Annotated in this window: 43 protein-coding genes and 4 tRNA genes; 21 read left to right on the forward strand and 26 right to left on the reverse strand. The window is 68.3% G+C overall.

Going from position 1 to position 50,024, the window contains the following annotated elements:
• Window positions 1–2,718: 2,718 nt before the first annotated feature.
• The 6 genes from rsmG to rpmH form a co-directional block, all read right to left on the reverse strand.
• Window positions 2,719–3,507: a 16S rRNA (guanine(527)-N(7))-methyltransferase RsmG gene (rsmG, locus tag ACRWNM_RS34770; RefSeq protein WP_431972415.1), complete on the reverse strand. Its 789-nt coding sequence runs from the start codon at window positions 3,505–3,507 to the stop codon at window positions 2,719–2,721.
• 172 nt (window positions 3,508–3,679) lie between these two features.
• Window positions 3,680–4,186 (reverse strand): protein jag, encoded by a 507-nt coding sequence (locus ACRWNM_RS34775; RefSeq protein WP_431972454.1) that lies wholly within the window; start codon window positions 4,184–4,186, stop codon window positions 3,680–3,682.
• Window positions 4,187–4,309: 123 nt separating this feature from the next.
• Window positions 4,310–5,398: a membrane protein insertase YidC gene (gene yidC, locus ACRWNM_RS34780; protein WP_431972416.1), complete on the reverse strand. Its 1,089-nt coding sequence runs from the start codon at window positions 5,396–5,398 to the stop codon at window positions 4,310–4,312.
• A gap of 4 nt (window positions 5,399–5,402) precedes the next feature.
• Window positions 5,403–5,756: a membrane protein insertion efficiency factor YidD gene (gene yidD, locus ACRWNM_RS34785; protein ID WP_431972417.1), complete on the reverse strand. Its 354-nt coding sequence runs from the start codon at window positions 5,754–5,756 to the stop codon at window positions 5,403–5,405.
• The gene (gene rnpA, locus ACRWNM_RS34790) at window positions 5,753–6,226 is read right to left on the reverse strand and encodes a ribonuclease P protein component (RefSeq protein WP_431972418.1); all 474 of its coding nucleotides are present in this window, start codon (window positions 6,224–6,226) and stop codon (window positions 5,753–5,755) included. Before rnpA ends, yidD begins: the two co-directional genes overlap by 4 nt.
• A gap of 21 nt (window positions 6,227–6,247) precedes the next feature.
• Window positions 6,248–6,391: a 50S ribosomal protein L34 gene (rpmH, locus tag ACRWNM_RS34795; protein WP_005516618.1), complete on the reverse strand. Its 144-nt coding sequence runs from the start codon at window positions 6,389–6,391 to the stop codon at window positions 6,248–6,250.
• 607 nt (window positions 6,392–6,998) lie between these two features.
• Here rpmH and dnaA point away from each other — a divergent pair.
• The 10 genes from dnaA (at window position 6,999) to ACRWNM_RS34845 (ending at window position 20,908) form a co-directional block, all read left to right on the forward strand.
• Window positions 6,999–9,032, forward strand: coding sequence for a chromosomal replication initiator protein DnaA (gene dnaA, locus ACRWNM_RS34800; protein ID WP_431972419.1), 2,034 nt, complete (start codon window positions 6,999–7,001; stop codon window positions 9,030–9,032).
• A gap of 844 nt (window positions 9,033–9,876) precedes the next feature.
• A complete protein-coding gene (gene dnaN / locus ACRWNM_RS34805; RefSeq protein WP_431972420.1) occupies window positions 9,877–11,052 on the forward strand; it encodes a DNA polymerase III subunit beta in 1,176 nt (391 codons plus the stop codon).
• A gap of 54 nt (window positions 11,053–11,106) precedes the next feature.
• On the forward strand, window positions 11,107–12,288 hold the full coding sequence (gene recF / locus ACRWNM_RS34810) for a DNA replication/repair protein RecF (RefSeq protein WP_431972421.1): 1,182 nt from the start codon (window positions 11,107–11,109) through the stop codon (window positions 12,286–12,288).
• Window positions 12,289–12,662: 374 nt separating this feature from the next.
• Entirely contained in the window at window positions 12,663–13,226 is a 564-nt protein-coding gene (locus ACRWNM_RS34815) for a DUF721 family protein (RefSeq protein ID WP_431972422.1), read from the forward strand.
• Window positions 13,227–13,418: 192 nt separating this feature from the next.
• Window positions 13,419–14,327 (forward strand): alpha/beta fold hydrolase, encoded by a 909-nt coding sequence (locus ACRWNM_RS34820; RefSeq protein ID WP_431972423.1) that lies wholly within the window; start codon window positions 13,419–13,421, stop codon window positions 14,325–14,327.
• Window positions 14,328–14,626: 299 nt separating this feature from the next.
• Window positions 14,627–16,672 carry a DNA topoisomerase (ATP-hydrolyzing) subunit B gene (gene gyrB, locus ACRWNM_RS34825; protein WP_431972424.1) on the forward strand — a complete coding sequence of 682 codons (2,046 nt, stop codon included), beginning with the start codon at window positions 14,627–14,629 and terminating at the stop codon, window positions 16,670–16,672.
• A gap of 55 nt (window positions 16,673–16,727) precedes the next feature.
• On the forward strand, window positions 16,728–19,241 hold the full coding sequence (gene gyrA / locus ACRWNM_RS34830; protein ID WP_431972425.1) for a DNA gyrase subunit A: 2,514 nt from the start codon (window positions 16,728–16,730) through the stop codon (window positions 19,239–19,241).
• Window positions 19,242–19,280: 39 nt separating this feature from the next.
• Window positions 19,281–20,399, forward strand: a complete 1,119-nt coding sequence (locus ACRWNM_RS34835) for a DUF3566 domain-containing protein (RefSeq protein ID WP_431972427.1) — start codon at window positions 19,281–19,283, stop codon at window positions 20,397–20,399.
• Between the two features lie 307 nt (window positions 20,400–20,706).
• Window positions 20,707–20,780, forward strand: a tRNA-Ile gene (locus ACRWNM_RS34840).
• A 55-nt stretch (window positions 20,781–20,835) separates the two neighbouring features.
• Window positions 20,836–20,908 (forward strand) — tRNA-Ala (locus tag ACRWNM_RS34845).
• A 192-nt stretch (window positions 20,909–21,100) separates the two neighbouring features.
• Here the strand turns inward: ACRWNM_RS34845 and ACRWNM_RS34850 are convergent.
• The 4 genes from ACRWNM_RS34850 to ACRWNM_RS34865 are packed head-to-tail and all read right to left on the reverse strand — an operon-like array spanning window position 21,101 to window position 23,512.
• Entirely contained in the window at window positions 21,101–21,673 is a 573-nt protein-coding gene (locus ACRWNM_RS34850; RefSeq protein WP_431972428.1) for a hypothetical protein, read from the reverse strand.
• A 20-nt stretch (window positions 21,674–21,693) separates the two neighbouring features.
• Window positions 21,694–22,548, reverse strand: a complete 855-nt coding sequence (locus ACRWNM_RS34855; protein WP_431972429.1) for a hypothetical protein — start codon at window positions 22,546–22,548, stop codon at window positions 21,694–21,696.
• Entirely contained in the window at window positions 22,545–22,904 is a 360-nt protein-coding gene (locus tag ACRWNM_RS34860) for a WXG100 family type VII secretion target (RefSeq protein ID WP_431972430.1), read from the reverse strand. The genes ACRWNM_RS34855 and ACRWNM_RS34860 overlap by 4 nt, the downstream gene beginning before the upstream one ends.
• Entirely contained in the window at window positions 22,892–23,512 is a 621-nt protein-coding gene (locus tag ACRWNM_RS34865; RefSeq protein WP_431972431.1) for a YbaB/EbfC family nucleoid-associated protein, read from the reverse strand. Before ACRWNM_RS34865 ends, ACRWNM_RS34860 begins: the two co-directional genes overlap by 13 nt.
• A gap of 227 nt (window positions 23,513–23,739) precedes the next feature.
• Between ACRWNM_RS34865 and ACRWNM_RS34870 the strand changes: the two genes are divergently transcribed.
• Window positions 23,740–23,847 (forward strand): DLW-39 family protein, encoded by a 108-nt coding sequence (locus ACRWNM_RS34870; protein WP_357407440.1) that lies wholly within the window; start codon window positions 23,740–23,742, stop codon window positions 23,845–23,847.
• A gap of 46 nt (window positions 23,848–23,893) precedes the next feature.
• Window positions 23,894–23,966 (forward strand) — tRNA-Ala (locus tag ACRWNM_RS34875).
• A gap of 49 nt (window positions 23,967–24,015) precedes the next feature.
• Here the strand turns inward: ACRWNM_RS34875 and ACRWNM_RS34880 are convergent.
• The 3 genes from ACRWNM_RS34880 to ACRWNM_RS34890 all read right to left on the reverse strand — a co-directional run bounded on the left by ACRWNM_RS34880 (window position 24,016) and on the right by ACRWNM_RS34890 (window position 27,285).
• Window positions 24,016–25,182, reverse strand: a complete 1,167-nt coding sequence (locus ACRWNM_RS34880; RefSeq protein WP_431972432.1) for a hypothetical protein — start codon at window positions 25,180–25,182, stop codon at window positions 24,016–24,018.
• A 77-nt stretch (window positions 25,183–25,259) separates the two neighbouring features.
• Window positions 25,260–26,573, reverse strand: coding sequence for a cryptochrome/photolyase family protein (locus ACRWNM_RS34885; RefSeq protein ID WP_431972433.1), 1,314 nt, complete (start codon window positions 26,571–26,573; stop codon window positions 25,260–25,262).
• Window positions 26,574–26,688: 115 nt separating this feature from the next.
• Complete coding sequence (locus tag ACRWNM_RS34890; RefSeq protein WP_431972434.1) at window positions 26,689–27,285, reverse strand: lipocalin family protein; 597 nt, start codon at window positions 27,283–27,285, stop codon at window positions 26,689–26,691.
• Between the two features lie 136 nt (window positions 27,286–27,421).
• On the opposite strand from ACRWNM_RS34890, the gene ACRWNM_RS34895 reads away from it, so the two are divergent.
• Window positions 27,422–28,258, forward strand: a complete 837-nt coding sequence (locus ACRWNM_RS34895) for a MerR family transcriptional regulator (RefSeq protein WP_431972435.1) — start codon at window positions 27,422–27,424, stop codon at window positions 28,256–28,258.
• A 32-nt stretch (window positions 28,259–28,290) separates the two neighbouring features.
• On the opposite strand, the gene ACRWNM_RS34900 is transcribed toward ACRWNM_RS34895, so the two are convergent.
• Both ACRWNM_RS34900 and ACRWNM_RS34905 read right to left on the reverse strand, forming a co-directional pair.
• Window positions 28,291–29,643: a TIGR01777 family oxidoreductase gene (locus ACRWNM_RS34900; protein WP_431972436.1), complete on the reverse strand. Its 1,353-nt coding sequence runs from the start codon at window positions 29,641–29,643 to the stop codon at window positions 28,291–28,293.
• A gap of 37 nt (window positions 29,644–29,680) precedes the next feature.
• On the reverse strand, window positions 29,681–30,415 hold the full coding sequence (locus ACRWNM_RS34905) for a DUF1275 family protein (protein WP_431972437.1): 735 nt from the start codon (window positions 30,413–30,415) through the stop codon (window positions 29,681–29,683).
• Between the two features lie 226 nt (window positions 30,416–30,641).
• Here ACRWNM_RS34905 and ACRWNM_RS34910 point away from each other — a divergent pair, with 226 nt between their 5' ends.
• From ACRWNM_RS34910 to ACRWNM_RS34920, 3 genes are all read left to right on the forward strand, one after another.
• Window positions 30,642–31,568: an acyl-CoA dehydrogenase family protein gene (locus tag ACRWNM_RS34910; protein ID WP_431972438.1), complete on the forward strand. Its 927-nt coding sequence runs from the start codon at window positions 30,642–30,644 to the stop codon at window positions 31,566–31,568.
• Between the two features lie 824 nt (window positions 31,569–32,392).
• Entirely contained in the window at window positions 32,393–33,466 is a 1,074-nt protein-coding gene (locus tag ACRWNM_RS34915) for an ATP-binding cassette domain-containing protein (RefSeq protein WP_431972439.1), read from the forward strand.
• Window positions 33,467–33,501: 35 nt separating this feature from the next.
• Window positions 33,502–34,320, forward strand: coding sequence for an ABC transporter permease (locus tag ACRWNM_RS34920; protein ID WP_431972455.1), 819 nt, complete (start codon window positions 33,502–33,504; stop codon window positions 34,318–34,320).
• Between the two features lie 12 nt (window positions 34,321–34,332).
• Here ACRWNM_RS34920 and ACRWNM_RS34925 read toward each other — a convergent pair whose 3' ends face one another.
• Complete coding sequence (locus ACRWNM_RS34925) at window positions 34,333–34,545, reverse strand: hypothetical protein (protein ID WP_431972440.1); 213 nt, start codon at window positions 34,543–34,545, stop codon at window positions 34,333–34,335.
• Between the two features lie 118 nt (window positions 34,546–34,663).
• Here ACRWNM_RS34925 and ACRWNM_RS34930 point away from each other — a divergent pair, with 118 nt between their 5' ends.
• Window positions 34,664–35,191 (forward strand): peptidylprolyl isomerase, encoded by a 528-nt coding sequence (locus ACRWNM_RS34930; protein WP_431972441.1) that lies wholly within the window; start codon window positions 34,664–34,666, stop codon window positions 35,189–35,191.
• A gap of 4 nt (window positions 35,192–35,195) precedes the next feature.
• A complete protein-coding gene (locus ACRWNM_RS34935; RefSeq protein ID WP_431972442.1) occupies window positions 35,196–36,065 on the forward strand; it encodes a rhomboid family intramembrane serine protease in 870 nt (289 codons plus the stop codon).
• Between the two features lie 56 nt (window positions 36,066–36,121).
• Here ACRWNM_RS34935 and ACRWNM_RS34940 read toward each other — a convergent pair whose 3' ends face one another.
• The gene (locus ACRWNM_RS34940) at window positions 36,122–36,580 is read right to left on the reverse strand and encodes a PH domain-containing protein (protein WP_431972443.1); all 459 of its coding nucleotides are present in this window, start codon (window positions 36,578–36,580) and stop codon (window positions 36,122–36,124) included.
• Between the two features lie 87 nt (window positions 36,581–36,667).
• Window positions 36,668–36,931 carry a cell division protein CrgA gene (crgA, locus tag ACRWNM_RS34945; RefSeq protein ID WP_431972444.1) on the reverse strand — a complete coding sequence of 88 codons (264 nt, stop codon included), beginning with the start codon at window positions 36,929–36,931 and terminating at the stop codon, window positions 36,668–36,670.
• A 215-nt stretch (window positions 36,932–37,146) separates the two neighbouring features.
• On the opposite strand from crgA, the gene ACRWNM_RS34950 reads away from it, so the two are divergent.
• Complete coding sequence (locus tag ACRWNM_RS34950; protein WP_431972445.1) at window positions 37,147–37,791, forward strand: aminodeoxychorismate/anthranilate synthase component II; 645 nt, start codon at window positions 37,147–37,149, stop codon at window positions 37,789–37,791.
• Window positions 37,788–38,906 carry a dihydrofolate reductase family protein gene (locus ACRWNM_RS34955; protein WP_431972446.1) on the forward strand — a complete coding sequence of 373 codons (1,119 nt, stop codon included), beginning with the start codon at window positions 37,788–37,790 and terminating at the stop codon, window positions 38,904–38,906. The genes ACRWNM_RS34950 and ACRWNM_RS34955 overlap by 4 nt, the downstream gene beginning before the upstream one ends.
• Window positions 38,907–39,036: 130 nt before the next feature.
• On the opposite strand, the gene ACRWNM_RS34960 is transcribed toward ACRWNM_RS34955, so the two are convergent.
• The 8 genes from ACRWNM_RS34960 to ACRWNM_RS34995 form a co-directional block, all read right to left on the reverse strand.
• A complete protein-coding gene (locus tag ACRWNM_RS34960; RefSeq protein WP_431972447.1) occupies window positions 39,037–39,456 on the reverse strand; it encodes a CBS domain-containing protein in 420 nt (139 codons plus the stop codon).
• Window positions 39,457–39,589: 133 nt separating this feature from the next.
• Complete coding sequence (pknB, locus tag ACRWNM_RS34965; RefSeq protein ID WP_431972448.1) at window positions 39,590–41,497, reverse strand: Stk1 family PASTA domain-containing Ser/Thr kinase; 1,908 nt, start codon at window positions 41,495–41,497, stop codon at window positions 39,590–39,592.
• Window positions 41,494–43,005 (reverse strand): protein kinase domain-containing protein, encoded by a 1,512-nt coding sequence (locus ACRWNM_RS34970; protein WP_431972449.1) that lies wholly within the window; start codon window positions 43,003–43,005, stop codon window positions 41,494–41,496. The genes pknB and ACRWNM_RS34970 overlap by 4 nt, the downstream gene beginning before the upstream one ends.
• Window positions 43,006–43,042: 37 nt before the next feature.
• Complete coding sequence (locus ACRWNM_RS34975; RefSeq protein WP_431972450.1) at window positions 43,043–44,509, reverse strand: peptidoglycan D,D-transpeptidase FtsI family protein; 1,467 nt, start codon at window positions 44,507–44,509, stop codon at window positions 43,043–43,045.
• Window positions 44,506–45,978: an FtsW/RodA/SpoVE family cell cycle protein gene (locus ACRWNM_RS34980; protein WP_431972451.1), complete on the reverse strand. Its 1,473-nt coding sequence runs from the start codon at window positions 45,976–45,978 to the stop codon at window positions 44,506–44,508. The genes ACRWNM_RS34975 and ACRWNM_RS34980 overlap by 4 nt, the downstream gene beginning before the upstream one ends.
• On the reverse strand, window positions 45,978–47,483 hold the full coding sequence (locus ACRWNM_RS34985; RefSeq protein ID WP_431972452.1) for a PP2C family protein-serine/threonine phosphatase: 1,506 nt from the start codon (window positions 47,481–47,483) through the stop codon (window positions 45,978–45,980). Before ACRWNM_RS34985 ends, ACRWNM_RS34980 begins: the two co-directional genes overlap by 1 nt.
• The gene (locus ACRWNM_RS34990; RefSeq protein ID WP_067786390.1) at window positions 47,480–47,947 is read right to left on the reverse strand and encodes an FHA domain-containing protein FhaB/FipA; all 468 of its coding nucleotides are present in this window, start codon (window positions 47,945–47,947) and stop codon (window positions 47,480–47,482) included. Before ACRWNM_RS34990 ends, ACRWNM_RS34985 begins: the two co-directional genes overlap by 4 nt.
• Before the next feature lie 203 nt (window positions 47,948–48,150).
• Complete coding sequence (locus ACRWNM_RS34995) at window positions 48,151–49,587, reverse strand: DUF3662 and FHA domain-containing protein (RefSeq protein WP_431972453.1); 1,437 nt, start codon at window positions 49,585–49,587, stop codon at window positions 48,151–48,153.
• A 236-nt stretch (window positions 49,588–49,823) separates the two neighbouring features.
• Here ACRWNM_RS34995 and ACRWNM_RS35000 point away from each other — a divergent pair.
• Window positions 49,824–49,906, forward strand: a tRNA-Leu gene (locus ACRWNM_RS35000).
• Window positions 49,907–50,024: the final 118 nt, after the last annotated feature.

The raw sequence follows: 50,024 nt of genomic DNA on the forward strand, positions 1-50,024 counted from the left end.
GCTCAGGCGGCGGCTCAGGCGGCGGCTCGCTCGCATTCGCTCGCGCGCCACCATGCGCTGGGTGATCGAAGCTGATGTTTCACGTGAAGCAGCGGCGGTGGAGGGTCCACCCGCTGCCCGTCCGCTGATGATGCTGCGCCGTCGTGCGATCGCGGCCGCTCGAATCGATCAGTCATGTGCGGCGGCAATGGGGGAGGGGAGTAGGTCACGCGCTCCGAGGTCTGTCTCCGCTATTCACGGCCATGGATCTCACGGAGCCCGCAGGCCGACGATTTGTCACGGGAACCCGCAGCCGCTCCTCGTCTGCCGCCAACGCCGCGTACGCCCCGGACTGAGTCGGGCGTTGCCGCCAACTCCTCGAGGATGGGCATTTGCGTCCGCGGCCCGCCCTCGGCCGAGGATCACAGCAGACCTCCGACCGTGTCCGTCGTCGGCGTCATCCAATCCTTGTCTTGACGGGCACTCACGGCGAGACGCCGTCCAGACTTCACCGGACAGGTCGGCGTGATCCGCTCTGCCGTGGGCGGCTCGGCGGCTGGTTTCATGTGAAACATCGGACATGGCTCGCGCACGAGTCCACGGAATGCGCTTCCCACAACACCACTCGCACCGGGCTGCTCAATGGTTTGTCTCCGCTGCCGTTGTACGCCGCTGCTTTCCGTTGCCGCCTGTGTTCATACGCCGCCGTCCGCTACAGGCCGCCGCCCAGACCTCATTGGACATGCGCGATTCGCTCTGCGGTCTGCGACACGGTGCCCTGTTTCATGTGAAACATCGAACATGGCTCCCGCAGGAGTTCTCGGAACGTACCGCCAGCAGAACCACTAGCGCCGGGCTCCAACCCACGACTACTCGATAGTTCGGCGCGGCTGCCGTCGCTGCCACTGTCGCCGCTTGTCGCTAAGGCCGCCATCGGCAGGAGACTGCCGTCCGCCGCTTGGCCGGCGGGCGCCTGCCGTCCATCGTCTATCGCACACCCGGCCATCGGTCGCCTGCCATCCTTCGCCTGGTCTGCGGGCACCTACCGTCGTCGCTCGCCTGTCGCTCACCCAGCCGTCCACCCCCACCACTGTCGCCCCGCTCGGCAAAGAGGCCGCCGCCCGCCGGAGACTGCTGGCGCGGTCGCTCGGGCCGGTGTGGCCGTCGCGCGGGCCCGCGTACGTCGCGCCGCCCCGTCCTCCGCGACCGCCGCCCCGGCGCAAGCGAGGCGGGGTGCTGCGCAAGGTGATCGGGGCGTTGGTCGCCGCCATCGTCCATCGCCCGCGCCACAGGGGCAACTGCCGTCGCCCATCGCCGTCGGTCGCCCGCTGCCCGTCGCTCGCGCGGCCGTCGACCCCGCCTGCCGCGCAACCGTCGCCCCGTCCGGCGAGAGGCCGCCGCCCACCGGAGACTGCCAGTCGCCAGTCGCCAGTCGTCCATCGCCCGCCCGGCCGTCGGTGGCAGGCCGAGCGTCGGACCGTCTCCTCGAGGTCGCTGGAGCCCGCCCGCGCGGCGGTCGCCAAGGCCGGTGACGTCAATCTGGCCGCGACGGTGCTCATCGCCTCCACGCCCAGCGCGGAATTCCCGTTGCGACTCGCGGACGCGCTCGGCATCGCGCGTGATTCGGTGCGCACCCCCGACCTGTCCGACGGGGACCCACACACCGCCGCGCTGCCACACCGACAACTTGCTTTCGCATGACCGACCGACAGCAGACCGCTCGCGTCGGTACCTCTCTCGACCCACCCGCCTGCCCGGCTCCCACGCGGCCACAGCGCCCACGGCACAGCCACCCGTATCGGCGCACGGCACACCTCGGCGGGACGGACCCCACCGCGCCGCCACGTGACCAGCGCGGCCGCCACGGCGCACCGAACTCGTACGTGTGCATGCCCATCCACATCGAGACGCACCACCGTTCGCTCCACCACACAGCGACCGCCACACGCCACCTGGGCAACCGACTGGACGCCACGCGTCCAACCGTCCAACCGCCCAGACGCCGCGCGCGCAACTGACAGGGCCAGACTCGATCACTCGTCGCACCAAGTCGAAACGATGCGGATTCGGCCAGCGTGCCCACTTCGCTGGGTACCAGATGTCACGCACTCGACCACCAGAGACGCAATGGCGAAAGTTTTAGACGCCGCATGGCAATGTTCCACCCAGCAGACAGCTGGGCGTCCGTACATCCCCATAGCGGGAAGTAGTCCACACATCACCGCGACCGCGACTGCACCAGCTAGCCGACAGCCCCACGAGGAACGCTCAGCGTGCCTACGCGGACTCGATGACCGCCGGGTCGCAGCGGTCGGCTTCGCGACCGGCCTCACGCATACCAGGGTGCCCGCCGATCTGATCGCCGCCGGAACCGTTCGCGCGAAATCGCTTGGCGCTCGGCAACATCTATACCCACGATGGCTGCCCTTCGATTGTGCGCGCGAAAGCCGCACAGCCCCACGCGGTAACCATGTAAACGGGCGTGAGGCACTCGCCACTCGACGAATGCCCACCATCGCGCCGCGCACTTCCCAGATTCCTTACCAGGAGACCAGACCGACCGTGCGTCTCATCGAATCAATCCAGCGACTGCGAGAAGCGAACGAGTCGACGACCGGAAGCGGACGGGCCGTACGGCCCAATCAGTTCGAAGCCAACGACGGTCAGCGATCAAGACGGGCGGTCAGCTCGCCCCGTCGGCCCCGACGGACCTGGCACACACGGACGAGAAGGAACCACCTACTTCGACCGACGCCGCTCCACACCCCGGCGCAGCACCCCGCCCTCGGCTCGACCGCCCGCGCGGCGGGCCCCCTCCTTCTCCGTACGCCGCCGGGGCGCGCGTTCCGCCCGCGGCAGGCGTTCCGCGCTGATCACCAACGTCGGCGTTTCCAGCACGCCGACTCCGCATTCGAGGACCTCGAACTTCCCCGCGCCTGCGCGGGTGAGCGACTCACCGTCGCGCTCCAGTTCTTCGGCCGCGCTGACGCCCTTCAGGGCGAGCATGCGGCCGTGGTCGCGGAGGAGGGGGAGGGACCACTGGGCGAGTTTGGCGAGGGGCGCTACGGCGCGGGAGGTGACGATGTCGGCGCCGCCCGCTTCTTTCATCACGCCGGATTGTTCGGCGCGGCCGCGGACGACGGTGATGTCCAGTCCGGCCGCTTCGATGAACTCGCTCAGGAAAACGGTGCGGCGCAGCAACGGCTCGACCAAGGTGATGCGGAGGTCCGGGCGGACGATGGCCAAGGGGATCCCGGGGAGACCCGCGCCACTACCGATGTCGACGACGGTCGCCCCCTCGGGCATGAGTTCGGCGACGACCGCGCAATTGAGGATGTGCCGATCCCAGAGCCGTGGCACCTCGCGAGGGCCGATGAGACCACGCTCGACACCGGCGGTCGCGAGGGCGGCGCAGTACCGGCGGGCGATGTCGAGCCGATCACCGAAGACCGTGGCGGCCGCCGCGGGCGGCTCCAGCTCGGTCGGCAGCGCGGCGCTTCCACCGATTTGTCGTTCCACGTGAAACATCCTTCCGAGCTCGAGGTCGACCACATTGCACGATAGGGGCGGGGTTGCGCGAGCGACCGAGAGGCCGCGACGCCCCGGCATGGAGAAGGCCCCCGGTCCGAAGACCAGAGGCCAATCCAATCATCAATCGTCAGCGTGACGAAACGCGCCGTCCACCGGATAGGCCCGGCGATCAGCCCGGAACGACCACCACGAAGCGGTTGGGCTCCACGCCCTCGCTCTCGCTGCTGACTCCATCGATCGCCGCGACGGCGTCGTGCACGATCTTGCGCTCGAACGGCGTCATCGGCGTGAGCGATTCCGGCTCACCGGATTCCAGCACCCGCTTGGCGGCGGCGGTGCCGAGCGCGCTGAGCTCGGAGCGGCGCTTGGCGCGCCAGCCCGCGACGTCCAGCATCAGGCGGCTGCGCACGCCGGTGGCCTGCTGCACCGCGAGGCGGGTCAGCTCCTGGAGCGCGTCGAGGACCTCACCGTTGCGGCCGACCAACTTCGACAGGTCGCGTCCGCCATCGATGCTCACGACGGCCCGGTCGCCTTCGACGTCCAGGTCGATGTCACCGTCGAAGTCGAGCACGTCGAGCAGCTGTTCCAAATAGTCGCCCGCGATCTCGCCCTCTTCGATCAGGGCTTCCTCGGCATCGCTCGCCACGTCGCCGGCATCCGCTCCGGCGTTCACCATCGTCGTTGCCACGGTGGCGTCCCCTCCGTCGGTTTCAACAGTCATTTGGATTCCTTCATCTGTCCATCGCGCGCGCCGGGCGCTCGGCGCCGGGCAGTAGCGCGATCAAGGGTTGCTCGGCGGTCAGCGGCGACGCTTCTGGTTCGGCCGGCCCCGGGTGCCGGAGCGCTTCTGCCCACCGGGCCTGCGCTGTCCGGGGGCCTTGCCTGCCGCGGACTTCGGGGTGCCGTTCGACGACGGTTCCGCATCGGACGGCTCTGCGTCGGCGGCGGTCGCGGCCGCCGCCGGCTTCTTCTTCGTGCTCACCGGCTTGGCGCCGGGCTTCGGCGCGTTCTGCGCGCGCTGCTCGAGCTTGGCCTGCTTCTTGGCCTCTTCTTCTTTGGCCATCCGGCCGAAGACGAGGTGCTGCTGGCCGTAGGTCCAGATGTTGTTGGAGACCCAGTAGATCAGGATGGCGATCGGCAGGAACGGACCACCGACGAGAACGCCGAGCGGGAAGACCCAGAGCGCCAGCTTGTTCATCATCGCCGCCTGCGGGTTGGCGGCGGCCTCCGGGGTCTGCCGCGCGACCGAGGCGCGGGCGTTGAAGTGGGTCGCCAGACCGGCGATCACCATCAGCGGGATGGCGACCAGGGCGATGCTCACCCGGCTCGGAACGCCGCCGTAGTCGGCGAAGGCGAGGAGTTCGTTGGCCGGGGTGGTGATGAACGCCGAGATCGGCGCGCCGAAGATGCGGGCGCTCAGGAAGGACTGGACGTCGGCCGCGTTGAAGACGTAGTTCGCGGTGTTCGCGTTCTCCTCGGGCGTCATGCCCAGCTGACCGAACCCGTGCCCGGTGCGGTTGAACGAACGCAGGACGTGGAACAGACCGAGGAAGACCGGCACCTGCGCCAGGATCGGCAGACAGCCCATCAGCGGGTTGAAGCCGTGCTCCTTCTGGAGCTTCTGCATCTCCACCGCCATCTTCTGGCGGTCGTTCTTGTATTTCTTCTGCAGCTCCTTGATCTGGGGCTGCAATTCCTGCATCTGTTTGGTGGTTCGCACCTGCTTCACGAACGGCTTGTAGAGCACGATGCGCAGCGTGAAGACCAGGAACACCACCCCAAGCGCCCAGGCCAGGCCGCTGTCCTTGCCCAGGCCAGGGATCGCCGCGAAAGCACGGTGCCAGAACCACAAGATCCAGGACACCGGGTAGTAGATGAAGTCGAGCACGGCTCTATGCACTCCCGTCGTTCGTGTCGCCGATCGCCGCGCGCGGCGATCCTTTACAAGCGTGTGGCGCCGACGTCGGGGCGTCGGCCGCAGCCTCGTTCCGTGTGCGCTGCTTGCGCTCGGGAACGGGATCCCACCCACCAGGGTGCCAGGGCGCGCATTTGGCCAATCGCACGACCGTCAATACGAGGCCGACGAACAGCCCTCTGGTACGCAACGCGGTGACCGCGTACTCGCTACACGTCGGGGTGAAGCGGCACACCGGCATCCGTGTGGGGGAGACATAAGTCCGGTAGAGCTCGATCAGGAAGATCAGCGTACGAGCGGGCAGCCGGGCCAGGGTGGCGGCGAACTTCACGACGAAACGTCCGCGTCCGCGGGCACGGCGGCGACGGGTCGAGCCCGTCCGTCGGTCCGGCCGGGGGCCTGTGCGACACCGAGTTTGCGCAATCCGCTGCGCAACTGCCGCAGCAGTTCGTCGGATTCCGCGTTCGCGGCGCCGGGCAGTGCCCGGATCACGATGTCGGCGTCCGCAGGCAGTTCGCTGATCACCTTGGCGCACATATGACGCAGGCGGCGGGCCACCCGGTGCCGAACCACCGCGGAGCCCACCGCCTTGCTGACAATCAATCCGAACCTCGGCCCGCCGACACGAACGATCGCTCCGGTTGCTACCGGAGAACCGTGTCGTTCATCAGCGCCCACAACTCCGTCATACCCGTGCACGAGCGCGTGTACGACCAGATCTCGCCTCCCGATTCGCTGGCCGCGGCGCACCGTCCGGGAGAAGTCGGCACGATGATGCAACCGATACGGCTCAGGCAACACCCGAGCGTCCGAGAGCGAGGATCAGGCAGTGAGTTCGGCGCGGCCCTTGCGGCGACGCGCCGAAACGATGGCGCGACCCGCACGGGTGCGCATCCGGAGGCGGAAGCCGTGAACCCGCGCCCGACGACGGTTGTTCGGCTGGAACGTCCGCTTGCCCTTGGCCACGGTCAACACTCCTCGAGTTGGTGGGCGCCCTTCGGCGCCCGAAGCTTGTCGGTGATACGTATGTGCGCGATGAATCGCGATGTCATCATCGGCGCGCGTCGGTCCTGGCGCACACGGTCGTTCAACGACCAAACACGGTCAGCACAGGACCGCCACCGCACCAAGGGGTGACTGTACGAGGGTACTGATCCGCTGGAGACGGGTCAAACTCGGCCCCCGAGGCCGAATCGAGGGCTCCGGTGCGCGACGCGCCCGGGCGTCTTCGTGACTTCGTCCACACCCCTAGGCGTCCCGAAGGGCGCCATGAGCGACGTGTTGCCAGGCGGTTGCTACAGAACCCCAGGTCGGGGCGCGATCTCCGCGAACTCCGAGCCCGTTCGACATTTCCCCAGGGTTTTCCACATCTGTGGATAATTGTGTGGAAAGACCCCTGGAGTGGCATATTCGTAGGCCGACGGCGCCAGCGCCGCTGCCTTGGTACGGGGGAATCCGAGCAGCGTCCACACGGCTACGGACGTACGCGGGATCACAGGATAGCCCATTCTCGAACCTGCTCGCGTACCCCGGCCGTCTGCTCCTATCGACCTACATCCGGGGAGGAAACTGCATGGACGACGAGCAGAACGTGTTGGCCACCGTGTGGCCCGAGGTGATTGCCGAGCTCACCACCGGTTCCGACGACGGCTCCATCGCGGCGGTGACCCGAGCACAGCAGGCCTGGCTCAAACTCGTCAAGCCGATCACCGTGGCCCAGGGCTTCGCCCTGCTCTCGGTGCCCTCGTCGCTGGCCCAGGAGGCCATCGAACGCGACCTGCGCGAACCCATCCTCCGCTCGCTCGCCCGCCGCCTCGGTCCCCAGGTCGAGGGCCTCGGCGTGCGCATCGCGGCGCCCGCCACATCGAGCGCCGATCGTTCCGCCGCCAATCCCCGGCACGCCAGGATGACCAGCCGCCCCGAGCGAAGCAGGGAGACGGCCCACCGAAACCGGGAAGCGCAGCGCCCGAGGGAGACGCAGCGCGGCCCCATCGGTTTCCCGGCCGATCCGCCGAGCCGCACCGACTACCCCGCCCCGAGGTACGCCCAGCAGTCGGACTACGCGCCCGCGCCGGAGTACTCGTCCGACTATCCCCAGGCTCCGGACTACGCGCCCGCCGCCGAGTACGCACCCGAGTACAGCACAGCTTCCGAATACAACCCCGCGGCCGAATACACCCCGGCGCCCGAGTACCCGCCGAGCACGGACTACCCGGCCGACGACTATCCGACCTCGGCCTACCGCTCGCCGATCGCGGGCGACTACCCGGGCCCGGCCGAGCCCGGCGCGCAGGTCCCCGAGGTGTCGACCGGGCCGCGGCAGGGGATGGGTTCGCGGCGGGATTCGACTCCGCCGGGACAGGAGTCCCTGTTCACGCCCGAGCCGGGTCCCGCACCGATGCGCGGGCCCGCCCGGATGCCGTTGCGCGAGGCCGCGCCCGCCGCGCACGAATCGGTCCGCGAACCCGGCGAAGGGCTGCGCACCGAGCAGCCCGACGACGAACCGGTCGTCAACGTGCGCAACAACTGGCCGACGTACTTCGCCAAGAGCCAGGAGAGCCCCGCGCCTGCGAACTCGTCGGCCAGCCTGAACGCGAAGTACACCTTCGAGACCTTCGTCATCGGCGCCTCGAACCGCTTCGCGCACGCCGCGGCGGTGGCCATCGCCGAGGCGCCCGCCCGGGCCTACAACCCGCTGTTCGTCTGGGGCGCTTCCGGCCTCGGCAAGACGCACCTGCTGCATGCGGCGGGTCATTACGCCCAGCGGCTGTTTCCCGGCATGCGGGTGAAGTACGTGTCGACCGAAGAGTTCACCAACGACTTCATCAACAGCCTGCGCGACGACCGCAAGGTGGCGTTCAAGCGCCGCTACCGCGAGACCGACATCCTGCTGGTCGACGACATCCAGTTCATCGAGGGCAAGGAAGGCATCCAGGAGGAGTTCTTCCACACCTTCAACACGCTGCACAACGCCAACAAGCAGATCGTGGTCTCCTCCGACCGTCCGCCCAAGCAGCTGGCCACCCTCGAGGAGCGGCTGCGGACCCGGTTCGAGTGGGGCCTGATCACCGACGTGCAACCGCCGGAACTGGAGACCCGCATCGCCATTCTGCGCAAGAAGGCGCGGATGGATCGGCTCGACGTGCCGCACGACGTGCTGGAACTGATCGCCAGCCGGGTGGAACGCAACATCCGCGAGCTCGAAGGCGCGCTGATCCGGGTCACCGCGTTCGCCTCGCTCAACGGTCAGCCACTGGATCTGCCCCTGGCCGAAGTGGTGCTGCGGGATCTGATGCCCGACACCGCCGCGCTGGAGATCAACGCGGCGACGATCATGGCCGTGACCGCGGAGTACTTCAACACCACGCTGGAGGAGCTGACCGGCCCCGGCAAGGCGAGGCCGCTGGCGCAGGCCAGACAGATCGCCATGTACCTGTGCCGCGAGCTCACCGACCTATCGCTCCCCAAGATCGGCCAGGCGTTCGGCCGCGACCACACCACGGTCATGTACGCGGAGAAGAAAGTTCGCAAGGAGATGACCGAACGGCGCCGCGTCTACGACCAGGTCCAGGAACTCACAGCCCGAATCAAACAGCGCTCGCGCTGAGCGTTCTCCACAACCCTGCACCGCCTCTGACCAGGGGCGGTGCTTTTTTGTGCGTTGTGGATTCCTCGAGGAATCCTTGTGGAGTCCTCGAGGAATCCACCGGTTTGTCCACCGGTTGGTGCACAGGACTGGGGATGGGTCCGTCGGCCTTCACTCACAGCCGGATATCAACATCATCCCCATCGATATCTGCCCACAGGCTCTGACCAGCCTCGTCTCGGTCGAGGGCTTGTGGAATCCTCGAGGAGTCCGTGTGGAGTCCTCGAGGATTCCTCGAGCTGTCCACCGAATGGTGCACACGTGTGAACAACAGGGTGAATCCGGTGGAACAACTCGAGGACGGCTCGAGGATGAACGGGGGACAGTTTTCGAACCTCCACAGACGCCTCGAATTCATCCTCGAGTCACCCGACGGCCATCCCCACGGCACCACACCCCCGGACCAGCGCAAACGGGCTCAGTCCACAGATTCCACAGTGCCTACTACTACTTCAGTTCTTCTTCTTATAGATCTCTCTTCAAAACAGGGTGTGTGGAAAGTCGGTCGAGCAACGTCCGGTCGGGAGCCACTCGTCTGCACAGGCAAGGAGAAGAGGGGACAGGTCCGTCGCACACAGAGACATCCGCTCCGGACACGCGAGCGCGAATCGAGGGTCGGACTAGGTAGCCGCGCCACACGCGGGTACGGTTTTAAGTCGGTCGCCTGTGCCAGACTGCTGGTGCGGCCGATCCAGCACCCCCTGACGAGAACCACACGCTGTCGAGCCAGCACGCTGTCCGAGCCAACAGTGTTCGGACGGACGCAATACACGGATCACGGAACCGGGAGAGGACAGATCGGGCGATGGAGCTTGCGAGCATGAAGTTTCGGGTCGCTCGAGAGGATTTCGCCGAGTCCGTCGCCTGGGTCGCGCGCAGCCTGCCGTCCCGGCCTCCGGTGCCGGTGCTGGGTGGCGTGCTGCTGGTCGCGAGCGAGGACGGACTGACCGTCTCGGGATTCGACTACGAGGTCTCCGCGCAGATGCGCGTCGCGGCCGAGGTCGCCGGTCCCGGCGAGGTCCTGGTTTCCGGCCGCCTGCTCGCCGACATCACCAAGGCGCTGTCCAACAAGCCGGTGGACGTCTCGGTCGACGGCACCCGCGTGCTGATCTCCTGTGGCAGCGCCAAGTTCTCGCTGCCCACCATGCCCGTCGAGGACTATCCCCAGCTCCCCGAAGTGCCGCAGCAGACCGGTGAACTGAGTGTGGACGTCTTCTCCGAGGCCGTCGGCCAGGTCGCCGTCGCGGCGGGCCGTGACGACACCCTGCCGATGCTCACCGGTATCCGCGTCGAGATCGAGGGTCCCCAGGTCGTTCTCGCGGCCACCGACCGCTTCCGGCTCGCCGTGCGCCACATCGAATGGCAGCCCGCCCGCACCGATATCGAGACCTCGGTGCTCATCCCGGCGCGCACGCTGTCCGAGGCCGCCAAGACGCTCGGCCCCTCCGACGCCCCCGTGCAGCTCTCGCTGGGCACCGGCGCGGGCTCGGACGGTCTGCTCGGTATCGTCAACGCGGGCCGCCGCACCACCACCCGGCTGCTCGACGCGGAATTCCCCAAGTTCCGTCAGTTGCTCCCCAAGGAGCACACGTCCATCGCCACCTTGGAAGTGGCGGCGCTGACCGAGGCCATCAAGCGCGTCGCCCTGGTCGCCGAGCGCGGTGCACAGGTGCGTCTGGAGTTCTCCAGCGAGGGCCTGTTGCTCTCGGCAGGCGGCGACGACGCGGGTCGCGCCGAGGAATGGCTGCCCGCCGATTTCCGCGGCGAAGCGCTGACCATCGCCTTCAACCCGGGCTACCTGGTGGACGGCCTGTCCGCGCTGCATTCCGACCGGGTCACCTTCGGGTTCACCACCCCCAGCCGTCCCGCGGTGCTGCTTCCGGCGAGCGAGGAGGAGCCCGCGGTGCTCGACTCCGGGTCCTTCGCCGCGCTGGCCAGCTCCTACATCTACCTGCTGATGCCGGTCCGGCTCCCGGGCTGAGCATCTGTGCGTGATCCGGTGCCGTCGCCCGTGGTGACCGGGGCGGTGTAGCGAATGTTCATCCGAGCGCTGTCGCTGCGCGACTTCCGCTCCTGGGAGCACGCGGAACTCGAATTATCCCCAGGCCGAACGGTTTTCTTGGGATCGAACGGCAACGGCAAGACCAACCTGCTCGAGGCGATCGGCTATCTGGCCACCCTGGGCTCGCACCGGGTGGCCGCCGACGCGCCACTGATCCGGATGGGCGCGCAGCGAGCGCGGATCGGCGCCACGGTGGTCAACACCGGTCGTGAGCTGCGCGTTGACGTGGAGCTCAACCAGGGCGCGGCCAATCGCGCGCAGATCAACCGATCGCCGGTGCGCAGACCGAGGGAGATACTCGGCATTCTGCAGACCGTGCTGTTCGCGCCGGAGGATCTGGCGCTGGTGCGCGGCGACCCGGGGGAGCGCCGCAGATTCCTCGACGAGTTGTGCACAGCCCGGCTTCCCAGGTTGGCCGGCGTTCGCGCGGACTACGACCGCGTGCTGCGCCAGCGCTCCGCCCTGTTGAAAACCGCTGGGCGGCAAGCGAGATCGCGGGCCGACCTGAGCACCCTCGACGTGTGGGACGGGCACCTGGCCGAGCACGCCTCGGTGCTGCTGGCCGAGCGGTTACGGCTGGTGCACGACCTGTATCCCCATCTCGCCCATGCCTATCGGTCGATCGCGCCCGAATCCCGGCCCGCCGCAATCGGTTACCGCAGCGCCTATCTGCCGCCGGAGTTCCTCGATCCCGCACGGGAGCCGCAGGCAGGCGACACGGCGGCGCTGGAGGAGATCGTGCTGCGGGAGCTCGCCGCGGCGCGGTCCAAGGAATTGGAGCGCGGTGTCTGCCTGGTGGGCCCGCACCGCGACGATCTCGAGTTGGTTCTCGGCGACGCCCCTGCCAAGGGCTTCGCCAGCCACGGCGAGTCCTGGTCCTTCGCTCTCGCCCTTCGCCTCGGCGCGTTCGACCTGCTCCGCTCGACCGGAGCCGAACCGGTGCTGCTGCTCGACGACGTCTTCGCGGAACTCGACCGGCGGCGGCGCACCGCGCTCGCCGAGGTCGCGGCGGGCGCCGAACAGGTACTGATCACCGCCGCAGTGCCCGAGGACGTGCCAGAAGAACTGGCCGCGGTTCCGCTCCGGGTGGAAACCACCGGGGAATCGACGCACCGCACCTCACGCATCGTCGAGCCCGCACCGGGATTCGCCTGAAGCTGTCCACAGGGAAGTCCGCGGGTTGTGCACAGAGGGGGAACACCGACGCGGGGCGAGCGGCGACGCGTGCGACGGTTCGTCGGCGGGCTCCCGTACAGTTGCCCTGCACCGGGGTCGGGACGGGACTGTCGATTCATCCCCAGCGCCTGTGGAGAACCTCGCCGAAAGGTGTTCTCCCACAGTGGTGCGGAATCGTTCGGCGATCGCGGCCGCACTGCGCCGCACCTCCGGAAAACGCCACGAACAGGCGTTCGACCCCGCGACGGTCGGTGCGCTGACCGGGCGTTTCGGCGTCGAACCCGACCGGCCTGCGGTTGGGGACAACAGAGCAAGATCTGGGGACAAACCAGGCGGTCGAACGGAGCGGGACGATGACTGATCAGCCCGAACAGGGCGCTCAGCAGCCCGGCGGTGAGCCGCAGTTGCGCGGCATCGACCTGGCCAGGCGCGCGCTCGAAGAGGCGCGGGCCGCGGCCAAGGCCAGCGGGAAGTCGGTCGGGCAGGGCAGGGCCTCGCCGGTGCGGAAGCTGCGTACCGGCGCGCGCAGGCGCACGGGCTGGTCCGGCGCGCGCCCCGACGACCGCGATCCCCAGCTGTTGTCTCATCTCGCCACCCGCATCGCCAAGGGCCGCGGCTGGGACGGCAAGGTCGCCGAGGGCACGGTTTTGGGCCGCTGGGCGGGTGTCGTTGGCGAGGACATCGCCTCGCATGCCACCCCGATCGCGCTCAAGGACGGTGTGTTGAGCATCGCCGCCGAGTCCACCGCGTGGGCGACCCAGCTGCGCATGCTCCAGAGCCAGATCCTGGCGAAGATCAACGCCGCCGTCGGCCACGGTGTGGTGACCCAGCTGAAGATCTCCGGCCCCGCCGCGCCCAGCTGGCGCAAGGGCGAGCGGCACATCAAAGGTCGCGGTCCGCGCGACACGTACGGCTGATCGCCCGCCAGGGCTCGGCCGTCGAGTGCCGAATCCGCTCTGGCAATTATCCGATACCCGGTGTTACGTTTATCCGCATATCCACAGGTATCTCCACAGTCCCCGCCTCGGGACCTGCGGCCTTCACGTGGAACGCCCGATGCTGCGCCCATGCCCTGCATCGGATCGACAACGCGCACAGGAGACGGATCGATGACGATCAGCACCGCGGGCCCGTTCCCCGCCACGGCCAACACGACCGTTCGCCGCGGCGACGTCGAACTCGCGGTGTTCGAATGCGGCGATCCCGAGGGAACGCCGATCCTGCTCGTGCACGGCTGGCCGGATACTCACATCCTGTGGAATCGCGTTGCCGCCGAGCTGGCCGACCGCTACCGGGTCATCGCGTTCGACAATCGCGGCGCGGGCGACAGCACGGTGCCCACCGAGGTCCAGGCTTATCGGATCGAGGAACTGGCCGCCGACGTGCGCGCCGTCGTAGACGCGGTGGCGCCCGGGCAGCGTGTGCACGTGCTCGGGCACGACTGGGGTTCGGTGATCGGCTGGGAACTCGTCAGCGACCCCGCGGCGGGCGACCGGATCGCGTCGTTCAGCTCGGTCTCCGGTCCCAACCTCGACTTTCTCGGCGCGTACCTGCGCGGCCCGTTCTCGGCGGCCCGGCTGCGTGGATCGCTCGCGCAGGGCATCGCCTCGGCCTACACCGTCGCCTTCCAGATCCCGGGCTTGCCCGATCCGGCGCTGCGCGCACTGTCCGGTCGCTGGCCGCGCTTCCTCGCTTTCTTCGACGGCCTCGACCCCGCACTGGTACAGACCGCGCCGACGTTGCGCGCCGACATGATCAACAACCTCAAGCTCTACCGTGCGAATATCCATGCGCACCTGCGCAATCCGCGCCCGCGCCCGGTGCCGGTCCCGGTGCAGCTGATCGTCTCCACCGGCGACAGGGCGGTGCGCCCGGTGGTGCACGCCGAGGCCGACCGGTGGGTGGCGGACCTGACCCGCACCGAGATCGAGGCCAGGCACTGGTCGCCGATCTCGCATCCCGATGCCCTCGCCGCGCGCACCGCCGAGTTCGTCGATCGGGTCGCGGTCTCCCGATGATCGCGGCGAGCGCTCGGCTCGGCGTGCTGAGCACATCTGAGAGTCCCTGAAACGGTCGCGAGGAAGACCCGACTCGTCGTCGGTCGATTTCTCGCAGCCATGAAGCCGTCAGGGGTGTCGTAGGTGCATTGTGGCGCGGGTCTACCAGTAGGATGGTGGCGTAACTAGCGGCGAACCTTCGGCGCGTTCCGCGCAGCCCCCGCGTGGGCCCGTGAATCTCGACCTGTCAAGACCCGGGCCCCGCTTGCGCTGTGGCGATCGCTGCGTCGGGGTCAGCAAGTAAGGAGAGCTACCGACCAGTGGCTGCCAAGGACTCCAACGATTCGACCAAGGCGACATCGGGCAAGCAGGATTACGGTGCCTCCTCCATCACCGTCCTCGAGGGACTCGAGGCGGTGCGCAAACGCCCCGGCATGTACATCGGCTCTACCGGTGAGCGCGGCCTGCACCACCTGATCTGGGAAGTGGTCGACAACTCCGTCGACGAGGCGATGGCGGGCTACGCGACCAAGGTCGAGGTGAGCCTGCTCGCCGACGGCGGCGTCGAGGTGGTCGACGACGGCCGCGGCATCCCGACCGGCATGCACGCGCAGGGCATCCCCACCATCGAGGTGGTCATGACCCAGCTGCACGCGGGCGGCAAGTTCGACTCCGACGCCTACGCGGTGTCGGGTGGTCTGCACGGCGTCGGCATCTCGGTGGTGAACGCGCTGTCCAGTCGGCTCGAGGCCGAGGTCGACCACGACGGTTACCACTGGACCCAGGAGTACAAGGACTCCAAGCCCGGCAAACTGATGCAGGGCGAGGCGACCAAGCGCACCGGAACCACCATCCGGTTCTGGCCGGATCCGGAGATCTTCGAGACCACGACCTTCAATTTCGAGACGGTCGCGCGGCGTCTGCAGGAGATGGCGTTCCTGAACAAGGGGCTCACCATCACCCTCACCGACCAGCGGGTCTCCGAGAACGAGATCACCGACGAAGTCGTCAGCGACACCGCCGAGGCGCCCAAGCACCTCGACGAGAACGCGCCCGTCGCCGCGGAGCCGAAGGTCAAGGTCCGCACCTACCACTACCCGGGCGGGCTCGAGGACTTCGTCAAGCACCTCAACCGGACCAAGCAGCCGATCCACAACTCGGTGGTCGCCTTCACCGGCAAGGGCACCGGCCACGAGCTCGAGGTCGCCATGCAGTGGAACTCGGGTTACTCCGAGTCCGTGCACACCTTCGCCAACACCATCAACACCCACGAGGGCGGCACCCACGAGGAGGGCTTCCGCGCCGCGCTCACCACGGTGGTGAACAAGTACGCGAAGGACAAGAAGCTGCTCAAGGAGAAGGACGGCAACCTCACCGGCGACGACATCCGCGAGGGCCTCGCCGCGATCGTGAGCGTGAAGATCTCCGACCCGCAGTTCGAGGGCCAGACCAAGACCAAGCTCGGCAACACCGAGGTCAAGTCGTTCGTGCAGCGCACCTGCAACGAGCACCTCGCGCACTGGTTCGAGGCCAACCCGGCCGACGCGAAGACCATCGTGCAGAAGGCGGTCTCCTCGGCGCAGGCGCGCGTCGCGGCCCGCAAGGCGCGCGAGCTGGTCCGCCGCAAGTCCGCCACCGATCTGGGCGGTCTGCCCGGCAAGCTGGCCGACTGCCGCTCGAAGGACCCGAGCAAGTCCGAGATCTACATCGTCGAGGGCGACTCCGCCGGTGGCTCGGCCAAGTCCGGCCGCGACTCGATGTACCAGGCGATCCTCCCGCTGCGCGGCAAGATCATCAACGTCGAGAAGGCGCGCATCGACCGGGTCCTCAAGAACAACGAGGTCCAGTCGATCATCACCGCCTTCGGCACCGGCATCCACGACGAGTTCGACATCGCCAAGCTGCGCTATCACAAGATCGTGCTGATGGCCGACGCCGACGTGGACGGCCAGCACATCTCGACCCTGCTGCTGACCCTGCTGTTCCGCTTCATGCGGCCGCTGGTCGAGCACGGACACGTCTACCTGGCCCAGCCGCCGCTCTACAAGCTCAAGTGGCAGCGCAGTGATCCGGAGTTCGCCTACTCCGACCGGGAGCGCGACGGTCTGCTCGAGGCGGGCCTCGCGGCGGGCAAGAAGATCAACAAGGACGACGGCGTCCAGCGCTACAAGGGTCTCGGCGAGATGAACGCCAAGGAGCTGTGGGAGACCACGATGGACCCCGCGGTGCGGGTGCTTCGTCAAGTGACGCTCGATGACGCGGCCGCGGCCGACGAGCTGTTCTCCGTCCTGATGGGCGAGGACGTCGAGGCGCGTCGCAGCTTCATCACCCGCAATGCCAAGGACGTTCGCTTCCTCGACGTGTAGCCGGCGTGAGAACCCGCTGCCATTCAGCCTTTTCACGCCCCGCTAAGGAGACCGCATGACTGAGACAACGCTGCCCCCGAACGGTGGTGCAGGCGACCGGATCGAGCCGGTCGACATCCAGAACGAAATGCAGAGCAGCTACATCGATTACGCGATGAGCGTGATCGTGGGCCGCGCGCTGCCCGATGTGCGCGACGGCCTCAAGCCGGTGCACCGCCGCGTGCTCTACGCGATGTACGACAACGGCTACCGTCCCGACCGCGGCTACGTGAAGTCCGCGCGTCCGGTCGCCGAGACCATGGGTAACTACCACCCGCACGGTGACGCCTCGATCTACGACACCCTGGTCCGCATGGCCCAGCCGTGGTCGTTGCGCTACCCGCTGGTCGACGGCCAGGGCAACTTCGGCTCGCGCGGCAACGACGGCGCGGCCGCCATGCGGTACACCGAGTGCCGCCTGACGCCGCTCGCGATGGAGCTGCTGCGGGAAATCGACCACGAAACGGTCGATTTCACGCCGAACTACGACGGTCGTTCGCAGGAGCCGGTGGTTCTCCCCAGCCGGGTGCCGAACCTGTTGATGAACGGCTCCAACGGCATCGCGGTCGGCATGGCGACCAACATTCCGCCGCACAACCTCAACGAGCTCGCCGAGGCGATCTACTGGGCGCTGGAGAACCACGACGCGGACGAGGAGAGCACCCTCGCCGCGTGCATGGAGCGGGTCAAGGGTCCGGACTTCCCGACGCACGGCCTGATCGTCGGCAACCAGGGCATCAACGACGCCTACACGACCGGTCGCGGCTCGATCCGCATGCGCGGTGTGGTGGAGATCGAAGAGGACAACCGCGGTCGCACCACGATCGTCATCACCGAGCTGCCGTACCAGGTCAACACCGACAACTTCATCAACTCGATCGCCGAGCAGGTGAAAGACGGCAAGATCGCGGGTATCTCGGATATCCACGACGAGTCCTCCGACCGCGCGGGCATGCGAATCGTGGTGACGGTCAAGCGTGATGCCGTCGCCAAGGTGGTGCTGAACAACCTCTACAAGCACACCCAGCTGCAGACCAGCTTCGGCGCCAACATGCTGTCGATCGTCGACGGTGTGCCGCGCACACTGCGCCTGGACCAGATGATCCGGCTCTACGTCGATCACCAGTTGGAAGTCATCGTCCGGCGTACCCGCTACTTGCTGCGCAAGGCCGAGGAGCGGGCCCACATCCTGCGCGGCCTGGTCAAGGCGCTCGACGCGCTCGACGAGGTCATCGCGCTGATCCGGCGTTCGGCCAACACCGACACCGCGCGCACCGGCCTGATGCAGCTGCTCGAGATCGACGAGATCCAGGCCACCGCCATCCTCGACATGCAGCTGCGGCGCCTCTCCGCGCTGGAGCGGCAGAAGATCGTCGACGATCTGGCCAAGATCGAGAGCGAAATCGCCGACTACAAGGACATTCTCGACAAGCCGGAGCGGCAGCGCGCGATCGTGCGCGACGAGCTGGCCGAGATCGTCGAGAAGTACGGCGACGAGCGGCGCACCCGGATCATCGCGGCCGACGGCGACGTGGCCGACGAAGATCTGATCGCCCGCGAGGACGTGGTCGTCACCATCACCGAGACCGGCTACGCCAAGCGCACCAAGACCGATCTCTACCGCTCGCAGAAGCGCGGCGGCAAGGGCGTGCAGGGCGCGGGTCTCAAGCAGGACGACATCGTCAAGCACTTCTTCGTCACCTCGACGCACGACTGGCTGCTGTTCTTCACGAACAAGGGCCGGGTCTACCGCGCCAAGGCGTACGAGCTGCCCGAGGCCAACCGCACCGCGCGCGGTCAGCACGTGGCCAACCTGCTGGCTTTCCAGCCGGACGAGAAGATCGCCCAGATCATTCAGATCAAATCCTACGAAGACGCCCCGTATCTGGTGCTGGCCACGAAGAATGGCCTCGTGAAGAAATCGAGGCTGTCGGACTTCGATTCCAACCGCAGCGGCGGCATCGTCGCGGTGAACCTGCGCGACGAGGACGAGCTGGTCGGCGCCGTGCTCTGCTCGGCGGACGACGACCTGCTGCTCGTCTCGGCGCAGGGCCAGTCGATCCGCTTCTCGGCCACCGACGAGGCGCTGCGTCCGATGGGCCGCGCCACCTCCGGCGTGCAGGGCATGCGGTTCAACGCCGACGACGAGCTGTTGTCGCTCAACGTCGTTCGGCCCGAAACGTATCTGCTGGTCGCGACCTCGGGCGGCTACGCGAAGCGCACCGCCATCGAGGAGTACACCGCGCAGGGACGTGGCGGTAAAGGTGTATTGACTATCCAGTTCGACGCCCGGCGTGGCACTCTGGTCGGTGCGCTCATCGTCGACGACGAGGATGAGCTCTACGCGATCACGTCCGGCGGTGGAGTCATCCGGACGGCGGCAAAGCAGGTTCGCAAGGCGGGGCGACAGACCAAGGGCGTGCGATTGATGAACCTCGCCGAGGGCGATACGTTGCTTGCTATCGCGCGCAACGCCGACGAACCCGATCAGGTCGACGGTGGCGACGACTCCGGTTCCTCTCAGCAGTAACCCTCCAGCGGCGGCAACGAACGGATCTAAGGATTCCCATTGACCACTCCGAATCAGCCGAATGACGGGCACCCCACGAATGGTGTGACCGAGCGGATCGCACCGTCCCCGATTCCGCCGCGGCCGATCCCCAGGCCGGGCGCGCCCGAATCCGGACAGCCGGCCGGTGGCCAGCAGGGTGGCCAGCCGCAGCAGAATGCGGGCAAGCAAGGCGATTTCGCGCCGAAGCAGGGTGCACCGGAGTCCGGCGGCGCGAAGGAAGGGTTCGACCAGGAGACCGTGCGGATGGGCCCGTCCGCCGAACCAGGCGGCGGTCCCGACGGCCCGGAGAAGAAGGGGCCGGGCGGCGGTCAGGCGCAGTACAAGGACGGCTGGTCGCAGCTGCCCCAGCGCGAGCCGCAGTCCAACCTGTATCGGCCCGGTCAGGCGCCGGTCGCGGGCAGGCCGCCCGCGGGCGGTGGCGGGGTGGGCAACGGCGCGGCCGCCGCGGGCGGTGGCGGCGGGATGGGCAACGGCGCCGGTGGCGGCGCGGCAGTCGGCCTGGGCGGCGGCGCCACCAATGCCCGCACCACGGCCGACCTCGCGGCCAAGGCGGCGCGCAAGGAAGCGGCGATGGTGAAATCGGTCGGCATCGACGGACCCACCCGCAGCATCGCGCGGCCGGAACTCATCAAGGACATGCCCGACCTGTCCGAGATCCGGCACCCACTACCGCACCCCGAACCCGTCGGCATGGCCCCGCAGGGGCACATCTCGCCCGCGGCGCCGGTCGCGATGGCCGCGGCCGCCACCTCCGGTGAGCCGCTGCGCGCCACCGTGCAGATCCGCCGCATCGACCCCTGGTCGACGCTGAAGATCTCGCTGGTGATCAGCGTGGCGCTGTTCTTCGTGTGGATGCTCGCCGTCGGCCTGCTCTACATCGTGCTCGAGGGTATGGGCGTGTGGGAGCGCCTGAACAACACCTTCACCGACATGGTGTCCCAGGACAGCGGTTCGGTGGGCCTGATCGATGCGGGCACGGTGTTCGGCTACGCCGGCGTCATCGGGCTGATCAACGTGGTGCTGTTCACCGCGCTCGGCACGGTGGGCACGTTCATCTACAACCAGTGCTGCGATCTGGTCGGCGGCATCCAGGTCACCCTCGCGGACCCGGACTAATCGCGCAGCCGGGCGAGTTCCGTCGACAGCTCCGCGCACAGTGGAGCGAAGGCGGAGGCACCCGAGCCGCGGAAGTTCTCGGCAACGGCCGGTATCAGCCCTTCGGGGTGGATACCGGCCGTTGCCGTGTGCGGCGAGGCATCGGCCTGTCGAGTCGGTTGCCCCCGCTGTCGCGGGCGGCTGGAAATTGCCCGCTCCAGGCCTGCTACCAGCCGTTTTGGTTGAATCCGGTGGCGTCGGGTAACCTTTCTCCTCGGCGGGTTCAGGTTGGTATGTTCCAGTACACGACCCTGAACCGATGTCACACGGGCCTATAGCTCAGGCGGTTAGAGCGCTTCGCTGATAACGAAGAGGTCGGAGGTTCAAGTCCTCCTAGGCCCACTCCCATTCCGGTCTACGACCATTCTGGCGGTCCGACGCCATTTCCCGTAGGCAAGGGGCCTTAGCTCAATTGGCAGAGCACTGCCTTTGCAAGGCAGGGGTTAGGGGTTCGATTCCCCTAGGCTCCACAACACGTCTTTGTTGCGTCGCGTGATCGCGCTCCGGGCTGAGGTAACCGCCGTAAAATCGCACGCTCTCCGCTTTTTCGGGCCGCGATCGGCGCGCCCGTTCCGGGCCGAGGAACAGCTATCAGCTGTTGTTCTCGGCCTCGGATGGCGTCGTCCACATCGTTGCGGTAGTAGCGGCGGATCGAGCTCTCGTCAGCTGACCAAGTCAGCTATCACTCCGTAGAGAATCATCAGCGCTAATGAACCGATCAGCGCCCAGCTCACCCACACCCACCACATCCCTGGGCACTCCATCGGTTCCGGGCCGATCGCGCCCTTGAACAGATACAGCGAAGGTGAGCGGTAGTGGACAGTGGTTTGTTGACCGGACCGAACCGGTACGGCTGCATCGGCGAAACCGATGGGCTGTCGTTTGGACCAGGTCCTTCCCGACCAGAACCGATTGGGCCCGCCGGTGAAGACTTCGAGGTGGTGGACGCCGGGACCGACCGGAACCTGGGTGAGTCCCCATTTCGTCTCGCGCACTTCGATGCCGTTCACCAGGATATGGGGCCGCGCCGAGGCGTACGCGGGCCCCAGGAGCCAATAACGGTAGTACCCGGTATCCACCAGAATGCCTGTCGGCCCCGCCTCCGATCGGTATGCGTCTATCGGGTGGTGCGCGGTGCCGTGCTTCAGCGGAAGGCCTTGCGGTCCAATGGCAGACGGACCGTGCTCGATCGGTTCGCTTGCGCGCTGGTGCTCGCTCGGAAAATCGTTGTACAACTGGGACTCCATCCAATGAGCTAGGCGGGTTGTGCTTCCGGTTCCTCGTCCATGCCCATGAGATGCGCCATGAACTTCGCTGCGGGCTCCCGGTACGTTTTGAGGTCCATGAACGATTTCGCGAGATCTTTCAGGTAGACCGAGATCTCCAGGCTGTCCCGGGCGAAACGACGAAGCGCCGACGCGATGACGTGTCCGGCCGCCGCACCAGCGGTCACAGCGAGTTCGATCGTGTATCCGATCGCCGCACCGATCATGCTCGACAGGATGTCTCGCACCAAAGTGCGGGCGATGTCGACCCACTTCGACACAAGATCCATGGAGAGGCCGGCCGCAAGTCCGGCGGCCGTGCTGATCTTGTCGATGAGCTCGTTGGCGCGGTTGCGGTACGCGTCGCCCGCGCTGCCGGTCCACGTCGAGATGTCCGTTGTGAGGCCCGTCTTCCACGCCTCACCTATACCGGTCAGTTCTTTGGAAATTTCGAACCAGGACGTCGAGTACGCCTCGACCATGGTGGGATTACCCGCCAGCGATTCGAGGGCTTGGCGCATCGGCTCGATGTGCTCGAACATCCACCGTGCGATCTGGCCGCCGACGAATGCGAATGGATCGGTGATCGCTTCTGCTATGGACGCGCCGACACCGGCCGCGCCGAAGACGGACTCCCCAATGTTGCCCGCCCGGATGTTCCCGTAGATGTCCCAGGCATCCCCGGCCAACGTGCCTTTCGTTACCCCGATGCCGCCTAGTTCTTCGTCGCCCGCCAAGCCGACGTTCGACAGGAAAGAGACATCCTCCTGGTAGTACTGAGTGCGATGGTCGACGCCCTTGTCGATCAGGTCGTTCTCGGGCACCGGCTGGTCGTTGAAACTCATCGTGCCCCATTAGAGTTGCGGATCTGCTCTTGCAGTTCGGCGAGCGACGTCGCGATCTTTCCGTCGACGTCTTCGAACGTTGTTGCCACCGTCTTCAGGTTGTCCGGTAGGGCAGCGACAGTCTCCGAGAGCTTGCGCAGCGCGTCGACCATGCCGCGTTGATCGTCATCGAAGACCATTTTTACGAGGGGCCGGGGATAGGTACCGAATCCGTCATCAGCGGACCCGAGATAGCTCGCGGCCTCCAGCGACATGGTCAAGCTCGTCATCAGGGTCTCGAGCGAGGTCGCATGATTGCGTACTTCCTCGGGGTCGACCGACACGGCGTCAGGATTTCCCATGGTCAGATCAACCACGACTTTCGGTTGTAGTACGCATCGTCCTCGTCGCGCTCATCCGGGCGGACGATCTGGTCTCGATCGGGTTTCCGGCTTGTGGGCCGCGGCGGCGCATCCGACGGCGGCGCGGCCGACGGCCATCCGGAGGGTGTCTGCTGTGGCGTGTAGCTGGGCGTCTGCGGCGGATAAGTGGGCGTCTGCGGTGCCGTGTGGCTCGGCGCCTGCGGGGCAGAGGAAAGCGGCGTCGGCGATTGTGGTTCGGGATCGGGGAAACGCTGCGCGTACTGTCCGATGATGCCCGCACCGGGCCCGTCATCGCCGACCATCTCATGCACGAGGGCCGTGACATTGCTGCGCAGCTTGGCCTGAGCGCTGCGCAGGCACGACATGATGGCCGAGGAAACGGCGGCGGGATCCATACCCCTGGTGCTTGCTGCCAGGTGGATCGCGGTCGGCACGCCATTGCTGTCGACCGTCACGCCGATCCGGTTGTCGCTGGTGGACTCGGTGATCGTCAGTGCCGCCATCCGGCCCTGCAAATCCTGATATTTCTGTGCTTTGCGCTCGAGATTCTCCGCCCAGCGGGTCAAATTCTCGGCGGCGTCGCCGAGATCCTCGCCGATCATCGGACTCCCCTTCCCTCTCCCATGACGTCACGGCATACCCGGATGCGCCGGGGCCGGACGTTACCATCACGAACTTCCTTGCGGCCGAACGAAAAGGGCCGATCCTTCGGTGGCGCTTCGCGGCGGCTCGGGAGCGAAGACTTCTGTGCGCACAGGTGTTCGCTCGTTGTCTATGACGCGCCCGCGCGGCATTCGGTTCCGGCCGTGTGCCGAGTAGGGTGGGGACCATGAAACTTCTTCTCACGGTCGGTGTCGTGGTCGCGGTTCTCTTCGGAATCACCAAGCTGCGCAAGCGCGACGAAGCGGACTTGTGGCACGAGGTCACCACTCGCTGAAATCCATTCCAGCCACGGGGCTCACTCCATCCCAGCTACGGGGCACGGGGCCTTAGCTCAATTGGCAGAGCACTGCCTTTGCAAGGCAGGGGTTAGGGGTTCGATTCCCCTAGGCTCCACGCATATCGGCGCGCGCTTCCGTGAGCACGCGCCGATTCCCGTTTTCGGCTAGAGGTCGACCGCGAGGGCGCGCAGGCGCGCGAGGGTGGGGGCGTCGGGCCAGTTTCTGGCCAGGTAGCGGGGCGGGTTCAAGGTGGGGACCGGGGTGAGCTCGGTGACTTCCGCGAGGGTGGCGAAGGGGATGGCGAGGGTTTCGACGATCTCGTTGTTCTCGTCGGTCAGGCAGAGATCGATGTAGTCGGCTTCGGGGAGCAGCGTCTCGACCTCGGCCGCCCAGGGAGCAATGGTGTAGGAACCGCTGTCGCCGGCCGCGAAGTGGAGCTCGGAGGGATAGGCAGGGTCGATGCCGTAGGGGGCGAAGCCGTCCTCCTCGTCCAGCGCCTCGATGAGCTCGCCCTGCTGGGCGTGGTACTCGGTGCTGGCCAGACCGCCGCGCGCCCGGTGGGCGGCGTGCAGCTGCGGGTGCGGGCCCGCCAGGTCGAACGGGACGACCACGCCGTTCCCGTTGGTGGTGTAGGCCTGGGGTGAGAGGCGCCGCACCGCGTCGACGTACTGCTCCTCGGCGGCGTCGAAGAGGTGCGCGAGGAGTTCGGGTTCGTCCAGCGCGAGGATGAGGCATTCGTCCTCGGGGATGAAGGCGACGGCGCGGCGACCCTCGGCGCCCAGCGAGGACAGCCAGCCGGGCAGCAACAGCCAGGAGGTCGCGTAGAGGTCGCCGGTGTCGACGATGCGGGAGTAGCCGCCCTCCTCCAGCTCGAGGGCGGGCGCCTTTTCGGCGAGGTTCTCGCGCGCGGCGTCGAACACTTCGTAGGGGGTGATGCCCCAGCTCTTCACGTGATCGTTCGTGACGATCACGCGCCTGTCGGGCAGGTCGATCACGATCAGTTCGTCGACGAAGGGAAAGGCAGGCCGGGAGAGCGGCCGAAAACCGAGCCCTCCGTAAGTGGACGGGCGCAGCGCCGGAAAGATCATGGGCCGGACCGATTCCCAATCCGTGGGCACCTCGTCGTCGGCGGTCAGCGCCCTGAGGAATCGCGTGACGCGCTCCGAACGGTCCTCCGGCGTCGTCTCGGCGGTGTCGCGGAAGATGTTGTGCAGGTTGATGACCAGGCCGTCGGGCAGTTCGAAGCAGAACTCCCCGGGCTGATACTTCGCGCCCTCGATGCCGAGATCGTCGAGGTGTCGGCGCACGAGAGCGGCGAACTCGCTCCGCATTGGCTGTCGTGAATTATCCACTCGGCCAAACGTAATCGCCGATACCGACAGTCGCAGTACGGCGTGTTCATCGGCCGTCACATGCCGACGCAGTCGATGATCGGTGCGGGATAGTCGGCGTCCGCGCGCCACGGCGTGTGGATCATCGGGCCATCGAGGTGCGCGAGTTCCGGGATCCAACGCCGGACGTAATCCCCTTCGGGGTCGTAGCGTTTGGCTTGGCGCAGCGGGTTCAGTACTCGGTTCGGCCTGGTGTCGGTGCCGGTGCCCGCCACCCACTGCCAGTTGAGCTGGTTGTTGGCGAGATCGGCGTCGACGAGCCAGTGCAGAAAATGGTCCGCGCCGATGCGCCAGTGCACCCGAAGGGATTTGGTGAGGAAGCTGGCCGCGATCAGTCGCGCTCGGCCCGGCATCCAGCCTTCGGCGCGCAGTTGCCGCATGCTCGCGTCGACGATCGGGTAGCCGGTGCGTCCTTCTCGCCACGCGTCCACCGCCTCCGGATCGTCGCGCCAGCGGATCGGTCGCGCGCGATAGTCGTGCCAGGCGGCGTCGGGCCGGGCGGCGAGGAGTTGGTGATGGAAATCGCGCCAGGCCAGCTGCCTGGCGAAGGCGTGCCCGCCCTCGGTCGACATGTCGACTCGGCGCACCACCTCGGTGGGGGAGAGGCAGCCGAAGTGCAGGTAAGGCGAGAGCCGGGAGGTGGCATCGGCGGCCAGATCGTCGCTGTGCCGCGCGTACCCGGCGAGCGGGCCGGACAGCCAGTCGCGGAGCAGTTTTCGGCCCGTGGTCTCGCCGCCCACGGTCAGCTGCGGTGACGGCTCGCCCGAGCTCAGGTCGCCGGGATCGGGCAGCGCGTCACCGGAGATCCGCGGCAGGGTGAGGGCGCGCGGTGTGCCGAGCGGCTTGCGCTGATGTGTTTCCGTCCAGCGCCGGAAGTAGGGGGTGAAGACCGCGAAGTGATCGCGGCCGGTCGACGGCGTCAGCAGCTCGGGGTCGGTCGCCGTGACCGTGGCGGCGTGCGCGTGCACCCGACAGTCGCCGCGCCGCAGTCGGTCTCGTAACGCTTGTTCGCGCGCGCGGCTGTACCGGCTCACGTCCTCGGCGAGATGCACGCTCGCCGCGCCGATTTCGGCGACGAGCCGGTCGACCTCGTCCACGACGTCGCCGCGGCGCAGCACCAGCCGTCCGCCGATGGCGCGCAGTTCGTCGTCGAGTTCGGCCAGTGCGGCGGCGAGGAAGTGAGCACGGTTGGGCGGGCAGTGATCCGGCACCAGGTCGCGATCGACGACGAACAGCGGAACCACCGCGTCGCCTTCCCGGTGCGCCGCCGTGAGCACCGGATTGTCGTGCACTCGCAGGTCGCGGGTGAACAGCGCCACCGTGGTGGTCATCGGCCGCCTCCGCACCGCCGCCGCGGGCCCCACGAGGGACGCGCCGCGCCGGCACGGGCGGCTCTGCCGCACCGGCGCGAACGCGGCCCTCGCGGGGCCCGCACCAGCTCGAACCTCATGTCGCGCACAGTGGTTCGATCGCGGACAGCCCGCCGATGGTGGGCGAGGTGAGATACGTACACGGGTCCTGGCCCGCCGCGATGATCGCCGCGCGTACGTCTGCCCATCCCCGCGGGTCGAGTGCGGGATCGCGGGCCAGCACGAATCCTGAGCTCCGGGTCGGGTTGGTGACGACGGCCCACGAGTAGTCCGGGCCGAGCGCGGTGACGATGTAGTTCGTCGGCCCGTTCGGCTGGTCCTGGGTCGGCACGCCGGGGAAGCTGACGTGCAGCTGCGCGCCCGTGGCTCGATCGTTGACCGTCGCGGTGCCGCGGATTTCGTTGACCGCGCCCGTCCACGTGATGCACCGATTGTGCACGGCGATGTCGCCACGCGGATCGAGCGCGTAGTCGGCGGTGGTGTCGCGGGCGCAGGCCAGGCTGAAGTACTGGGGGATCGCGGCGAGCTGACGCCACTGTCCGAGGTAGCGGTCCAGCTCCAAACTGGATACCGGGGCGGGCGGTTCGGCCGCCGCCGTTCCGGCGGCCGCGCCCGCCGCCACGACGACAGAAGCCAGGCGCACACACCACCACGCTGTTCGGCGAGAGTCCATGACAGCTCCTCGGGTCGGTGACACTCGCCATGCTATCAGTCAACGATGCATAAACGATGCAAAAAGTTCATCAGGAACGACGCGAATCCGGGCGTCCGTGCTCAGCGGGACGGTGTCGACCGGGCAGAATGAGACGATGCCCGCCGGTTCCGTTCCCACCTCCGACGCGGCCGGTTACACGGTGCGCGCGGTGGCCGAGCGTCTCGGTATCCCGACCGCGACGCTGCGCAGCTGGAACCGGCGCTACCGGATCGGGCCCGCCCAGGACCGGCCCGGCCGCCACCGGCTCTACTCCGAGACCGACATCGCGGTGCTGGAGCGCATGCTCGCGCTGATCCAGGGTGGTGCGAGCCCGGCAGGCGCCGCCGCGGCCGCGCGCGGACCCGCGCTCGGGCTCGGCGACCGGGACGCGTTGCTCGCCGCCGCGTTCGCCCTGGAGACCGGCACGGTCAGCGCGCTGGTGGAATCGCACCTCCGCGCTTACGGCGTCGTCGACACCTGGGAACGGTTGTGCCGTCCCGCTTTCGCCGACATCGTCGCGCGGCAGGGCGGCGGCGAGGACTGCGTGGATGTCGAGCATCTGTTGTCCTGGTGCGTCGCGGCCGCGATGCAGCGCACCAATCCGCCGGTCGGCCCCGCGAGCGCCGTGCTCGCCTGTACGAGCGGCGAAACGCACGCGCTGCCGCTCGACGTGCTGCGGGCCGCGCTGGCCGAACGCGGGGTCGGCGCCCGGATGCTCGGCCCCGATGTGCCGACCGCGGCGCTCGTCGACGCCTTGGCCCGGCCCGCGAAACCGGCCGCGGTGCTGCTCTGGTCGCAGCGCGAGTCGACGGCGCTGACTTCTGCGGTGCGCGCGTGTCTCGCGGCGGGGGCCCGGGTGTTCGCAGGAGGTCCCGGCTGGGACGACGTGATCCTGCCCGATGCCGCCGAGCGGGTGGAAAGTCTCGCCGCGGCGGTGGATCGGCTGCGCTGAGAGCGACCGGCGGCGAGTCGGCCCAGCGGATTTCACCGTGGGATTCGGCCGAGCAGGTGACGCAGGGTCGCGTCGAGGTCGGGAGTTCGGAACATGTGGCCCGCGGCGACCAGCCGGGTCGGTAGCACGCGCTGGTCGGCGGCGGCCAGTTCACGCGCGCCCTGCCTGCCGAGCAGCAGGGCCGGACCGAAGTCGGGCACCGGCAGCAGGGCGGGACGGTGCAGCACGTGCGCGAGCACCTCGGTGTATTCGCTGTTGCGGACCGGCTGCGGCGCAACGGCATTGATCGGGCCCGCGAGGGATTCGTCCCAGAGCGCGCGGTGGTACACGTCGACCAGGTCGTCCAGCCCGATCCAGGACAGCCATTGGCGCCCGTCGCCGATCCGGCCGCCGAGGCCCGCACCGAACAGCGGACGCAGCAACCGCAAGGTGCCGCCCCGCGGGGATTGCACGATGCCGGTGCGGACCCGGATCGTGCGGATGCCCGCGTCTTCGGCGGGGCCGGTGGCCGCCTCCCAATCCGCGACCACCTCGGCGAGGAAGCCGTCGCCACGGTCGGCTTCCTCGGTGAGCGTCTCGTCGCCGCGGTCGTAGCCGTACAAGCCGATGGCGGAGGCGCTGACGAAGGTCGAAAGTCCGGATCGCGCGGCGAGTTCGGCGAGCTTGCGTGTCGGTCCGATCCTGCTCTCGCGGACGGCCCGCTTGTGGTCCTCGGTGAACCGTCCCGCGATCGACGCGCCCGCCAGGTGCACCACCGCATCCACACCGTCGAACAGCGCGGGATCCGGATCGGCGGGGTCCCATCGGCGTTCGTCCGGCGCGCGCGCCGGATGACGGACGAGGCGAAGCACGCGGTGACCACCGGTGCTCAGGAAGGCGCACAGCGCGGTGCCGATCAAGCCCGATGCCCCGGTCACCGCGATGGTCGTCGTGCCGAAGCCGTGCTCGGCGGCGCGGTGGTGCGCGAGCAGGTCGTCGGCGAGCTGGCGGTATCGGTAGTCGAACGTCGGCCGCAGGACGAATTCGGGGATCGGTGTGTCCACCCGATCGATCACGCGGGTGTGCCGTGCGTCGACCTCTTCGAATTCGTGCACGTGCCGCCAGCGCAGCAGCCGGGCCGCCGGCTCGGAGGCGAGGCCGTCCGCGGTGACGGCGTCGACGAAACGCCGCGGCGGCTGGTAGCCGTCGGGATCGTGCCTGGCCACCCAGCGCAGCCCGCCGGGCAGGCCGAGCACCGCGCGTCCGTCGGCGAGGGAATCGGTCTCGGCGATCAGGGAGACGGGCTGCCACGGCGGCGCGAGCCTGGTGAAGGCGCCGGGGCGGGCGTACCAGGCGAAGACCTCGGACCGGGGCGCGGCGACAACGCTCGAGCAGGCGATGGCCATGCCTCGACTGTAGCCGCGGAACGCGCTGATGAAACGTTTATGCGTCGTTTGTCTCGCGGCGTTCCTCGATCGGCAGCGGGCCGTGCTTGTCCAGATGCAGGTAGGTGTAGCCGGTCACGAGGGTGCACACCACCGTCGCGGTGATCAGCATCGCCCAGCCCGCGACCATCAAGCTCAGCAGACCGCCGAGCAGGGCGCCGAGCCCGAACGACAGATACAGCAGGAAGTAGCCGAGCCAGTCGGCGTAGTCGCCCCCGCTGACGTGACGTTCGATGCCCTGGCCCAATTTCACCAGTGTGCCGGTGACGTAGCTGAGCGGCACCGAGACCTCGCCGTCCTTGACGAACGAGGTGTTCAGCGCTCCGACGCCGAAGGCGACGAACAGGATCGGGACGAAATCGATCTTGGTCGTATCCGTCACGAGGTAGAGCGCCAGGTCGATGACGGTGGCCAAGGTCAGGCACGCGGTGGTGAGCAGAGTGGGTCCGTGCGGATGACCCGACCAGTAGCGCCTGCGACACCACGAGGCGACGACCACGCCGGACAGGAACGAGACGAGCAGCAGCGCGGCCGCGGCGGCGACGTCGGGTTCCTCGTGGAAGTAGCCGAGCACGGAGCGCTCGGTATTGCCCGTCATGAACGTGACGAAGTAACCGGCAGTGTGCATAAAGGCCGCCGCGCCGATCAGACCGGCCAGCGCCGCGAGCACCCACGAGATGCGGGCCTCGGCGTCGAAGAGTTCCTTTCTGCGGTCCTCGTCCGGCTGTTTCACAGGTCAGACTCCTCCCGAGGCGGATAGGACCCCTCAGTGATACCCGCGAGTCCTGAGAATCCGCTGACCGGAGCCTGGGTGTGTCCGAATGTTTGCTCGAGCTCACACCGGAGCGACGGCGGCCGCGTCGTACGCGGTCGAATCGGGAACTGAGGGAGGACCCGGCGCGGGCTACCAGTCCGGCCGAACAGTCGGTCTCCGGCCGTGGTCGGGCTAGCGTGCAGGAGTGGACTCTGTGCTCGACTATCTGCTGACCGAACCGCCGGGCGATCCGGTCGACTCCGTGACGGCCGCCTGGGCGCGGCATCGCGCGGTCGCCGCCCGTTTCGCCGAACCCGTCGACGCCGCCATCGCGGGCGGTTTCGCGGCCGACCGGCTCGGCTTCGCGTTCCTCTCCGGCTACCAGGAGGCGCTGCGCGCCTTGCTGCCCGAACTGCCCGCCGAGGACGCGGTCGCGGTGTCGGCGACCGAGGCGGGCGGCGCGCACCCCTCTGCCATCCGCACCGCGCTGACCGAGCGCGACGGCGCTGCGACGGTCAGCGGCACCAAGGCCTTCACCACGCTGGGCAGTCTGGCGCGCAGGCTGGTGGTCATCGCCAGCGCGGGCGCCGCGGCCGACGGTCGCAACATGCTGCGGGCCGCGCTCGTCGAGACCTCGGCGCCGGGCGTCGTGGTGACGGATCTGCCCCCCGCGCCGTTCGCGCCGGAGATCCCGCACGCGACCGTCACTTTCACCGACGCGCCCGCGATCGTGCTGCCCGGCGACGGCTACACCGATTTCCTCAAGCCGTTCCGCACCATCGAGGACGTGCACGTGCTCGCGGGCGCGCTCGGCTGGCTGGTGCGGGTGGCGCGGGAGTCGTCCTGGCCGCGCCCGGTGCTCGAGCGACTGCTCGCATTGGCGGCCGCGGTGCGTGGACTGGATCTCGACCGGCCCGCGTCGCCCGGTGTGCACATCGCGCTCGGCGGTGTCTTCGCCGAATTCGGCCGGGTGGTGGACGAGCTCGCGCCGCTCTGGGAAGCCGCCGATCCGGTCGCCCGGGAGCGCTGGGAACGGGATCGCCCGCTGTTCGGCACCGCGGGACGGGTGCGGGCGCAGCGGCTGGCAACCGCCTGGCGTGCGGTCGGCTTCGACACGGAAACCAGCGACTGAGCGGAAGATCGGGCCGCGAAAAAGGGTCCGGAAATAGGGAGCGGGCCTCGGCGAAGGGGGGGAGTTAGCCGAGGCCCGCGTAAGGTCGGCCCGGGGGGGAGGGGCCGACGTGACTGATCCTACGCGAAGATTTGTGATTGTGTGCGCATGGGGGTGGCCACTTTCCAAGATTTTCGGTTAGGCGACACGCGTTGTGGTTGCTCGTTCGCGGCGGCGGACCGCGGGCCGTGACGGTCGTGTGGTGTGGCTATGACCTGGCGTTTGTCAAAGATGTTGCGGTGCAGACCATTCCATTCGGCGCCGAGCGAGGCAATACGAAAAGCGTTTCCGACCGGAAACGTTCCGGGTGGTCGCTGTGTGGCGTGGATCCCTTTCCGGGCGCGCGAGCGGGCTTGATTCCGCCGGGTTTGTCGCGTGTCGCAGCGGTCTGGGCATGTCTCGCGGCGCACGGAACGTGTCGTACCCCGGTGCGAGTATGTGCCGGTGGTCACCGAGGTCGGTTCGAACGGCGGCACCGCGTGCGGCGCGGTGCCGCGTGAGTACCGCGTGCGCCGGAAACGGGTAGTCGGCTACCCGCGACCCGAGTGGCAGGCGGGCGGGACGATCGAACCGGTCGCATCCCGTTCCGGCACCCCCGAGCACCGCCTGGACCGGGATGCGACCTTTTGCTGTCCATCTCGGGACAAACGAGGTGCGCTCGACGGAAGTCGGGACGATACTGACCCCCGTATCGGTCGGTTGTCCGACCCCGTGAGAACGCCGCGGCGCCGAGATGAGGGGCGTCGGAGGCAATTCGACATCGAGAATTCGACATCAGGAGAGTCATGCCCGACGCAATAGTCGCCGAGGGTCTGGTCAAACGCTACGGCAGACTGGTCGCCCTCGACGGACTCGATCTGACGGTGCCCGAAGGCACCGTCACAGCGCTGCTCGGTCCCAACGGCGCAGGCAAGACCACCGCGGTCCGGGTGTTCACCACCCTGCTGGTCCCCGACGCGGGAAGGGCCACCGTCGCGGGCATCGATGTCCTGCGCAACCCGCAGGTCCTGCGGTCCAAGATCGGCGCGTCGGGCCAGTACGCCGCCGTCGACGAATACCTCACCGGTTTCGAGAACCTCGAGATGGTGGGCAGGCTCTATCACATGGGCGTGCAGCGCAGTAAGGAGCGCGCCCGCGAGCTGCTGGAACGCTTCCGGCTCAGCGACGCGGCGGATCGACCGGTGCGTGGCTACTCCGGCGGCATGCGCCGCAGGCTCGACCTGGCCGGCGCGCTGGTGGCCAACCCGCCGGTCCTGTTCCTGGACGAACCGACCACCGGCCTGGACCCGAGGGCCAGGCTCGACCTCTGGGACGTCATCGAAGAGCTGGTCGAGGGCGGCACCACCCTGCTGCTCACCACCCAGTACATGGAAGAGGCCGACCGGCTCGCCGATGCGATCGCGGTGATCGACCACGGCAAGGTCATCGCGCGCGGCACCGCCGACGAACTGAAGACCATGGTCGGCGGCGATCGCATCGAGCTCACCGTCGACCGCGCCGACAAGCTCACCGTCGCGCGGCAGGCGTTGCAGGGCCTCGCCGACGGCGAGATCCACCTCGAACCGGGCCTGCGCAGGATCACCGTGCCGGTCAGCAACGGCTCCCAGGCGCTGGCCGACGCGATCGGCCTGCTCGCCGAGAGCGACGTGCAGGTCCACGACGTCGGTCTCCGCAGACCGTCGCTGGACGACGTGTTCCTGACCCTCACCGGGCACGAGGCCGAGGAGTCCGTCGGCGGCGATGCGCGCGACAAAGGCCCGGGGAGCGCCGCGGCGAACGGCTCCGGCGGAGCGAACGCCGCCGAACGACTCGAGAACGCCGCCGAACGACTCGAGAAGACGGAAGGAAAGGCCCGATGACCGCGGCGACGACGACACTCGAGGTCCCGTACCGGATGGGGCTCGGCGAACGCCTCTCCATCGTGGTCAGCGACAGCGTGACGATTGCCAAGCGCAACGTCATCAAGATCAAGCGCGTGCCCGACGTGCTCATCTTCTCGGCGCTCTCGCCGATCATGTTCGTGCTGCTCTTCGCATACGTCTTCGGCAGTGCGATCCAGGTGCCGGGTATGGAAGGCGGCTACCGCGAGTTCCTGATCGGGGGCATCTTCGCCCAGACCGTGGTGTTCGGCTCCTCGTTCACCGGCGCCGGGCTCGCCGAGGACATGCAGAAAGGCATCATCGACCGGTTCCGCTCGCTGCCGATGGCGCCTTCGGCGGTGCTGGTCGGCCGGACCGTCAGCGACGTCGTGATCAACGTGGTCAGCCTGGTGGTGATGTCGCTGACGGGTCTGCTCGTCGGCTGGCGAATCCGCGGCTCCTTCCTCGACGCGGTGCTCGCCTACGTCCTGCTGCTGCTGTTCGCCTACGCGGTGTCCTGGATCATGGCTTTCGTCGGTCTGCTGGTCCGCGCGCCCGAGGTGTTCAACAACGCCAGCTTCATGGTCATGTTCCCGCTGACCTTCCTGGCCAACACCTTCGTGCCGATGAACAACCTGCCGACCGTGCTGAAGATGTTCGCCGAATGGAACCCGGTCTCCGCGCTGACGCAGGCGACCCGCGAGTTGTTCGGCAACACCAGCCCGATGGTGCCGGTCTCGGACGCCTGGTCGATGCAGCATCCGGTGGCGACCACGCTGATCTGGGTGGTCCTGATCCTGGCGATGTTCGTGCCGATGGCACTGCGCCAGTACAAGCGCACCGTCAGCCGCTGATCGAAGCTCCGCTCAGCGGTCGTGCCCCGCGCCGGCTCCCGACACGGGGGTCGGCGCGGAACCGTTCCTGGAGTATCCGATGCGCGGCGGCGCGGGCGCGGGCTCCGGCGGCAGCGGTCGCTTGCTGCGCACCAGCCAGGCCACACCGCCTGCCAGCGCGGCGAGGACACCGGCAATCAGCCGGTTACGAGAACGTGCGGATACGTGCAAACGCCCCAAGCTCATTCGACCACTCTGGCACAGCTGAGTGAACCGCGCAGTAACTACCGACCGGTCTCGACGCGCTGCGGGTCCGGCGGGCGGTGCGCCGGATCGGGACCGCGCGATCGCTAGCATGGCGGGCGTGACCTCTCCGATTCAGACCGCCGGGGTGACGCTCTACACGACCCACGGCGATATCAAGCTCGCGCTCTTCGGTTATCACGCGCCGAAGACGGTGCGGAACTTCCTCGGGCTGATCGACGGCTCGGCGGCGTACACCACCGAGAACGCGAGCGGGGGCACCTCGGGCCCGTTCTACGACGGCACCGCGTTCCACCGGGTGATCGAGGGCTTCATGATCCAGGGCGGCGATCCCGGCGACACGGGACGAGGCGGGCCCGGCTACGACATCTCCGCCGAGTTCCATCCCGAGCTGCGCTTCGATCGCGGCTATCTGCTGGCCATGGCGAACGTCGGAGCCCGCACCAGCGGTTCGCAGTTCTTCGTCACCGTGAGCCCGCAGCCGCACCTGAACCGCAAGTACACGATCTTCGGCGAAGTGGTCGACCCGGATTCGCGCAAGGTCGTCGACGCCATCGCGGCGACCCCGACCGACCGCAACGACCGCCCCAAAGAGCCCGTCCGTATCTCCACCGTCACGATCGATTGAACCGATGAACGCTCAGCCGCCCGCACCGACCTGCGTCCGCCACCCGAACCGTCCGACCGGCCTGGCGTGCACCCGCTGCGGGCGGCCTGCCTGCCCGGAATGCCTGCGACCCGCCGCGGTCGGGCAGCACTGCGTCGATTGCGTGCGGGAGGCGGACAGTCAGGTGCGGCCGATCCGCACGGTCGCGGGAGCCCCGGTCGCCGCAACGACTACTCCCGTCGTGACCTACGGGCTGATCGCGTTGAACGTGCTGGTCTACGGAATCACCGCGGCCCAGGCGGGCAGCCTCGCCGACAACTACCGGTCCGAACTGTTTCTGCGGTGGGCGATGATTCCCAAGCTCGTGGCCGACGGCGACTGGTTCCGGGTGATCGGCTCCGGCTTCCTGCACTGGGGGCCGTTGCACCTGGCGCTCAATATGTTCGCGCTCTACATCGTCGGAATTCAGCTGGAGCCGTTCCTCGGGCGCGCCAGGATGCTGGCCATCTACCTGGTCGCGCTGATCGGCGGCTCGGCGGGCGGCATGCTGCTCGAACCGGTGAACACCGTCGGGGCGGGCGCCTCCGGCGCGGTGTACGGGATGTTCGGCGCGGTCGCGGTGCTGCTGATCCGGTTGCGCGTGAACGCCACGCAGATTCTGGTGATCATCGCGATCAACGTGCTGCTCAGCCTCTCGCTGCCCGGGGTCTCGCTGTGGGTGCATCTAGGCGGGCTCGTCGCGGGCACGCTCGCGACGATGGGCGTGCTGTTCCTGCCGCAGTGGGTGCACGCGAAGAGCCGGGAGACGGCTCGCACCATCGGCTGGGTCGCGATCGCGGGCGTCGGCGCTGTCTCGGTGGCGCTCATCGGCCTCGCCGCGGCGCTGGTGTCCTGAGCCGCTTGTCGGCTCGCTTCACGTGAAACATGCGCACCCGCACCCGCGGATCACGGCTAGCGCAGGTACGCGATCCGGTGGGCGATGAGCGCCTCGAAGACGGTCTCCGGCGACGTGCCGAGATCCCAGCGGCCGAAGATCAACAGCCGCTCCTCGCCCTCGTGCCGCACGTCGATCTCGAGCATCGGTGACTTGCGGCCGAGGCGGCGGTAACTCACCACCCGCGCCTTGATGATCTGGTCGGGCCGGTACTCGGCCGGGCCGAGCAGCCCGCGCACCACCAGCCGAGGCTCGTCGCCGGTCTGGATCGACAGTCGCGGCCGCTGTCGAAAACCCAGGCCGGCCAGGGCGAGCAGGCCCGCCGCGGCCAAGCCGATGAGCAGGCGGCTCGCGGCATCCGCGGCGAAGATCGCCGCACCGGCCAGGATCACGCCGCCGACCGCCACCGCGACGAGCGCGGCGGTTGGCGTGGCCCATGCGAGACGGGGCTCCACAGAGGGGGATTCAGGGTTCACGCGGCACTCTCCCCAATCGGTCCTCGAGTTGTCCACAGGGTCATCCACAGGTGTGCATGAATGACACGTCTGTAATCCCGAAGCGGATCAGCGCCACCGCATGGTCATGATCAGGCCGACGACCATGAGCCCGAAGCCGATCAGGAAGTTCCAGGCGTTGAGGTCGTTCATCCAGCTGATCTGCTCGGCGGCCAGGTAGTACACCAGCAGCCAGACCAGCCCGGCCAGCATGAAGCCGAGCATGATCGCGACATACCAGACCGGCGACGGGCCCGCCTTCACCTTCACCGGGATCCGGCTGGCGGGGTTGATCGTGTAGTCGGCCTTCTTACGGACCTTCGACTTGGGCATGACGTCCTCGTATTCGGCGTGCAGGTCGGTACCGGGGGCTGATTCAGTTCTCTGTGCGTTCAGTCGACCGCACCGAGCTCGGTCGCCGCGGCCACCGTTCCGGCGACAGCGCGGACGGCCCGGGCGAGGCTCGGACGCCCTCCGGTGTTCCTCCTAGGCTATCCCAACTGGTAATGGATGCGACGGCCTGCCGTGTCGCCACGTAATCTCGAACCATGCGTGTTCTGGTCGTCGACAATTACGACAGCTTCGTCTTCAACCTGGTGCAGTACCTGGGCCAGCTGGGAGTCGACGCGGTCGTCTGGCGCAACGACGATCCGCAGCTCTCCGACGTGGACGCCGCGATCGCCGGTTACGACGGCGTCCTGATCAGCCCCGGCCCCGGCACCCCCGACCGAGCGGGCGCCAGCATCGACCTGGTGCACGCCTGCGCCCGCAGCAACACCCCGCTGCTCGGCGTCTGCCTCGGACACCAAGCGATCGGCGAGGCGTTCGGCGCGACCGTCACCCGTGCGCCGGAACTGCTGCACGGCAAGACCAGTTCGGTGTTCCACATCGGCGCGGGCGTGCTCGCCGGCCTGCCCGACCCGTTCACGGCGACCAGGTACCACTCGCTCACCGTGCTCGAGGACACCCTGCCCGAGGACATCGAGGTGCTCGGCCGCACCGAATCCGGGATCGTGATGGCCATGCGGCACCGCACCCTGCCCATCCACGGCGTGCAGTTCCATCCCGAATCGGTGCTCACCCAGGGCGGGCACCGGATGCTGGCGAACTGGCTCGAGGTCTGCGGCGAGCGGCCCGCCGAGGGTCTGGTCGAGCTGCTCGAGGCGGAGGTCGCGGCACTGGTGCTGCAGTGACCAGGCCGTACGTGCTGCTGTCGGTGGCGGTCAGCCTGGACGGCTACATCGACGACGCCGGTCCCGATCGGCTGCTGCTCTCGGACGCGGCGGATTTCGATCGCGTCGACCGGGTACGCGCCGAATCCGACGCGATTCTGGTCGGCGCCGAGACCCTGCGCCGTGACAATCCGCGGCTCCTGGTGAACAGCGCCGAGCGCCGCGCCGCGCGCAAGGCGCAGGGCAAGCCCGAGTTCCCGCTCAAGGTCACCGTCACCGCGCGCGGCGACCTGGACCGAGAGCTGAACTTCTGGCACCACGGCGGGAAGAAACTCGTCTACACCACCGATTCCGGCGCCGCCAGGCTGGCCGACCACCTCGCAGGCATCGCCGAGGTGGTCGCGCTCGGCGCGGAGATCGACTTCGCGGCGCTGCTGGACGATCTCGGCGAGCGCGGCATCGAACGCCTGATGGTCGAGGGCGGTACCGGAATGCACACGGCCTTCCTCGCGGCCGACCTGGCCGACGAACTGCAGCTGGCCGTCGCGCCGATCGTGGTGGGTGATTCGGCCGCGCCGCGTTTTCTCGCCGACGCTCGCTTCCCCGGCGGCTCGACCCTGCGCCGAACGCTCGCCGGTGTCGAGCAGGTCGGCGACATCGCGGTGCTGCGCTACCTCCTGCGCCCCGACGATGCCGACCACCGATTCCTGCGCAGAGCCATCGAGCTCGCGCGGCAGTGCCCGCCGAGCGACACCGCGTTCTCGGTCGGCGCGGTCATCGTGGCCGACGGCGTCGAGATCGCCGCGGGATATTCGCGCGAGACCGACGAGAAGGCGCACGCCGAGGAATCCGCGCTGAACAAGTTGTCCGCCGACGATCCGCGACTGGCGAGGGCGACGATCTACAGCACCCTGGAACCCTGTTCGCAGCGCGCGACGGCGACCAGATCGCCGTGCACCGAGCGCATCCTGCGGGCCGGGATCCCGCGCGTGGTGATCGCCTGGCGTGAGCCGACGACGTTCGTGGTGAACTGCGTGGGCGTGGAGAAACTGCGGCAGCACGGCGTCGAGGTGATAGAACTACCCGACCTCGCCGACGAGGCCATGTCGATGAACCGGCACCTGGACCTGTCGTAGCAGCGAGCCACCGCGCCGTCGGCGGTGGGATCCGCAGGACGGCCGTAAGGGTGAACGTGACGAGCCGAAACGTTTCGCGTCCGCCCGCCGCCCGGGAGTCTGCGGCTCCGGACGACGGGTCGCTACTCGATCACGGCCGGCCGTAGACCGCCGTCACGAACTCGCTGAGCTGGTTGTCGTCGAGATGCCTGGCCAGATCGGACTCGCTGATCATGCCGACCAGCTTCTTGTTCTCGACCACCGGCATGCGCTTGATGCGATGGCTCTCCATCTCCTCGAGCACTACCTCGACGTCGGCATCGGCCGAGACCCAGCGCGGGGTCGCCTCACACAGTTCGGCCGCGCGGGTGTCGGTCGGCGCGCGGCCCTGGGCCACGCACTTCACGACGATGTCGCGGTCGGTGATGATGCCGCACATCCGTTCTTTCTCGTCCGCGATGACGAGCGATCCGACGCCCAGCTCGGCCATGATGCGCGCCGCCTTGCCGACCGTCTCGTTCTTGGATATCCACTGAGCGCCGGGCTTCATGATGTCCCTGGCAGTGGTCATGGGGCTGCCTCCTGTTCCATGCTGATTGCTGGTTCGGATGGAGCAGCCCCATTCTCGCGCCGATCACACCGACCGGTCGCGACTTTCCGATAACGATCGCGCCGTGCGAATCCGGATCACGGCGGACCCGGAATCACGGCGGGCCCAGCACCCCGGTGGTGATGGTGATCGTGCTGGTCTTGGAGATCGACGAACCGGGTGACGGCTGCTGGTTGACGATCCGCCCGACGCTGCCCGCGTCGAAGGTGCCGGTGGTGTTCTGGCCGATCTGGCTCGTGCTGCCGGTCCAGCCGCTCTGGCGCAGCTTCTCCACCGCCTGCGACGGCGTGAGACCCACCAGGGACGGCATGCTGATCTGATCGCCGCTGGACACCTGGACGGTCACCGTCGAACCCTTGTCGGCGTTGGTGCCGCCCGCCGGGCTGGTCGCGATGACCTCGCCCTTCGGCTTCGAGGACTGCACCTCTTCGATGACGATCTTGAAACCGGCGCTGTCCACCAGGTTCGGCTGGGCGACGCTGATGTCCTGACCGACCAGGCTGGGCACCCTGACCTTCTCCGGTCCCTTGCCGAGCCAGACCACGATCGCCTGGTCGACGTCGACCCGTGCGCCCGCGGAGGGCTCGGTGCCGATCACCTTGTCCAGGTCCTGTGCGCTCGACTCCTTGCGCACCACGCTCGGGTCCATGCGCAGGCCGACGGCGTTGAGCTCCTGCTCGGCCTGCTGCACGGTCAGACCGTCCAGCCGAGGCACCTGCACCTGTTTGGGTCCGCTGGAGACCTGCACGGTGACCGTGCTGCCCTCGTCGATGCGGGAACCGCCGAGCGGCTGGGTCGAGATGACGTTGCCGTTGGCGACCTTGCTGTCCGGCTTCTGCTGGATGGCCACCGTGAAGCCGAGCTTCTGCAGCGAGTCCTGCGCCTGCGCCAGCGATTTGTTCGACAGATCGGGCACGGCCACCTGATCCGGCTTGCTTCCCGGACCGATCAGCACCCAGAACAGCGCGAACACCACGGCGAGCGCGGCCGCCGCGCCGAGCGCGAGATACGCGGTGCGGCGCTGGCCGCCCGGTTCGGCGGGTTCCTGCTCGGCGGTGTCGTCGTTGCGCTCGACGGTGCGGAAGCTGCGCGGCGGCGGCTCGTTGTTGCCGAGGATGGTGGTGCGGTCCTCGTCGGTCATCACCATCGGCGCGCTCGGCTTCTGGCCGCCGAGCACCCGGATCAGGTCGGCGCGCATCTCGGCGGCGGTCTGGTACCGGTTCGCCGGGTTCTTGCTCATCGCCTTGAGCACCACGGAATCCAGCTCGCGCGGCACGCCCGAGTACACGTGCGAGGGCAGCCGCGGGTCCTCGCGGACGTGCTGATAGGCCACCGCGATCGGCGAGTCACCGGTGAAAGGCGGCTCGCCGGTGAGGATCTCGAAGAGCACGCAGCCCACCGAGTACACGTCCGAGCGTGCGTCGACGGTCTCGCCGCGGGCCTGCTCCGGCGAAAGGTATTGCGCGGTGCCGATGACCGCCGCGGTCTGGGTCATCGGGTTGGAGCTGTCGGCCAGCGCGCGGGCGATGCCGAAGTCCATCACCTTCACCGCGCCCGCGCGGTTGATCATGATGTTGGCCGGCTTCATGTCGCGGTGCACGATCCCGGCCTTGTGGCTGAAATCCAGTGCGGCGCAGACGTCGGCGACGATCTCCATGGCGCGCCGTGGCGGCAGCGGACCCTTGCCGCGCACGATGTCGCGCAGCGTGTCGCCGTCGACGTACTCCATCACGATGTACGGCAGCGGACCGCCGTCCACCTCGGCCTCGCCGGTGTCGTAGACCGCGACGATGGCCGGGTGGTTCAGCGCGGCGGCGTTCTGCGCCTCTCGCTTGAAGCGCAGGTAGAACGTGGGGTCGCGGGCCAGGTCGGCGCGCAGCACCTTGATCGCCACATCGCGGCTCAAGCGCAGGTCGCGCGCCTTGTGTACCTCGGACATACCGCCGAAGCCGATGATCTCGCCCAGCTCGTAGCGGGAAGAGAGATTCTTCGGGGTCGTCATCGTGGTCCTTGTGAAGGAGTGGCGGGCGCGCTACGAGTGGGGCCGGGGCCCTGGGCACCGGGATTATCCGGAAATGGTAAGTCGAAAGTCGGGAACCAGGTGCGGGTGGTGCTCGGACTCGTCGTCTTGGTGGTCTTTGTCGTGCTCGGCGCTGTGGTGCTCGGCGGCGCCGTGGTCGTCGTGGGTTCCGGAGTCGTCGTCGGCGGCTCGGTGGTAGTCGGCGTCGGCTCCTCGGTCGTGGTCACCGGTGGCGGCGGCACGTACCTGGTGGTGGTCTGCTGCGCCGCCGTCGTGGTCGGGATCGGCGGCGGGGCGACCGACGAGCTGACCGGATCGCGCACCGGGTCCGGGTTGGTGTCGCCGCCGAACAGCAGCCAGATCGCCGCGCCGCCGAGCAGCACGGCACCGACGCCGAGACCGGCGAGCGCCTTCTGCGTCGTGTTCCACGGCTTCTTGCCCGGCGGCCGACCGTTCGACGCGCCCGTGTTCATCATGGTCGCGGGCGCGCTGCCCGCGGCGCCACCGAGGGCAGCGGCCGCGGGAGCGCTGTAGCGCACGGTCGCGCCGTCGGCCTGGCCTGCGGGCAGGATGACGGTCGGGCCGGGCGGCAGCACCCTGGTGGCGCCGGTCGCGAACGACGCGGCCGCGGAGCCCGCGTTCCGGGGTGGCGGCGGACGATGACCCGCGCGGACCGCGGCCACCGCGTCGGCGAACTCGCCGCCGCTGGCGTAGCGCAGGTTCGGGTCCTTGCCCATCGTGATCTCGATGAGTTCGCGGACGTTGGGCGGCAGATCCTCCGGCATCGGCGGCGGATTCTCGCGGACGTGCTTCATCGCCACGGTGATCGCGCCGTCGCCGCTGAACGGCCGCTGCCCCGCCAGCGCCTCGTAGCCGACCACGCCGAGCGAGTACACGTCGCTCGCCGCGGTCGCGTCCTCGCCGACGGCCTGCTCCGGCGCGATGTACTGGGCGGTGCCCATCACCATGCCGGTCTTGGTCACCGGGCTGGCGTCGACCGCCTTGGCGATGCCGAAGTCGGTGATCTTCACCTGACCGGTCGGCGTCACCAGGATGTTGCCCGGCTTCACGTCCCGGTGCACCACGCCCGCGGCATGGGCGACCTCGAGCGCGCGGCCGGTCTGCTCGAGCATGTCGAGGCCCTGCTGCACCGAGAGCCTGCCCATCCGATTGAGCACGGTGTTGAGCGGCTCGCCCTGCACCAGCTCCATGACCAGGTAGGCGGTCTCGCCAGCGCTCGGGTCGTAGGTCTCGCCGTAGTCGTAGATGCCGGCGATTCCGGGGTGGTTGAGCTGTGCGGTGGTCTTGGCCTCCGTGCGGAACCGGTGCCGGAAGGTCGGGTCGGCGGAGAACTCCGCCTTCAGCACCTTCACCGCGACCCTACGATCCAGCCGGGTGTCGAGCGCCTCCCACACCTGACCCATGCCGCCGGTGGCGATCAGGCGGTGCAGGCGGTAGCGATCGGCGATCATCGCGCCGTTGTTCAGCATCGGGGCCCCCGAACTTCAACTCGCTCGTTCATATCGTTCAGCCCCCCTGCAGACCGGCGTCCAGCACGGCCCTGGCAATGGGTGCGGCCACCGAGCCGCCGGTGGCCGCCAGCGCCCGATCGCCGCCGTTCTCCACGATCACCGCGATGGCGATCTTGGGGTTCTGCGCGGGTGCGAACGCGATGTACCAGGCGTGCGGAGGCGTGTTGCGCGGGTTGCTGCCGTGCTCGGCCGTTCCGGTCTTGGACGCGATCGTGTATCGGGACTGGCGTGATCCGACGGTGTTCTCCTCGGAGGCGACCATCATGGTGGTCAGCTGAGACGCTACCTGGGCGCTCACCGCCTGGCCGACCGAGACCGGCTTCGTCTTGGACAACACGCTCAGATCGGGCCCCTGCCGTTGATCCACCAGGTACGGCTCCATCCGCACTCCGCCGTTGGCGATGGTCGCGGCGATCACCGCGTTGTCCAGCGGAGTGAGCGCCACATCGCGCTGGCCGATGCTGCTCTGGCCGAGCGCGGCGTTGTCGCCGATGGTGCCGACGGTGCTCTCCGCCACCGGAATCGGGATGCCGCGATGCGGGCCGATGCCGAACGCGGCGGCCTCGTCCTTCAGGTTGGCGGCGCCCACCTTGACGCCGAGCTCGACGAACGCGGTGTTGCACGACCGGAAGAACGCCTCGTTCAGCGAGGCCGTCGGGCCGGAGCCGCAGGTCGCGCCGTTGTAGTTCTCCAGCGTGGTGCTGGTGCCGGGCAGCGTGATGTTGGGCGCGGCGGTGAACTGATCGTCGGGGGTCGCGACGCCGTTGGCCAGCGCGGCCGCGGTGACCACCACCTTGAAGGTGGAGCCGGGCGGGTAGGTCTGCGAGACGGCCCGGTTGAGCATCGGCTGGCTCGGATCCTTGCTCAGCGTGTCCCACGCCTCGGTGGTGCGCGCCCCGTCGTGCCCGGCCAGCAGGTTCGGGTCGTAGCTCGGAGTGGACACCATGGTGAGGATCTTGCCGGTGCTCGGTTCGATGGCCACCACCGAGCCCGTGTAACCCTTCGCGCTGAGCTGTTCGTAGGCGACCTGCTGCATCACCGGATTCAGGGTGGTGAGCACGTTGCCGCCGCGTGGATCGCGACCGGACACCAGGTCGACGAGCCTGCGGCCGAACAGCTGGCTGTCCGAACCGTTGAGCACCTGGTCCTCGGAGCGCTCCAGCCCGGCGCTGCCGTACTGAATCGAGTAGTAGCCGGTCGCGGGCGCGTAAGCCTTCGGGTCGGTGGGGTAGGTGCGCAGGTATTTGTAGCGGTCGTCGGTGGCGACCGAGCTGGCCAGCACGGTGCCGCCCGCCGAGATCTGGCCGCGCTGGCGCGAGTACTCGTCGAGCAGCACACGCGAGTTGCGCGGATCGCTGCGGTAATCGTCGGCCTTGATGACCTGTACGTAGGTGGCGTTCGCGAGCAGCGCGACGATCATCACCATCACCGCGACCGCGACCCGCCGTAGGGGAGTGTTCATTCCTGCGGCCTCGCTTCCGAGCGGCGCAGCAGCTCGGTCTGTGCGTCGGCGATCGGCGCCGGGTCCTTCTTGCGCACCGGCGCCGGGGCGCGGGCCGCGTCGGACACCTTGATCAGCAGCGCGAGCAACGCGTAGTTGGCCAAGAGCGAAGAGCCGCCGTACGACATGAACGGCGTGGTGAGGCCGGTCAGCGGGATCAGCTTGGTGACGCCGCCGACGACGACGAACAGCTGGACGGCGAGAGTGAACGAGAGCCCGGCGGCGAGCAGCTTGCCGAAGCTGTCGCGCACGGCGATCGCGGTGCGCAGGCCACGCATCACCAGCATGAGGAACAGGATCAGCACCGCGGTGAGCCCGATCAGGCCGAGCTCCTCACCGATGGTGGTGACGATGAAGTCGGTGTTGGCGAAGGGCACCTGATTCGGCCGTCCGCTGCCCAGGCCGGTGCCCGCGAGTCCGCCGGTGGCGAGGCCGAACAGCGACTGCGAGATCTGGTAGCCGGTGTTGTGGTAATCCGCGAAGGGGTCGAGCCAGGTGTTGGTGCGCACGCGCACGTGGCTGAACGACTGGTACGCGAAGACGAATCCGATGGCGAGCAGGCTGCCGCCGATGATCAGCCAGCCCACCCGCTCGGTCGCGATGTAGAGCATCACCAGCACCGTGCTGAAGATCAGCAGCGAGGTGCCGAGGTCCTTCTCGAAGACCAGCACCGCGATGCACACCACCCAGACCACCAGGATCGGGCCGAGGTCGCGGGCGCGCGGGAACTCCATGCCGAGCATGTGCCGTCCCGCGGTGGTGAACAGATCGCGTTTGGCGACGAGCACCGAGGCGAAGAAGATGATCAGCAGGATCTTGGCGAATTCGCCGGGCTGCACGCTGAAACCCGGCAGCCTGATCCAGATCTTGGAACCGTTGGTCTCCGAGTAGGCACCGGGCAGCAGCGCCGGGATCATCAGCGCGACGAGCCCGATCAGGCCGAGGGTGTAGCTGTAGCGAGCCAGCGTGCGGTAGTCGCGCAGCACGATCAGCAGCGTGACGAACACCACCATGCCGAGCGCGGTCCAGAGAATCTGCTGGTTGGCATCGGGCGACGGCACCGGCTCCGAGTTGAATTCCGCGTTCTGCGCGGCGCCCAGATCCAGGCGGTGGATCAGCACCAGACCCAGACCGTTGAGTAGCGCGACGATCGGCAGCAGCAGCGGATCGGCGAACGGCGCGAACCGGCGGACGGCCAGGTGCGCGATGCCGAACAGGGCGAGGAAGGCCAGGCCGTACTTGGCGATGTCCCAGGTGACCGACTGTTCCTGGCTGGCCTCGACCAGGAACAGGGAGACGGTCGTGATCAGTGCGGCGAATCCGAGCAGCAGCAGTTCGACGTGGCGTCTGGTGGACGGTGGCGGCGCTGGAGCGAACCCGCCCGGGGGACTGGGGAAGGCCCCCGCGGACGGTGGTGCCGGTGCGGACATCAGTCCGTCACCCGGCAGTTCTCCCCCGAGATCTGGGGGTTCTGCGCCGGGGTCGACGTCGGCGCCTGCTCCACCCGGGTGGGTGTACTGACGTCGGTTCCCCTGGTGTCACCCTGGTCGGTGGTCGGTGCCGGGTTCGGCGTCGTGGTCGGTGCGACCGGTCCCTGAGCCTGCTCGCCCGGCGGCACGACACCGGGCTGCGGTACACCGGGCTGCTGCGGCGGCGCGGTGGTCTGGCGAGCCGGGCACGGCGGCAGCAGTTCCTGCTGGGCGAGCAGCCGTATCTGGTCCTCGGCCTTGCCGAGGGACCCGGGCGGCAGGCCCGCGTTGACCTTGTCGCGCCCGGTTTGCTCGAGATCGCTGACCCGCAGCTGGCGGCAGCCGGACGGCAGATCCGATCCGGCCTTCATGATGGTCAGCGCGCCGCTTCGGTCGACGCAGCCGACGGTGTCGACGTCGTGGATCGAATACCCGAGCACCGAACCCGGCAGCCCGCGCATGATCACGACTTGGCCGTTGTCCGCGCCGACGTAGTAGTTGTTGCGGATCATCTTGTAGCCGACCAGCAGGCCGACGGCGACGGCGACCACCAGCGCGACCGCGAGCAGGATCCAGCGCAGCCGATGCGACTTGCTCGGCGGCGGCGGTTCCGGCGCCGCGGCCCGGCGCGGCGGCGCGGCGCGCGGCGGACGCATCGCCGCGGCGCGTCCGGCCGCGGTGTTCGGCGGCGGGGTGTCCTCGTCCTGACCGGAGGCCGCGCCCGCCACGATCGGATGGCTCTGGCCGTAGTCCAGATCGATGACGTCGGCCACCACCACGGTGACGTTGTCGGGACCGCCGCTGCGCAGCGCGAGTTCGATCAGGCGGTCGGCGCACTCGTCGGTGCTGCCCTCGCGCATGGTGTTGGCGATGGTCTCGTCGCTCACCACGTCCGAAAGACCATCCGAGCACAGCAGATAGCGGTCGCCCGCGCGCGCCTCGCGCATGATCAGCGTCGGCTCGATCTCGTTGCCGGTGAGTGCGCGCATGATCAGCGAACGCTGCGGGTGGGTGTGCGCCTGTTCGGGCGTGATCCGGCCCTCGTCCACCAGCGACTGCACGAAGGTGTCGTCGCGGGTGATCTGGGCCAGCTCGCCGCCGCGCAACAGGTAGGCGCGCGAATCGCCGATGTGCACGAGCCCGAGCTTCTTGCCCGCGAACAGGATCGCGGTGAGCGTGGTGCCCATGCCGTCGAGCTCGGGCTCCTCCTCGACCTGATCGGCGATGGCGGCGTTGCCGGAGCGCGTCGCCGTGTCGAGCTTGCCGAGCAGGTCGTCGCCTGGCTCGTCGTCGTCGAGATGCGCCAGCGCGGCGATCATCAACTGCGACGCGACCTCACCCGCCGCGTGCCCGCCCATGCCGTCGGCGAGTGCGAGCAGGCGGGCGCCCGCGTAGACGGAATCTTCGTTGTTGCCTCGGACCAGACCGCGGTCGCTGCGCGCTGCGTAGCGGAGAACGAGTGTCACGATCGGAGCTCGATCACTGTTTTGCCGACACGGACAGGAGTGCCGAGCGGAACACGGACGGCGGTGGTGACTTTCGCGCGGTCGAGATAGGTGCCGTTGGTCGAGCCGAGGTCTTCGACGTACCAGTCGTCACCACGCGGGGACAATCGCGCGTGTCGGGTAGAGGCGTAATCATCGGTGAGCACCAGCGTCGAATCGTCCGCACGCCCGATCAGCACCGGTTGGGTGCCGAGTGAGATGCGGGTGCCGGCGAGTGAACCTTGAGTCACCACAAGATATTTGGCGCCCTTCTGGCCTCGGCTGAAGGAAGGCAGCACCGCGGAACCGCGTGCGGCCCTGGGCTGGATCCGGATGCCGGAGGCCGCGTAGATGTCGCTGCGCAAGGTCCGCAGTACCGCCCAGACGAACAGCCACAACAGCAGCAGGAACCCCGCACGGGTCAATTGCAGGATCAGTCCCTGCACGGCGTTCCACCTCCTGTTCGACCGTAGGTACGTCGGTGCCGTAGGTGCGGTTCGACCCACCCCACAGCCTGCTCGGCTTGCCGGCCCCGGGTTCGGGGCCGCGCGCGTTGGCAGCATCATAGGGCCGTCAGTCGATTTCGATCACGATACGACCGACGATTCCGTGGGGGCCATGTCGTGACCTGCACCGCGAGCTTACGGGATCAGACGATACGGATCAGGATCTCGGAATGCCCGGCGCGGATCACATCACCGTCGGCCAGCTGCCAATCCTGGACCGGGGAGCCGTTGACGAGCGTGCCGTTGGTCGACCCGAGGTCGGACAGCATCGCGGTCTGGCCGTCCCAGCGGACCTCGATGTGGCGGCGCGAGACACCGGTGTCCGGCAGCCGGAAGTGCGCGTCCTGACCGCGGCCGATGATGTTGCTGCCCTCGCGCAGCTGGTACGTGCGGCCGCTGCCGTCGTCCAGTTGCAGCGTGGCCGAGTATCCGGAGCCCGCGGCGGCGCCGCCGCTGTACGACGACGGTGCGGCGTAACCCGGCTGCTGGCCGCTGTAGCCGGACTGTTGCGAGTAGGCCTGGCCGTAGCCGCCCTGCTCCTCGGAACCGTAGCCCTGATCGGCGTAGCCGGGTTCGGCGTAGCCCTGCTGGCCGTAACCCTGCTGACCGGCGTAGCCCTGCTGGCCGTAGCCCTGATCGGCATAGCCTTGATCGGCGTAGCCCTGGTCACCGTAGCCCTGCTGCTGGCCGTAGCCCTGCTGACCGTAGCCCTGGTCGCCGTAGCCGCCGCCCTGCTGGCCGTACCCCGGCTCCTGGTAGCCCTGCGCGCCGTAGCCCTGATCGCCGAAGCCTTGCTGGCCGTAGCCGCCGCGGTCGCCGCGGTCGCCGTAGCCGGCGCCCTGCTGGCCGTACCCCTGGTCGGCGTAGCCCTGCTGCTGGCCGCCGCCGTACCCCTGGCCGCCCTGCTGGTAGTCGTAACCGTTCTGGTAGTCGCCGTACGCCTGCTGCGCGTCCGGTGCCTGGTACTCGGAGGCTCCGTACGGCGCGGAGCCGCGCCCGTACTCGTCGCGGTACGCACCGTTCTGGGGACCACCTGCCCGCCCGCCGGGCGGAGGTGCGTACCCGCGATTGCGTGGATCGGACTCCGCGGGCTCACGGCTCGGGTCGTAGCCAGAGTTCTGCGTCATGGGGCCAGCTCCTGGTTGCGGGTGTGCAGGTCGTTGTGGCGTGGGTTCCGGGCTTGGTGCGGGTGCAGCTCGACGGCCGACGTCCGGATCGACGCGGCCGCTCGCCCTGAACTGTCCGGTGTGCAGCGTAGGTGATGCCTCGAACGCTACGTGTACTTCGCCATAGGTCTGCCACCCTTGATCGCGGATGTAGTCCCGGAGATGCTTGGCGAACGCGCGGGTCGTGAGGTCGTGATCGGCGTCCAGTTGCTGGTGGTCGGACGAGTTGATGGTGATCACGTAGCTGTTCGGCGCCAGCAGATGACCACCGCCCAAGTCCTGGACGTGGTCGGCGGCCTCTTGCTGCAGCGCCGCCTCCACCTCCTGGGGCACGACGTTGCCCCCGAAGACCCGGGCGAACACGTCACCGACGGCGCCCTGCAGGCGACGCTCGAACCGCGAAACGATGCCCATCTCGGCCTCCCTTCGGTGAGCGTCTTCCTATCTCGTTCCCAGCTTCATAACAACGACACACGCGCATGGCGTGTCGCGCAACGACCACGTTCATTGCATGATATCCACGATCCTCCACACCTGTAACTCTTGGAAACCCCGGCGGGTTCCCGTGATGCTCATTGGGCATCACAAGCCACACTGACCAGCCGATTTCGTTTCTCGACCGGCCCCGTGCTAATGTTCCGGAGTCGCTCGGGCGAGTGGCGGAATGGCAGACGCGCTGGCTTCAGGTGCCAGTGTCCTTCGGGACGTGGGGGTTCAAGTCCCCCTTCGCCCACGCTTCACTCGATAGAAGGCTCGTGCTCGTTGAGAGCGCGAGCCTTTTCTCGTTTCGCGGTGTTTTGTGGGGGCGCGCGCCCCCACGCCCCGCCCGGGGGGTCTTCCCCCCACCCCCC

The sequence above is a fragment of the Nocardia sp. bgisy134 genome (assembly GCF_965341865.1).
Lineage (GTDB): Bacteria > Actinomycetota > Actinomycetes > Mycobacteriales > Mycobacteriaceae > Nocardia.

Excerpts from the sequence above, each read along its gene's own strand:
- ACRWNM_RS34975 (WP_431972450.1), bottom strand. The coding sequence starts at position 44,509 with ATGAACACTCCCCTACGGCGGGTCGCGGTCGCGGTGATGGTGATGATC.
- ACRWNM_RS34890 (WP_431972434.1), bottom strand. The coding sequence starts at position 27,285 with ATGGACTCTCGCCGAACAGCGTGGTGGTGTGTGCGCCTGGCTTCTGTC.
- ACRWNM_RS34775 (WP_431972454.1), bottom strand. The coding sequence starts at position 4,186 with ATGGTGAACGCCGGAGCGGATGCCGGCGACGTGGCGAGCGATGCCGAG.
- ACRWNM_RS34920 (WP_431972455.1), top strand. The coding sequence starts at position 33,502 with ATGGGGCTCGGCGAACGCCTCTCCATCGTGGTCAGCGACAGCGTGACG.
- ACRWNM_RS34880 (WP_431972432.1), bottom strand. The coding sequence starts at position 25,182 with ATGCGGAGCGAGTTCGCCGCTCTCGTGCGCCGACACCTCGACGATCTC.
- ACRWNM_RS34950 (WP_431972445.1), top strand. The coding sequence starts at position 37,147 with ATGCGTGTTCTGGTCGTCGACAATTACGACAGCTTCGTCTTCAACCTG.
- pknB (WP_431972448.1), bottom strand. The coding sequence starts at position 41,497 with ATGACGACCCCGAAGAATCTCTCTTCCCGCTACGAGCTGGGCGAGATC.
- ACRWNM_RS34815 (WP_431972422.1), top strand. The coding sequence starts at position 12,663 with ATGACTGATCAGCCCGAACAGGGCGCTCAGCAGCCCGGCGGTGAGCCG.
- dnaN (WP_431972420.1), top strand. The coding sequence starts at position 9,877 with ATGGAGCTTGCGAGCATGAAGTTTCGGGTCGCTCGAGAGGATTTCGCC.
- ACRWNM_RS34980 (WP_431972451.1), bottom strand. The coding sequence starts at position 45,978 with ATGTCCGCACCGGCACCACCGTCCGCGGGGGCCTTCCCCAGTCCCCCG.
- ACRWNM_RS34885 (WP_431972433.1), bottom strand. The coding sequence starts at position 26,573 with ATGACCACCACGGTGGCGCTGTTCACCCGCGACCTGCGAGTGCACGAC.
- gyrA (WP_431972425.1), top strand. The coding sequence starts at position 16,728 with ATGACTGAGACAACGCTGCCCCCGAACGGTGGTGCAGGCGACCGGATC.
- ACRWNM_RS34925 (WP_431972440.1), bottom strand. The coding sequence starts at position 34,545 with ATGAGCTTGGGGCGTTTGCACGTATCCGCACGTTCTCGTAACCGGCTG.
- ACRWNM_RS34935 (WP_431972442.1), top strand. The coding sequence starts at position 35,196 with ATGAACGCTCAGCCGCCCGCACCGACCTGCGTCCGCCACCCGAACCGT.
- ACRWNM_RS34855 (WP_431972429.1), bottom strand. The coding sequence starts at position 22,548 with ATGAGTTTCAACGACCAGCCGGTGCCCGAGAACGACCTGATCGACAAG.
- ACRWNM_RS34960 (WP_431972447.1), bottom strand. The coding sequence starts at position 39,456 with ATGACCACTGCCAGGGACATCATGAAGCCCGGCGCTCAGTGGATATCC.
- dnaA (WP_431972419.1), top strand. The coding sequence starts at position 6,999 with ATGGACGACGAGCAGAACGTGTTGGCCACCGTGTGGCCCGAGGTGATT.
- ACRWNM_RS34970 (WP_431972449.1), bottom strand. The coding sequence starts at position 43,005 with ATGCTGAACAACGGCGCGATGATCGCCGATCGCTACCGCCTGCACCGC.
- ACRWNM_RS34870 (WP_357407440.1), top strand. The coding sequence starts at position 23,740 with ATGAAACTTCTTCTCACGGTCGGTGTCGTGGTCGCGGTTCTCTTCGGA.
- ACRWNM_RS34915 (WP_431972439.1), top strand. The coding sequence starts at position 32,393 with ATGCCCGACGCAATAGTCGCCGAGGGTCTGGTCAAACGCTACGGCAGA.
- ACRWNM_RS34900 (WP_431972436.1), bottom strand. The coding sequence starts at position 29,643 with ATGGCCATCGCCTGCTCGAGCGTTGTCGCCGCGCCCCGGTCCGAGGTC.
- rsmG (WP_431972415.1), bottom strand. The coding sequence starts at position 3,507 with ATGTTTCACGTGGAACGACAAATCGGTGGAAGCGCCGCGCTGCCGACC.
- ACRWNM_RS34820 (WP_431972423.1), top strand. The coding sequence starts at position 13,419 with ATGACGATCAGCACCGCGGGCCCGTTCCCCGCCACGGCCAACACGACC.
- ACRWNM_RS34865 (WP_431972431.1), bottom strand. The coding sequence starts at position 23,512 with ATGATCGGCGAGGATCTCGGCGACGCCGCCGAGAATTTGACCCGCTGG.
- recF (WP_431972421.1), top strand. The coding sequence starts at position 11,107 with ATGTTCATCCGAGCGCTGTCGCTGCGCGACTTCCGCTCCTGGGAGCAC.
- crgA (WP_431972444.1), bottom strand. The coding sequence starts at position 36,931 with ATGCCCAAGTCGAAGGTCCGTAAGAAGGCCGACTACACGATCAACCCC.
- ACRWNM_RS34895 (WP_431972435.1), top strand. The coding sequence starts at position 27,422 with ATGCCCGCCGGTTCCGTTCCCACCTCCGACGCGGCCGGTTACACGGTG.
- ACRWNM_RS34995 (WP_431972453.1), bottom strand. The coding sequence starts at position 49,587 with ATGGGCATCGTTTCGCGGTTCGAGCGTCGCCTGCAGGGCGCCGTCGGT.